This window comes from Roseburia amylophila (assembly GCF_025567465.1).
GTDB lineage: Bacteria > Bacillota > Clostridia > Lachnospirales > Lachnospiraceae > Roseburia_C > Roseburia_C amylophila.
In genome coordinates, this window is sequence record NZ_JAOQKI010000008.1 from 1 (window position 1) to 55838 (window position 55838).

Sequence of the window (55838 nt, forward strand, 5' to 3'; positions counted from 1 at the left end):
CCTATCAGCTTGCGTAGTTCTTTATCTTTCATGCTGATTGCCTCCTTTTTCGGTATGTATGAATTATAGCATGTACCTCACATAATTGCAATATGCAATTTAATGATTATTTTTAAAATTTCATAACGCTTGACAACGCAATATAAAACCGCTATACTAACAGCACAACAAAAATTGCATAATGCAATTTAACGGGAGGTGACAAGATGACGGAAAGAAAGATTGCATTATCCATCGAGGAAGCAGCCGACTATACAGGAATTGGCAGAAATACTTTGAGAAAGCTGGTTGAATGGAAGAAGCTTCCGGTATTAAAAGTCGGAAGAAAAGTCCTTATTAAAACTGACATTCTGGAAAAGTTCATGGAAGCCAACGAGGGGCGAGATCTGAGGGATAAAGGAAATGTAAAAGCTGTCACAAGAAATGTGGCAACTTAAAAAGGCGGCTTCCTACGAAACCGCCAAAGGTTCTATCAGACCGAAGCCATGATATACCTACACGCAAGAGGATTATACCATGTGCTTCTCCTGATATGCAACCGGGAACTGTTGTTTATCGGAAAAAGAAAGGATGAAGACGATATGGCGAAATCAACAAAGACTTATGAAGAAAGAATACGTGCATTAGAGAAAAAGGAACAGGAAAGCATTGAAGCTACAAAAAAGCTCATAGCACAGCGGAAGGAACTGGAAAAGAGAAAGAAAGCGGAAGAAAGTAAAAAACGAACCCACAGGCTCTGTCAGATTGGAGGAGCGGTGGAATCGGTTCTTGGCTGTCCGATTGAGGAGGAAGATTTACCAAAGTTGATAGGCTTCTTAAAAAGGCAGGAAACAAACGGGAAGTTTTTCTCAAAAGCGATGCAGAAAGAATTAGTTACAGACATGGAGGAAGTGTNTTTGAATGAAGGGCGCACTTATGGACAACCAGAGGTCGTCCTTATAAGTTTGCCACAAGTGGCAACCGGTCTGCGCTTACGCTTGCCGGGCTCGTTCCGTCGGCGGGGCTTTCAGCCAGACCTGCTCATGCCGCAGGAGGCACTCTTGCGCAGAGGGCACTCTTGCGCAGAGGGCGTTTCGACAGCTTCACTCCTGCCAAACCAGAAGAAGATGCTGTCGGAAATCAATGCCGGATACGGCAGAAAGGGGGAATCGTATCATGGCGATATTTCACTTTACAGTAAAGATTGTCGGACGCAGTAAAGGAAAATCTGTCATATCCGCATCTGCATATCTTAACGGAGATGTAATGAAAAATGAGGAAACAGGCAGGATCAGCTACTACACTTCCAAAAAGGAAGTCGTCTACACCAGTCTGATGATGTGCGAAAATGCACCTCTGGAATGGCTGCAGGTATCGGAAGAAAATATAAAAAGGTTTCAACAGTCTATCCGTTATAAAAGGGCAGGCGATAAGGAAGCCGCACTGGAAAAGTTTAAAATCACATTTCAGAAACAGCGGTTATGGAATGAGGTATTGAAGATAGAAAAAAATGCAGATGCACAGCTTGGACGCTCATTTGAATTTTCCCTGCCGAAAGAATGGAGCAGACAGGAACAGATTGATTATACAACCGAATATATTCAAAAGACTTTCGTGGACGAGGGAATGTGTGCCGACTGGAGCATACACGATAAGGGCGACGGGAACCCACATGTGCATTTACTTGTAACCATGCGACCATTCAATCCAGACCACTCATGGGGCAGCAAGGAAGTCAAGGACTGGGATTTTGTCAGAGATACTGACGGAAATATCGTGGTTGATGAATCCCACCCGGACTGGTGGCAGGATAAGAAAAATCCAGACCGTCATGGAATCCGTATTCCGGTACTTGATGAAAACGGAGTACAGAAAGTCGGGGCAAGAAACAGAAAACAATGGAAAAGGGTTCTGACTGACGCTACCGGCTGGAACAATCCAAAGAATTGTGAGTTATGGCGAAGCGAATGGGCAAAGATGTGTAACCGGCATTTATCCATAGACAATCTGATTGACCACCGCTCTTATGAAAGACAGGGCAAATTGAAAGTCCCTACGATTCATGAGGGTGCAGATGCAAGGAAGATTGAGGAAAAATATCTCACCGGGCAGATAAGGAAAGGTTCATGGAAGGTCGAGGAAAACCAGATGATAAAAAAACAAAATGCACTGCTGCAAAAGGTAATTGCAACCTTTGGTAAGGTATCCGGTGCATTGTCGATGTGGAGGGAGTGGTTGAATGACATTAGAAGAAAGCAAAGAAGTAATTCCCATGATGGAAGCAATGATTACACAGATAGAGGAACAGCAGAATATCATGGCAGAGATGCTTCAGGAGATACAGGAAAAGGACGAGAAGCTGATGTGCTTTCAGGAGCAGGAAGAACGATTGCAGCAATTAGAGAAAGAATTGTCAGAGCTGCTACAAATCTTACCGGATACAGAAGAACTGTTGATGCTTCTGGAAGAAAAGACAGACCAGATACAGAAACTCACAGACGAAAATCAGCAATGGCAGGAATTGGCACAGAAATTAAACAGCGAGAACCGGCTATTGCAGAAACAGAACAGCGAATTACTGAACTTGAACAGCAATTAGAGAAAGGAAGGTTGATTGATGAACGAATTAAGAAACTCAAAGAGCGACGATCAACTGGAAGAGTTGCTTCTGCTGACAGAGCAGATGCAGGAAGAACTCGACCAGAAAGACCGGACTATCAGGGAACTGAAAGTGCAGCTCGACGAATCGCTGACCTTGAACGAGAAGTTAAACAGCGAGAACAAAACAGAGAACATTCAAGCCTTAAAGAACGACTTGAGGAAAACAAAAGAATTGTTGCAGAGCGAGAAAGAGAAAACACACACCGTCCAAGCCATGATAGAGGAATGTCGAGATAAGCAGAGACAGGCAGAACAGGAACGGGATTATGCACTCTCCCATCAGAAAAAAGTAGAGATACCGGTTGAAAAGCCGGTACTCTATCAAAAGTGCGGGAATTGTAAACAGACAGCTTATCTGAAAGCTAAGGAAAAGTATGATATGCAGAGGGAAAAACTGGCAGGCAGATATAAAACAAAAACAGCCATGTATGAAGCATTGATGTTTCTGCTGATATGGTATTCCGTATCAACTACTCTTTTTCAGATGATACGGTCAAAAATATTTATTTCTGATTGCGTGGTATTCTTTGATACAATCGCAACTTTCACACAGACCATTGCTGGCTGGGTTGTACTGGCAGGAAAGAACGTGGCACAGATTAGTGATGGAATATCCAATCCTGTCGTTGCTGGAATTATAAACTGGCTGATAAGAATATTGATTTGCGGTGGATGTCTGGTGGGTGTGGGAATACTTTTGGCATTCATCGAAATAAAGATTGCAGGGCTATATAAGAAATACTGTTGGGATATGATTACCATAATGGTGATACTAGTAAGTATGGCAATAGCAATCTATTTCGCAGATTGGATAAGGACAATATTACCAGTCAATCTACTGTTTCTATTGTTATTGGTACAGGTAATATATGTCGTGATAAGATGGTATGTGAAAGGCTGGCGGGAAACAAGGGGATATTACTAAAACATACTATACCATGCCTAAAACTGTTAAACAATAAATCGGCATAATTGGTCATTTCATGATGCAAGATAAAAAGACTGATTATGTCGATATACAGATTCTGTGAATGAATGAAAGTGGATAACTTGTTTTGTCCGAGCAAGGGAACTATAATGTTTTGGTAGAAGTAAAAAAGACAACCATTTGGTTGAGAAAAAAAGATGCAGAAAAACCTATTGACGGAAGAATAAAAAATCAAGGAGTAATCATGATAGAAAACAAGATAATATTGATTGAAGATGATAAAGAAATAAGAGGAATGATAAACGATTATTTATCAGGAGAATTTGAAGTGACAGCTTTTAATGATGGTATGTCAGCTATCCAGAAAATTACAAGCTATGATGAATATGCGCTTGCGCTTATTGATCTTATGTTACCGGATATAAGCGGGATGGAGATTATTAAGATAATTCGTAAAGTCAGCAAGATACCAATTATTATTATTACTGCTAAAGACAATGATATAGACAAATCATTAGGATTGAATTTGGGTGCTGATGATTATGTGGTAAAACCTTTTTCACTCATTGAGCTTACTGCTAGAATAAAGGCTAACATCAGACGAGCAAGAACCTACCAGGCGTTACCGAATAATTCAATTATCAAAATTAAAGATATAGAAATCGACCCTCATAGTCACATGGTTCAGCGCAAAGGAGTAACCATAGATTTAACGCCAATTGAATTTCAAATTTTATACATTTTAGCAAGCCATCCGGGGCAGGCTTATTCAAAGGAAAGGCTATATGAACTGATTTGGAAAGAACCATATTTTGGAAATGAAAATGTGTTGAATACACACATCAATCGTCTTCGCTTGAAATTGAAGAGCAATGCAGAAGACAGTACAGCCTATGTTAAAACTTTATGGGGCATTGGATATAAGATGGAGGAGAAATAGATGATGATTTTATTTGTGGTTCTTTCATTTGTTATGGTTTTTATATTGATCTGGCAACAGATACAGCATAAAAAATTAGTACGAGAAATTGATTATATTACAAGTAGGCTTGATACTATTTCTGTCATTTCTGAAAATGGCTTTGTACTTATACCTACAGATAATGATAGTATCAAGAAATTAAGCGCTGCACTTAATAAGCTGCTTCAGGATTTTTATATAAAAAAGTCACAATTTGAGCAGAGTAAACAGGCAATGGCGAAAGTCCTTACAAACATCTCTCACGACATCCGAACTCCACTCACTGTTCTAAAAGGAAATAGTGAAATGCTTTCCAATATAACAAACACTTACTCTGCATCTGAAAATGTTCATGCTATGGCTGTTAAAATAGACCAAAAGGCTGATGATTTAATCTCAACAATTAACGACTATTTTACAATGTCTAAAATAACTTCTGGAGATTTTTCTATTAAAATGAAAAAGGAAAATATATCAAGGATTTGCCAAGATACAATTTTGGACTACTATGACCTTCTTGAACAGAAACAATTTGAAGTCAATATTCAGATACCGGATACACCGATTTTTGCCTATACAGATAACGAGGCGTTACAACGCATTTTAAAAAATCTGATAGACAATGCCATCCGACATGGTGGTGATGGTAAGTATATTTCTTTAAGGCTCACCACATCAAATGGAAAAAACATTATTGAAATAGAAGATCGAGGAGATGGGATATCACCACAGCAGCAAAAACAGATCTTTGAAAGGAATTATACAACAGCCCGAAAAACTTCCGGCAGTGGTTTGGGGCTTTCAATTTCAAAATGTCTTGCTGAACAAATTAGGGCAGACTTAGAAGTTTATAGTGTACAAAATGAGCAAACTATTTTCTCAATCATCTTGAAAAAGTTAGAAAATCGTTAGATTTATGACAGAGAAAAGAGAAGTCCATTTTGTATAATGGCAGCTATAAAGGAGGCACACAAAATGGATTATATTATGGAAACCGTAGGTTTGCGAAAAGCCTACAAAGATAATATTGTTGTAGACGATGTAAATATGCATATATCTAAAGGGGCAATATATGGCTTTGTTGGTCCAAACGGCGCAGGAAAAAGCACGGTTATGAAAATGATTTTGAGTCTTATCCAGCCAGATGCTGGAGAGGTTCAGCTTTTAGGCGAAAAAGTTACCAGTCACAGTTATGAAATATTCAAAAAGGTTGGTTCTATTATTGAGAATCCATACTTTTACGATAAAATGACTGCCAGACAAAACTTAGAGCTTCACTGTGAGTATATGGGATTTCCCAACAAGGAACGAATCGATGAGGTTTTGCATTTGGTGGACTTGCAGAATGTCGAGAAAAAACAAGTTTGTCATTACTCGTTGGGTATGAAACAACGACTTGCTATTGCAAGAGCTATTCTGGCAAAGCCAGAATTTTTGATTTTAGACGAACCGATCAATGCTTTAGACCCTGAGGGTATTCGTGAAATGCGAACCCTTTTTCAACGGCTAAATCAAGAAGATGGAACAACTATTTTTATATCCAGCCACATTCTATCCGAAGTGGATCTTCTTGCTGATACGATTGGAATTATTCAACACGGAAAACTCTTAACAGAATTACCTATCGAAGAAATCCATAAGCATCAAACAGATTATATCAGCTTGCAGGTTGACGATGTGACTCGTGTTGCTGCACTGCTTGAAAACATGAGAATCACGAATTTTAGTGTATTAGATAAAGAATTTATCCACATTTATGATTCTGATATTTCAGGTAAAGCTCTGTCAAAAGCCATCATTGAGAACGGGATTGGTTTGGAGAGCATGGGACGCAAGCAAGACACACTGGAAGATTTCTTTTTCCAGCTTACAGAGGAGGAAAAATGAGATGACACATTTGATCAAACTGGAACTGAAAAAATTTGGTATTGCACAAAATATTATCTTTATGTTTGCCGCAATTCTTTTCAGCATCCTTTTCATTACAATATCTTTATGGGATAGCATGACAGACCCCAAACAGGTCAAAGACACATTTGAAAGCACATACCTTGTCATTGGCTTATTGATGTCATTCATTTTTCTTGTGTACTCGTCGGTCTTAACGGCAAAGCTGGTTATTGGAGAATATAATCATCGAACAATTACGATTATGTTTTCTTATCCTTTAAACAGAATAAAATTGATTGCCAGCAAATTAACTATAATCATGGTTTATACAGCGATTTCAATGACGATTGGATATATCTGTTGTAGCAGTTATATTATATTTGCGGATAAATCCTTTAATATGCTGGAGGGAACATTTCAACCATCAATGCTCCGAACATGGATACCAATGGCAATAACCACTGTGATTATATGTATGGTGCTGTCTCTGTGGTCATTTATTATTGGCATGATCAGAAAATCTGTTCCTGCAACAATCGTTACTTCTTTGATTGTTATTGTGTTACGGCAAGTTATTATCACCAAAAACACAACCAATCAGGAGTCCATAATGCAAGTTATCTTAGTTGCTATTGTTACCGTCATTGCTACACTACTTATCTTTAAAAGAAAAGTGCCTGAACTATATTGATTATTTCTATTTTTACAAATGGTAAAAGAAAAAGCCGTCGCAAAGCAGATTCAATTTCATGTATTTATATAACGGCGGCTTTGATTTTTAAAGTCAATGTTTTTAGTGATTACACAAACAGATGACAACTTACATGTATGTGGTAGCTGACGTAAGTTTGGATTATTTTAAAAGATTTCCAATGAATCTTCCGCATCTACCCACATCTGCATATTCCCATCCAGATATAATCGTACATATTCAAGCGGTTCATCAATTGCAAGTGCATTTAATGCACAATCTGAGCCAGGCGTAGTTTTTAAATTCTTTTCTGCTTCCCAACAGTCAATGCGGAGCATATAGCTCGCAGAGGTATAAACATCAACACTATTACGTTGTGGATTGTATTCTGCAAATATTGTTCTCATTGTATCAAATCTCCTTATCATTCAATCAATCATTTTTTACAAAAATCAGAAGCGTTTCAATCAGTTCACCATGTCATTTTCATTTTGTGCTATAATGTGTTATCAGTTTTTTTGCCCTTGTATTTGCCCTTATCAGAGTTCGTAAACACTGGTGGGACGATATAACACAAGGGAAACAATAAGGGAAAGCTCACCTGCGCCAAACTTAGTGTTTTCAAAGGCTTGAGAGATATTTGATAATAAAATATAACAATTATTAAATCCCTTGGAATACATGAAATCTCAATTCAAGTTTGTCTGATTCACGCGCAATTTAATAACAAATTTACATATCAGGAGTGCTTAAGAATAATCCGCCATTTCCACAGCAGATGTTTCAACTAAATAATGATATGTATTTATCTCCTAAACAGCCCAGAAATACTTTCTGCGAAAATTTGGCTCTTGATGCATATAGTAGAGGTATGGGAGGATTAGGTCTTCCGGGAGATCTCTCATCTTCCTCACGCTTTGTACGTGTAGCTTTTACAAAGGTAAATGCAATTTCAGGTGAATCAGAGGAAGAAAGCGTTAGCCAATTCTTCCACATTCTCGGATCTGTGGATCAGCAAAGAGGATGTTGCGAAGTAGCGGATGGAAAATATGAAATCACATTGTATACGTCGTGTTGTAATGTTACAAAAGGTATTTATTATTATAATACTTATGAAAACCATCAGATCAGTGCAGTAGATATGCATGTAGAAAATCTGGATAGTGATAAAATGATTTGTTATCCAGTAATTCAAGGAGAACGAATCAACTATCAAAATAAATAATGTTTTGAAATCAGGGATGAGGTAGAAAGGAAGGTTCCATGACAAAAGATGAAGTAAAAAAACTTAGGATGGCCAGTCCGGAATCACTACAGTTTTTAAATAATGCTACAAAATTTTATAATTTAATGATGATGTATCGTTGTGCTATTCGGGAGATACAAACTAAACTTGAGGTTTTGGATGATGAATTTTCAGTTGAGAACAATCGAAATCCTATTTCTTTTATAAAAACAAGAATTAAGAAGCCCAATAGTATTTACGATAAACTGCAGAAGATGGGATATGAATTTACAACAGAAAATATACAGACATATCTCAATGATGTAGCAGGCGTTCGAATAGTTTGTGCGTTTATTGACGATATTTATATGATATCAGATTTGATTACCCAACAGGATGATATTAAAGTTATTGAAATAAAAGATTATATAAAAAATCCAAAATCGAATGGTTATCGAAGCTATCATATGATTGTTGAAATACCAGTATTTTTTGCTAAGGGTAAAACACCTATGCGTGTAGAATTACAGATTCGAACCAATGGTATGGATTTCTGGGCAACATTGGAACATCAACTTCGCTATAAAAAAGGAATTGAAGAAATGCCTGGCTATGATGAGATAAGTGAAGAATTACTTCATTCTGCAAGAGCTATCATTGAAGCAGATAATGAAATGCAGAGAATAAAAGACAAAATTGGTATGTTCCACGAAATTTAGGGAGAAAACTGAGCAAGTAGGAAGGAGGAATATATATGAAACAAGATACTTTAGAGGGCAAAGCAAAAACAAAAAATGGGGTAAAACGGCTGTGTTTTTCCATAATCTGCATTCTTCTGGAAGTGATTTTTATTATTACTATCGTAACACGCTTGAATGAATATGCAGAAATCATAAATTTATTTACAAGGATTTTGAGTGGGATCTTGGTTTTGGGATTGTACGCATCAAATAAGACATCCTCTATGAAAATGCCTTGGGTCATCTTAATTCTAATTTTCCCAGTTATGGGTGTAGGCCTGTATTTGTTGATTGGTTTGAATGGTGGCACACATAAAATGCGTGAGCGATATGCAGAAATTGATAGCAAATTGTTACCAATGCTTCCGGACAGTCAGGAGTGTTTGAGCAGAATAAAAGAAACAATTCCGAAAGCAGGAAATATAGCAAGTTACATACAAAGAAATTCGCAGTATCCAATCTATCAGAATACGGATATTGTGTATTTTGATGAAGCAGTGAAAGGATTAGAGGCACAGCTTAAGGATTTGGAGAAAGCACAGAAGTTTATCTTTATGGAATATCATGCGATAGAAGACGCTGAAGCATGGCATAAGATTCAAGATGTTCTGGAAGAGCGAGTAAAAGCAGGTGTGGAAGTTAGAGTATTCTACGATGATATGGGTTCTATAGGCTTTATTAACACAGATTTTGTGAAAAAGATGGAGGCAATAGGAATTCATTGCCGTGTATTCAATCCGTTTATGCCAGGTTTAAATCTGTTTTTGAACAATCGTGATCATAGAAAAATAACAGTTATTGATGGAAAAGTCGGATTTACAGGTGGATATAATCTAGCAAACGAATATTTTAATTACACACACCCGTATGGACAGTGGAAAGATACAGGTATTCGTTTAGAAGGAGATGCTGTTCAGTCGCTTACGGTGACATTTTTGGAAATGTGGAATGCAGTAAGTGATAAGGATGCTAATGATTCTGATTTTAGTAAATACCTTTTCCAATATGATTATGCGGCACAGCAAACTGGGTTTGTTCAACCTTATGCAGACAGCCCTATGGATAATGAGCAAGTAGGAGAAGAAGTTTATATCAGTATGATAAATAAAGCTGAAAAATATTGTTGGTTTATGACTCCATATCTAATCATAACAGATGAAATGACGCATGCGTTATGTCTGGCTGCTAAGCGAGGGGTAGACGTAAGAATTATCACACCTGGTATCCCTGATAAAAAATTCATTTATAATATAACTCGTTCTTTTTATCATGGATTAGTTAAACATGGTGTTCGTGTTTATGAGTGGACTCCTGGTTTCTGTCATGCAAAAATGAGTGTGGCAGATGACTGTATGGCAACTTGTGGAACAATTAATCTGGATTATCGAAGTTTATATCACCATTTTGAAAACGGCTGTTTTATGGTAGATTGTCAGGCAGTTGTGGAAATAAAAAATGATCTGATAAGAACGATGGGAGAATGTCGTGATGTGACAGACCAATATCAAACCGGACGAAGTGCATATTTGCGACTGGGACAATTATTTATGAGATTATTTGCTGGATTGCTATAAGAATCTGATGAAACGACCTTTCAAAAAACAGTTGATTTAGAAGTTAACTGTTTTTGAAAGGCCGTTTTTGCTATATCTAACAGTCTGTTGTACAAAGAAAATTTTGCATGGATGAAAAAAACAAACCTTGTTGAGGTTAAATTGAGATTGACTTTGTATTGTATAAGTATGAAATAAAAAGGAATCAGGTGATGTACAATGAAAAAGCATAAAATATGTAAAATCCTTCTTGTTATACTGGCAATTTTTTTATGTGTGGCTTTTTATGAATTGATCGGAATCTGCATTGCATATAAAAAGCAGCCGGAAGTGTCCAATACAACCAAAAAAGAAACAAAAAATGGTTCGTGGAACGAATGCAGTGAAAATACAGAACGTGCAGTGATCATAGAAAAGAATCCAGAAGCGCTTTTACAAAGAGTGCGTTTGATCCAGAATGCAAAAGAGGAAATTATTCTTTCTACTTTTGCATTTAAATCCGATGAAAGTGGAAAATTAATCTTAGGAGCACTGCATGATGCGGCAGACAGAGGTGTGCATATTCGTCTGTTAGTAGATGGAATGGAGAGCTGGATTGATATGGAAGGGAATCCGTATTTCTATGGATTATCTTCTCATGAGAATGTTGAAATTAAACTGTATAATAAAGCCAACCCGTTGAAACCATGGAAAATGATGGGTAGAATGCATGATAAATATTTGATTGCAGATGGTAAGACATATATTCTTGGCGGAAGAAATACATACAATTATTTCCTGGGTGATTTTCCGGGACATAAGAACTATGATAGAGACGTGTTAGTGGTTTGCGATGAACCTGAGAAAGAAAATTCAGTTAACCAGTTGTTAGAGTATTTTGAAACGATATGGGAACAAGAAGACAGTGGTTATTTTCATGACAATAAAAAACTGGCAAATAGAAAATCTGTAAAGAACGCAGTTTTAGAGCTGCAGAACGGCTATCAGAAATATTTTGAAGAGAATAAGGAAAGAATCTGCGATACCGATTACACGGACGAAACTTTTGAGACAGAAAAGATTGCATTAGTGTCAAATCCTATTCACACAGGTTCCAAAGAACCAGTAGTGTGGTATCAATTGGGAGAATTGATGAAAAATGCAAAAAATCGTGTGAAGATCCACACGCCATACATTATCTGTAATGATATGATGTATAATACATGGGAGGAGATTGCAGAGAACGTTTCAGATTTTTCTATCATGACAAATTCAGTTGCGAATAATGGGAATCCATTTGGGGCTGCCGATTATGCGAAAAACAGAAATAGAATCTTAAGTACAGGAATTAATATCTGGGAATATGAAGGCGGTTATTCATACCACGGAAAAAGTATTCTGATTGACGATGATCTGTCTGTAATCGGTTCCTTTAATATGGACATGAGAAGTGCATATCTGGATACGGAACTGATGCTTGTAATTCGCAGTAAAGATATTAATAAACAGTTGGAAGAGAGCATGGTGGAATATGAAAGAGTGTCCCGACAGGTATTGGAAGATGGAACCTATCGTGATCCGTATCATGTAGAGCCAATTGAATTGACAAAGAAGCGTCAGAGAAAAATATTTTTGGTACAGCATCTGCTTGGATGGGCAAGGTATCTGTTTTAATAAGGAGGAAGGAAAACATGTTCCAAATATTGATTGTAGAAGATGATAAAGAATTAAGCCAGCTATTCCAAAAAGTGCTTGAGAAGAATGGATATCAAGTCAAAAGTGCATCGGATGGAGCACAGGCATTAGAAGTATTGGATAAGGAATATATTGATCTGATCATTTCTGATATTATGATGCCGGTTATGGATGGTTATGAACTGGTGTCAGAACTTCGTTCAGCAGGATATCAGATACCAGTTCTTATGATCACTGCGAAAGGTTCCTTTGATGATATGCGCCAGGGATTTCTTTCGGGAAGTGACGATTATATGGTAAAACCGGTAAATGTGAATGAAATGGTTTTAAGAGTCGGAGCACTGCTTCGCCGTGCACAGATACTGAATGAACACAAAATTGTGATCGGTTCAACAGAGTTTGATTATGATGCAATGACGGTTACAACTGATAAGGAAAGTCTTGTTTTGCCTAAAAAAGAATTCCTGCTTTTATATAAGCTTGCAGCTTCGCCAGGCAGAACATTTACAAAACAACAGTTGATGGATGAAGTATGGGGATACGAGACGGAGGCAGACCCACATACGATAGAGGTACATATAGGAAGAATCAGAGAGCGTTTTAAAGATAACCCTGATTTTGAAATCGTAACAATGCGTGGAATTGGATACAAGGTGGTGAAAAAATAATGGAACAAAAGAAAGAAAAAGGATTGCGGATCCGATCCTGTCTGACTGGTGCAATCTGGCTGGCACTTGTATTTTCAACAGTTATATCTGCTTTATTATTTGCTATTTTGAATCATTTTTTTAATCTGCCGGGCAGCATACCTGTGCTTGGCTGGCTTTTGATTTTCAATACATTGATTGCAGGGCTGATCACTTCCTTTATTAATGCAAAGTTACTGGAACCAATTACCAGGCTTAGTAAAGCAATGAAGGAAGTTTCTCGGGGAGATTTTGAACAGCATTTGGAAACGAACAGCCGTATAGCAGAAGTTGGAGAATCTTATCAAAGTTTTAACGTTATGACAAAAGAACTTCGTGCAACAGAGGTGCTGCAGATGGATTTTGTATCTAATGTTTCTCATGAGTTTAAGACCCCGATTAATGCCATTGAAGGATATACAATGCTGCTTCAGGGAGAAGAACTGTCTCCGGATCAAGAGGAATATGTAGAAAAAATCTTATTTAACACCCAAAGACTTTCCGGATTGGTTGGTAATATTTTGCTGTTATCCAAGTTAGAGAATCAGAATATACCAATGAAAAAAACAGAATATCGTTTGGATGAACAGATCCGTCAGGCATTTCTTTCCCTGGAGACAAAATGGACAGAAAAAGAAATTGGTTTCCAGGTAGAGCTGGAGGAAGTTAAATATACTGGGAATGAAGGACTTTTTATGCATATCTGGATAAATCTTTTGGATAATGCGATTAAGTTCAGTCCTGCAAAGGGGACAATTATGATGTTTCTGAAGCAGGAAAAGGATTCTGTAATGTTTATTCTGGAAGATGAAGGACCGGGAATAGAGGATGATGTGAAAACCAGAATATTTGATAAATTTTATCAGGCAGACGGTTCTCACAAAGCAGAAGGAAATGGTCTCGGCCTTGCACTTGTGAAACGGATCGTAGATAGTGCCGGAGGAACAATCAAGGCAGAAAACCGGGAATATGGTGGATGCAGATTTGTTGTAGAGCTTCCAATACAGAAAGATGGGGCCATATAAGTTTAAGAAAAACAGATAGAGGAGGAATTACATGACATTTTATCAGGAATTGCAGTTAAATCAGGCAGGTTCTAAAAATCTGTTGAAAAATAGTGAAACAGTGAAAGAAAAATCATATCATATACTGGTATATTTGGTAAAGATAGCTGTTACAATGGCATTTTGTTTTTTATTTGTTACTATTTTCAGTATCTTATTTGGAAATGAGAACAGCATTGTAGGTGTAGTAGTCTTATTATGTCTCATGGTGTTTAGAAATGCGGATCTGGGGATCCATACCGGACAATCTACGATGCTTTTGGCTTTGTTCTTTGTAATTATGGCTGTATGTCCGCATTTAGCAAATCAGTTTTCACCGGTATTGGGAATGCTGTTAAATATTGCGGCACTGGCTGTGTTGATTCTGTTCGGATGCCATAATCCATTCATGTTTAATCAATCTACATTGGTTCTTGGGTATCTGCTGCTATATGGTTATGATGTTACAGGAAAAAGCTATCAGATGCGATTAGTCGGAATGGCTTTAGGTGCAGCACTTACCTGCTTCGTATTTTATCGAAATCATAAAAACAGAACTTATAAAAGAAATCTGAAAGATCTGATACAAGAATTTGATATCACTTCTTCCAGAACAAAATGGCAGATATGTCAGATTTTATGCGTACCGATTGTCCTTTGCATTGCAGAACTTTGTAATATGCCACGTGCAATGTGGGCTGGTATTGCGGCCATGTCCGCGATTTTGCCGTTTATGGAAGATATGCACTACAGAGTCCGTAAAAGGATTGTCGGAAATATTGTAGGTGTTATATGTTTTACAGTATTATATTTTCTGCTTCCTTCGTCAATCTATGCATATATAGGAATTCTTGGTGGAATCGGTGTAGGATTTTCAGCACAATATGGCTGGCAGGCAGTATTTAACACATTTGGTGCTTTAGCCATTGCTACAGAGACTTATGGACTACAAGGAGCGGTTAGTCTTAGAGTGATTCAAAATGTTTTTGGTGTTGTGTTTGCTTTAGCATTTTGTGTTATATTTTATTGGTTTATGTCTAAAAAAAAGGAAAGTGCGCTATCATGATGGTCATATCGGTCGCTCTGTATATTATCCAGAATACCAGGACTCTTAAGGGAGAGACTGTATAAGCAATTTTATATTGCAATGACTAGAAAAATATTTAGGAGAAGATAGATATAAACAGTAAGTCAAACACACAAACTATGGAGTCTTTAGTCGGTTTAATAAAATTTTAGATAGAAAATAAATCATTCAATGTCATTTAGATAAGGTTTTTTATGACAAAAAGACAGATTGCTTATCTGCCTTATAATGCAGTATAATGGTAGTCAGACAGTTTTGGATATAAGAGATGATCTTGGAGCAACAATGAATGAATGCAGGGAAGTGACCGAAAAGTACCGCACAGGACGGAGTGCATATTTACGGATCGGACAGTTGTTTATGAGATTGTTTGCAGGACTATTATAGCAGAAAGAAGAGGTGTTCGATATGTGTACAGCAGCAACTTACAAAACAAAAGATTTTTATATGGGCAGAACGCTTGATTATGAATTTTCCTATGGGGAACAGATCACGATAACGCCAAGAAATTACGAATTTGATTTCCGGTTTGCCGGGAAGATAAAAAGCCATTATGCTTTGATCGGAATGGCATTTGTTGCAGGAGGTTATCCGCTTTATTATGATGCTGTTAATGAAAAAGGCCTTGGAATGGCAGGTCTTAATTTTGTCGGCAATGCGGCATATGAAGAGGCTTTGCCGGAAGATGAAACAGAAGTCAGCCAGGTGGCACAGTTCGAGTTCATCCCATGGATCCTTACACAGTGTGCTACTGTAGCAGAGGCGAGAGAGAAGCTGGCAGCAATGAGACTGACAGGCACAGCATTCAGTGAGCAGCTGCCGACAGCACAGCTTCACTGGATCATTGCAGACAAAGACGCCTGTATCGTTGTTGAGTCTATGAAGGATGGGCTGCATGTATATGATAATCCGGTAGGAGTGCTTACCAATAATCCACCATTCCTGAGTCAGATGTTTGCACTGAATAATTATGCCGGAGTATCCAGAAAACAGCCGGAGAGTACTTTTGCAGGAGTATTACAGCTTGATGCATATAGCAGAGGAATGGGTGGAATGGGAATACCTGGAGATCTTTCCAGCCAGTCAAGATTTGTGAAAGTTGCCTTTACAAAATTAAATTCGATCTCCGGTGAAGAAGAGGATGAGAGTGTAAGCCAGTTCTTCCATATCTTAGGATCCGTAGATCAGCAGCGTGGATGCTGTGAGGTGACAGAAGGCAAATATGAGATCACGATATACACGTCCTGTTGTAATACAGCAAAAGGTATTTACTATTATACGACTTATGATAATCATCAGATCACAGCGGTTGACATGCATGCCGAAAATCTGGATTCAGATCAGCTGATCTGTTATCCGCTTCTGTCCAAGGGCGAAGTCAGATGGCAGAATAAATAATACGAAAATGCACAGAGAAACCATAACGCAGAACAACAGGAGGAAAGACCATGAAAGAAGTTAAAACACCGAAAAAACCACTGGCATATTATTATGGGATTGTGTTAATAGTGCTGATCGTATTTAATCTGGTTGTCACACCAATCCTTATGGAGCATCAGGTAAAGGAAACGGATTATGGAACTTTTATGAGCATGATCGAGAAGAAGAATATCGGTGAAGTAGAAGTTAAGGACAATCAGATCATCTTTACAGATAAAGATCAAAAAAATATTTATAAAACAGGTCTGATGAACGATCCGAACCTGACGGACAGGCTATATGAATGTGGAGCAGTATTCGCAAAAGATATCGATAAGCAGATGTCACCGATCATCAGCTTCCTGCTGACCGGGTTTTTGCCATTGATCCTTTTTATCGCACTGGGAAATTATATGGCGAAGAAACTGATGGAGCATGCCGGAGGAAAAAATTCGATGGCTTTTGGAATGGGAAAAAGCAATGCGAAGATTTATGTGCAATCCAGTGAGGGAATCCGTTTTTCAGATGTTGCAGGAGAAGATGAGGCGAAAGAAAACCTTTCAGAGATCGTTGATTATCTTCACAATCCGAAGAAGTATACCGATGTAGGTGCGTCTATGCCAAAAGGTGTCCTTCTTGTAGGACCTCCGGGAACCGGCAAAACAATGCTTGCAAAAGCAGTTGCAGGTGAATCAAATGTACCATTTTTCTCAATGTCCGGATCAGAATTCGTTGAGATGTTTGTCGGTATGGGAGCTTCCAAAGTTCGAGATCTTTTCGGACAGGCAAAGGAAAAGGCACCATGTATCGTGTTTATTGATGAAATTGATGCCATTGGTAAAAAGCGTGACGGACAAATGGGCGGAAATGATGAGAGGGAGCAGACCTTAAACCAGCTTCTTACAGAGATGGACGGATTTGAAGGAAATAATGGTGTCATCATTCTTGCTGCAACGAACCGTCCGGAGTCGTTAGATCCGGCACTTACACGTCCGGGACGTTTTGACAGGCGTGTGCCGGTTGAACTGCCGGATCTTGCAGGCCGTGAAGCAATTTTAAAGGTTCATGCAAAGAAGATAAAAGCATCTGATGATGTTGACCTGCATACGATTGCACGTATGGCATCCGGTGCATCCGGTGCGGAGCTTGCCAATATTATAAATGAAGCAGCATTACGTGCTGTCCGTAGTGGAAGGACCGTTGTAAATGAATCTGATCTCGAAGAAAGTATAGAAGTGGTTATTGCAGGATATCAGAAGAAGAATGCGGTTCTTTCAGATCAGGAGAAGAAGGTTGTTGCATATCATGAGATAGGACACGCTCTGGTAGCTGCATTACAGAGTCATTCAGCACCGGTCCAGAAGATTACGATCATCCCGCGTACCTCAGGTGCACTCGGCTACACTATGCAGGTTGAGCAGGGTGATAAATATCTGATGACGAAAAAAGAACTTGAGAATAAGATTGCTACATTTACAGGCGGACGTGCGGCAGAGGAAATCGTATTTGGTGAGATCACGACCGGAGCCTCCAATGATATCGAACAGGCAACAAAAATTGCAAGAGCGATGATCACCCGCTACGGCATGACAGATGAATTCGACATGGTGGCAATGGAAAACGTGACCAACCAGTATCTTGGCGGCGATACGTCTCTTTCCTGTTCCGCAGATACCCAGAAGGAAATTGATGAAAAAGTCGTGCAGCTCGTAAAAGCAGAGCATGAAAAAGCAAGAAAAATCCTTGCTGAAAACAGGGAAAAACTGGACGAACTGGCTATGTACCTGTATGAGAAGGAAACAATTACAGGTGACGAATTTATGAATATTTTAGATAGAAAATAATGTAGTTAATTAGATAACCAATTCCACCCAAGAAAGATATTATATAATGCATATGATATTTGGTATCAAAAAGGAAACAGAGAACCTTTATCATGTATGCAGAGCCTTTTATCTCATCTGCTTTAGCTTTAGCTGCTTTCACAATAGCAAGTTCAGGATCATCCTTTTTAGGACGACCCTTGCCACATGGATTATCTTTTTTGATCTGCTTATATTCGCTGTAGGCATCATGCCAGATATCTTTTCTGACTTCATCGAGAGCTGTCATAGCCCACTCGACTACGTGAAAGGAATCAACACAACGGGCGCAGTCAGGAGTGTATTCATTTACACACTCTGTGATCCTTTTTGTAACTGGTTTCGTCAATGCCGATATTAACCAGACCATCAAGTCTTCTTGAGCGCTCCGGTTCTAAATCGTGAAGAGCACGATTGACACAGCAACCTACAGTTTCCCAGCCCCCTCCAAGTGGTTGGTCTGCTGGAATGTTTGTCATAAGCAGGACATGACTTGTGACAGAAAGGGCAGTCATTCTCATGCCATTTATTAGGTCTGGCTTTGATACGGATGTGTTTCACGCCATCCTCATCAGAGTAAAGATTAAAATTTTCTATCAAGAGAATAAAGTATTGACAAAATTTTGTGGGGTGGGGTAGAATGATGGTAAAAAATTCCAAAACATAACGCATTGGCGCTTTTCGCAGAAAGAAGAAAAATAAACATGAAAAAGAGAAAGAACTTGGGAAAAAAGTTAGTAACAATGTTAGTGTCTGTAGGCTTTTTTGCAGTTTTGATTACAGTCTTGAATTTAATGGCATTACAAGCTATTCGAGGAAAGAATGATGTGCTTATAGAACAGTTTGAACAATATGAAGAAGCAGTGAAAAATAATGATACCGCGGTTTTTGAAACAGCAAAAGGAGAAGTGGCAGAAGCCATCAGACATATCAACTACAGAATAAATGGAAGCATCATTTTTGATCTTGCACTTGTGGTAGCTGATATTATTGTAATCGTACTTCTTTCGATTGTTATTAATAAGTCCATTGTTCGTCCAGCAAAAAGAGCAAAGAATGATTTGGATGATATCATTTTAGGTATAGAATCAGGACAGGGTAATCTTACGTTAAGAGTATTTGATGAAACCAGTGATGAAATTGGTCAGCTTGCAAATGGTGTCAACCATTTTATTGAAACATTACAAAATCTTATGGTAAAGATTCAGAGTGTATCAAAAGATATGAAAAAATCTTCCTATCTTGTACAAAATGAGGCGGAATCTTCAAATATGAGTGCATCCAATGTGAGTGCAACATCGGAAGAACTTGCAGCATCCATGGAAGAGGTATCTGCTTCTCTATCTGATTTAGCCCAAGGATGTAATAATCTGCTGGAGAAAATGGCAGGCATGAATGAGGATGCTAAGAACTCTGCAATGAAGATGCATGAAGTGAAGCTTACTGCAGAAAATAGCTATAAAGAAGCGATTGCATCAAAAGAAAAAACAGTAGAAACATTTGATGGCATTCAAAAGGATGTCGCGGAGGCAGTAGAAGCATCTAAGTCTGTAAATGAAATTGCAAAACTTACAGAAAATATCTTAAATATCGCAGCACAGACAAATCTTCTAGCACTTAATGCATCGATTGAAGCAGCAAGAGCAGGGGAAGCAGGCAGGGGCTTTGCCGTTGTTGCAGATGAAATCAGACAGCTTGCAGATAGTTCACGTGAGACAGCAAACAATATTCAGGAAATCAGTGGAAAAGTTATTGAGGCAGTAAACAATCTGTCTGGAAATGCAACAGAAATGATTCGTTTTGTAGATGAAAAGGTAGCACTTGATTATGACAACTTTGTAAAAATTATTGGAAATTATGATGCTGATTCTGATCAGGCAAGTAATACATTTAACGAGTTTGCAGTTGAGTCAAAAGATAGCTTAGGTACAATGAATGATATGAATGAAGGTATCAATAACATTTCTATAGCGATTGAAGAATCTGCAAAAGGTGTTACAAACGTAGCACAAGAGATATCACAACTTGTAACAGCAATTTCAGCAATTACAGTGCAGGCGGACGAAAATAAGAACCTTTCGGAAGATTTATCGGATGAAGTAGCAAAATTTGAAAAAGTTTAACTAACAGATTTTTATTATGAAAAGAACTGTATTAGGTAAATAACCCGCACTAACTAAAAATGAATGCTAGAATAAGCACAAAGGCATAGCCCCATTACGGGTTCTATGCCTTTGCGTTTTCCGGAAGATTGTCATTAACTGCATCAAATTCAAGATTCTGTTCCCGGCACCATTCGACAGCATTCGAGATTCATTGAAATGCTGAAATATTATCCATTGGCAATGCTAAAGATTTATGTCAGCTTGTTTTGAGACTGTAAATATTATTATGAAGAGCCGTATGCGGGAAAGCCGCACGTACGGTTCTGTGAGGGGTTTACATTGTGAGGTGTAAGTCTACTCGACTGCTAAAGGAGGTGGTAACTATGTGGTGGTCTATTGGTGGTGGAATCATAATCTTTGCGTTAGGTATGTTTATCTTCTTAAAGCCGGGCTTAATATGGAAATTAACAGAAGAATGGAAATCTTATCGTGCAGATGAACCATCTGAGTTTTACTTGAAAACAACAAAAATAGGTGGTATTCTATTTGCCCTATTTGGAATTATTATGATTATGCTTCCGGTTATTTTGGAGTAATAGATTCAAGTTTGCAGAACTAATAGAGAAGTAACATATAAAACAATAAATATGGTCAAAAAATCATCGACATCCGACCTACAGCACGTTATAATATAGTTAATCTAATAAGAAAACCAAGTGATCATTGTTACGAAGCTGAATCGTAATGGTGGCCAACTGAGTGAACTCGATGGAACGGAATGGTTATATCCTCCGGGTGCTCCGAGCACCGGACGAGCACCGAAAGGTGCTTTACAGAGATGAAAACAGGCCTGACGAAGCATCACTCAGATTAGATTAAAAATTCTAGTCTGGGTGATTTTTTTCGTTCAGGGAAAAGGAGAAAATGTCATTGACAGAAAAGACGGATAACAGAGATTCGGATGAAAAATTAGTTGAAATTGAAATGGAGCTGTTAAGATATTTTACGAAGATTCCAATGGCAGATCAGTTTGTACATCCAGATCTTCGAAGATAATGGTACACGGCTTAATGAAATTATCACAAAACACCTTGATGATGATATCTGGGAGTTTCATCCAAGCATAACTGTGTTTTATATTTTATATCAAAACCTTACACATCGAAAAGCGGAAAGCAAGAAGAGAACCATAGCTTTCATCTACTGTCCAGGTATCACATCCCCAGCAGATTTTATCAATCTGGGTCATTTCAATCAACTGATGCAACACCCGGTTTGAAACGGTGTATGATAGAATCGAAATCCAGGTCAGATCCGGATAAAGATTCGGATATTTTTATCAATCGGCAAGCTGCAGAGAAATTTATCTATAGACAAGCCAGGATTATCACGTTAAGATATAGAAAAAGTAAGTAATACGAAAGAAGAAAACAGAATATGTAAAGGAGAAAATGAATGGAATACTCTGCAATTATTCATGATATGGACAAAAGATTCTGCTATGCAATAGATAAGGATTTATTTGTGATACGCATCCAGGTAAAAAGAGATGATATAAAGGAAATAATTCTTCATTATGAGGATAAGTATATACCAATGGAATGGAAGGATACACGAAAGACAATTCCAATGAAGAAGGTTGCCACCTCACAGTTTCAGGATTATTATGAAGCACAGATCCAGATGCATCTGATATGTCTCCGTTATTTTTTTGAATTTACGGATATGCAGGGGGAAAAAGTATATTATGGCAATTATGAGTTTAGTAAGGAATGTATTACAAACAGGGACAGAATGTTTGACTGCCCGCAGAATCTACGGGAGGAAGAAATGTTTGTGGTGCCAAAGTGGGCAGAAAATAAGGTCGTATATCAGATTTTTCCGTCCCGTTTTGCATCATCACAGCCGGTAGACAAGGAAGTATGGTATAAAGCACCAGTTACGTCTATGGATAATCTGCATGGTGATCTCAGAGGAATTATAGAACATCTGGATTATGTCCATAGTCTTGGAATTGATGTTTTATATATGACACCAATCTTTAAATCAAATTCAAGCCATAAATACGATACCATTGATTATTATCAGATAGATCCCTCATTCGGAACAGCAGAGGATCTTAAAGAGCTGGTACAAAAAGCACATGAATATGGAATGAAAGTGGTTATGGATGCGGTGTTTAACCATACAGGAAAGGAATTTTTTGCATTTGAAGATATTTTGGAAAAGGGAAATAAGTCTAAATATCTGGACTGGTATTTTATTGATGAATTTCCACTTAAAAGTGAAAGGGGAGAGATTCCAAACTTCAAATGTTTTGGTTATTATGGTGGAATGCCAAAATTAAATCTGAAAAATCCTGAAGTTGAAAAATTTATTACAGATGTTGCATGCTATTGGATCAGGGAATGCGATATAGACGGATGGAGAATGGATGTAGGAGATGAAATCAGCCATTTTTTCTGGAAGAATTTTAGAAAAGCAGTTAAGGCAGTAAAGAAAGATATGCTGATAATTGGAGAAATCTGGCATTATGCAGGAGATTTTCTTGAAGGAGATGAATGGGATACGGTCATGAATTATCCGTTTTATCTGAATATGATAGATCTGCTTGCAGATGAAAAGATTACGGTCAGCCAGTTTATACAGAATCTTGGATATTTGAAAGGACGCTTAAATAAGAAATGTTATCCTCTTATGTGGAATCTGATAGACAGCCATGATACAGCAAGATTTTTACATTTATGTAAGAATAATAAGAAAAAGCAGCATTTGGCAGCAGCTTTTCAATTGTTATTGCCGGGAATGCCGATGATTTATTATGGAGATGAGTATGCGATGCCGGGAGCAAACGATCCGGATTGCAGACGTGGCATGTACTGGGATGAAGAATACCAGGATAAAGAGATGTTTGAATGGTATAAACAGCTGTTACAGGTTCGAAAAAAATATAAATGTATCGTAGAAGGTGAATTGATTGAGGCAATCACAGGGGATGAGGAAGAAACCATTGTTCTGATTAGAAAAAATAGTGAAGAGACCATGGCATTGATTTTTAACTGCAGCAGCAGTGAGAAGAGATTTAATGAGTATGAGGGAAAATATAATTTGCTTGGAGAAGAACTGTTTGACGGAAAAGTTGAGGGACTTGATGCCGCAGTAATAGTGCTTTAAAATAGTTACAGAGGAAGAAGATCATGTCAAAAGATGAATATTTAATTACAGATGCTCCCCTTAAAGCACTGACTGTTTTTGCAATGCCAATGATTTTCGGAAGCTTTTTTCAACAGGTCTACAATATGGCTGATTCAATCATTGTGGGTCAGTTTGTTGGATCTTCTGCCCTTGCGGCTGTTGGTGCCTGTGCTGCCCTTACGAATGTATTCATTTGTATAGCACTTGGTGCAGGTGTAGGTGCAGGTGTACTTGTGAGCCGTTATTTTGGTGCCAGAGATTATAGTAAAATGAAAACAATAGTATCAACATCATTGATTAGTTTTCTGGTTCTTAGCATACTTCTGGGAGTTACTGGCTTTTGTTTTTCACGTTCCATGATGGGCTTATTACAGACACCCGCTGATATACTGGAGGAAGCAGTACTATATCTTCGTGTTTATTTTGTGGGATTTCCGTTTCTGTTTATGTACAACATTCTTTCAACGATGTTTACTTCAATCGGTGAATCAAAGATTCCATTATACCTTTTGATTTTTTCTTCTGTTCTGAATATTATGATGGATCTTTGGATGGTAGCAGGCCTTGGTCTGGGCGTGTTCGGTGCAGCCCTAGCCACGCTTATTGCACAAGGTATTTCGGCAGTATTTTCGTTTTTAATCTTTTTATACCGGATACGCCAGTATAAGAGTCCGGCTCGCTGGTTTGACGGGAGGGAATTACGTTCCATGCTCCGCATTGCTGTACCGTCGGTTCTCCAGCAGTCAACAGTGTCAATTGGTATGATGATTGTACAGGCGGTTGTAAATCCGTTTGGTACACAGGCTCTTGCAGGTTATGCGGCAACGATGAGGGTAGAGAATGTTTTTTCACTGATATTTGTGTCCATAGGCAATGCAGTCTCGCCGTATGTTTCCCAGAATCTTGGCGCAAAGAAAATCGGGCGTATCAAAAAAGGATACCACGCTGCACTGGTGTTAGATTTATGTTTTGCAGTCCTTGCTTTTATAGTCATTGAAACACTGCATACACAGATTTCCTCATTATTTCTGGGTAAAGATGGAACAGCGCTGGCATATCAGGTGTCTGGAGATTATATGAGATGGCTCGGCTTCTTTTTCATTTTTATGGGTATCAAGATGGCAACAGACGGAGTTCTTCGGGGACTTGGAATCATGCGTCCATTTCTCATTGCAAATATGGTAAATCTTGCAATTCGTCTGTCAGTTGCTTTGATACTCGCACCGCGTTTTGGCATTGCATTTGTCTGGCTTGCTGTACCGGCTGGCTGGCTTGCAAATTTTCTGATTTCTTATGTGGCACTCAGAAAATCATGGCCAGACGATAAGATGGCTTTTGCTGCTATAGAAGATGGTGCGGCCGTTTTTATAGAAAAATACTGTAAATAGCTGTCTTTAAAAATGACGAAAAACCAAAGCAGGAAGTGTTAAATTTTATCAAAAAAATAGAATTTGAAAATTAAAGCTGAAAAGTCGTTGACTTTTGAAAAAATTCTGATATAACAAGGTCTAGAAAAAATTAAAATAAAGAGAAAGGAAATAAGAATCAATGTTTTCACAAAAAGATAAAATGAAAAGTAAATTAGAAAACATGCATCTGCAGGAAAGGATAAACTATGGCTACAGAAAAGTCATTATTATGATGTTAATTTCAGGCTTGCTTTCTATAGTGGTCATAGGTGTTTTATTTGCTAATATGGTACATTATATAGAAAATGTTACTGTAGCAGATCAGGCAGTAAAAATATGTAGAATTAATGTGAATGCGGCAGCAAGAAATATCAGGGAAATGGCATTAGATGATGATACTTCTTCATATGCCGGTTATGAGAAAACAGTAGAAAAGCTGCTGAAAGAAGTTGATTCTGAACTGAAAAATTTAAAGGGAACCGGAATTATTCCTGACTCAGATTATGAGGAATATTCATCAGCCCTTTCGGATTGGGGAAACATTGGTTATTCTATTATAGAAAAAATTAAAAGTGGTGATAAGGAAAAAGCAGTTGATGAAATCATGAATGATTGCACACCTGCATTAAATAAAGCGGTGGAAATCGCAATAAGATTAGATGATGTGACAGACCAGGAGAGCAGCAGGGCTGCCAGAACTACATTTACTTTTGCTATAGCAGGAATTGTATGTATTATAGTATGTTTATTTTTGGCATGGATACTGACAAAGAAAACAGGTAAAAAAGTCCTGGATACAATTCTTGAACCTTTACGGGCAGTTGAGGATGTCGCAAAGGAACTGACAGAAGGAAATTTACACAGTACACTGGATTATCGTTCAGAAGATGAGATTGGAAGACTGGCACACAGTATGCGTAAATCAATCCGTATCCTGGGAAGCTATGTAGACGATATTGACCGTGCAATGAAATTGTTTGCAGAAGGAAATTTTGATGTTAAACCGGAAGTAGAGTGGCGGGGAGATTTTGTCGGAATTTTAAATTCTTTTATGCAATTTGAAAAAAGTATAGGAGAAACGATTAAAGGAATTCAAAATGTTTCCAATGAAGTTTCAAGTGCAGCAGACCAGGTAGCATCAAGTTCTAATGATCTTGCAGATGGAGCTACAAATCAGGCGGCAGTAGTAGAGGAACTGACAGCAACAGTTGCAGGTGTATCTGAACAGGTAGAAAATAATTCAAAATCTGCAAAAGAAATTAGTGGAAGGGTGGATGAGCTTGGAAATGCCATTTTAGAAAGTAATGGTAAGATGCATGAAATGGTTGATTCCATGCATGAAATTAATGAAGCATCAAAAGAAATTGACAAAATTATTGCAACAATTAATGAAATTGCTTCCCAGACAAATCTGCTTGCATTGAATGCTTCTATCGAAGCAGCAAGGGCAGGAGAAGCCGGAAAAGGATTTGCAGTTGTAGCAAATCAGGTAAATTCGTTAGCGGACCAGAGTGCCCAGGCAGCGAAAGAATCTGCAATGTTGATTGAAACCTCTGTGAAGGCAGTAGAAAAGGGTATGGTGATTGCAGGACAGACTGCGGCGCAATTGGAAGATGTTGCAGAGAACTCTAAAATAATTACAGAAGAAGTTACAAATATTGCGGAAACGTTAGAAACACAGACAACAGAAATCCGGCAGATTAATGAAGGAATTGAACAAATTAATGATGTTGTACAGACCAATTCTGCAACATCTGAGGAATGTGCAGCTGCCAGCCAGGAGATGAGCAGCGAATCAGAAAATCTGCGTGAAATGATTCGTAAATTTAAAGTGGCAGAATCAGAAAAAACAGTATAATACGATAATGATTTCCAGCTATAATTTCTAACACAGAATAGAAAGTTTATCAGTATAAAAGTTTTGTAAGAAAGGCACTTATACTATGGATACAAACATACGCAGACTGCTCAAGGAAATAGGAGCAGAGGATTTAATAGAAGTATTTGCACCATGTATGGATGACTATCTTTATATTATAGATTTACAGAAAAATACCCTTATCATTTCACAGGAAGCGGTGAAGCGTTTTAAGATGCCGGGCAATTCATTTGATAATGCTGCCGACAGTGTCCGCTATTTTGTATATGAAGAAGACCGTCCGATGATTAGGGAACATTTACAGCGGATTGCGGATGGAAACGAAAAAAATCACAATCTGCATTACAGATGGCTTGATAAAGAAGGGATGCCGGTATGGATTAACTGCCGTGGAAAGATAATCCATGATAAAGATGGAAAACCTCATTATCTTATAGGCTGTGTAAACGAAATTGGAAATATACAGCGGGCAGATAATATCAGCGGACTTTTGGGTGAAAGAGAAATGCATTCCTTTGTTTCTTCCCATATAAAAGACAGCTCGTCAGTATTTTTAATACATATAGGGATTGATGGATTTAATGCGATTAATGGTACATTAGGCGTAGATTATGGAAATTATGTGTTGAAAAGTGTTGCTGACGGTATCAAGGAATGTCTTTCTGATAACCAGCAGCTGTACCATCTTGTTGCAGATGAGTATATGATTGTTGATCTGGAAAGCCATACAAGAGATGATGTTATGCTATTGCAGAAGGAAATATGTAAAAAAATAGAAGATTTTATTATTTCTGAAAAATATAAGGTGGTTTTTACAGTATCTACCGGAATTATCCATGCAACGAAGCTCTTAAAATATTATGACGAGTATCGTAAAATAGCGGTTTTCTCTTTAAAACAGGCAAAGTCCATGGGAGGAAACGGAGTATATTTTTTTGAAAAAGAAGATTATAAGTTATTTTTAAAAAAAGAGAAAATAAAAAGTGCACTTCGAGGTGCCGTGACAAATGAATTTGAAGGATTTGAAGTATACTATCAGCCGATTATAGATTGTTCCTCGGGAAATATAATTGGTGCGGAAGCGCTTATGAGGTTTTCCATGTATTCAGGTGGAAAAAAAGAAAGTATCTCGCCTGTGGAATTTATACCATTACTGGAAGAAACCGGGCTTATTATTCCGGCTGGAAGATTTGTATTAAATGAAGCTGCGGCAATGTGCCATGAAATGCGGCAGTATATACCGGGATTTAAGGTTAATGTAAATATATCTTATATTCAGATGATGAAAAGTGATATCTGGAAGGACATACTTTCGTCTATAGAACAATATAATCTTCCGCCGGAGAGCCTGTGTGCGGAACTGACAGAAAGCGGATATACGGATATGACACCGTATTTTTATACGCTTCGGAAGAAATTCGAAGAGAAAAAAATACAGTTTATTCTGGATGATTTTGGCACAGGTTTTTCAAATCTACATTGTATTGTAAACATGAATCCTAATTATGTGAAACTGGATAATCATTTTACAGCAAAAGCTATGAGTCAAACAAGGGACTTTGAGCTGTTAAAAAAAATAGTTGAACTGGTACATAGTATAGATATCAAAATATGTATAGAAGGTGTAGAAAAAGAAGAGTGGTATCAAAAGCTGAAAGAAATACATGCTGATTATCTGCAGGGCTATCTTTTTGGCAGACCATGTGATAAAAATCAGTTTTTAAATCAGTTCATATGTAAAGGTATCAACTAGCAAACTTTCTTAATTTTCATTTCTATTTTGGAAAAGGCTTCTTGAAGGAAAATTCTACCTGTGATAGAATAAAATTAATTATACTTACAGGGAAAGTAAGTACCCGGCTGCAGGACATATCCAGGGAACTGCCAGTATAGTGGCAGGTTTTTACGGTTTGCTCCTGCTATTTAGTGAAAAATAAAAAATCATGGAGGATTTTTACAATGGAAGAAGCAAAGCAGAACATCAAACAAAAGAAGGATTCTTACAATCTGAGAATTGTGACGGCTGTACTGGTATTAACAGTGCTGGTTTTAGGGGAATTATATGTGATGATTAACTATCCGTCCAATTATGTGGCATTGATTGTACTTACAGTTGTAGCACTGGCTGATATTTATATTCTGATTGCCAGTGCAATCCAGAAAAATTATAAGAAAGAGATTGACCAGTACGAACAGTATGATAATCTGTTTAAGTCAGAAAAAGCTTCTTATCTTGTAACCCGCAAATCCTTTGAAGATATTGCGGATCAGCTTGATCGTATCGAAGAGGCAGCCGGTTCACCGACAAAGGACATCATAGATGCACAGAAATCCATTGCCAAAGTTACCATAAGCCGTAACAAAGAAAATTCCGATGCATTGATGAATTCCAACGACAAATTATTAGAGCAGATATTTAATCTTTCCGACCGTCTGGATAATCTTGAGAAGAACGTGTTAGAGCAGCAGCGTATCATAGTTGAGAATGCCAATAAAGACCTTCTGCTAAAACAGCAGGAAATGGCAGCTTCCGTGAAAGAAATGGAATTATCCATCCACAATACCATATTAGCTGAAGTTGGAAAAATAAATGGTGCGCCAGCTGTTGCTTATACAGCAGCACCGGTACAGCCATCATCAGCCGCACCAGTTGAGGAAGTAACGCCGGAAGAACCGGAAGCACCAATCAACGAAGTGATGCCGGAAGAACCGGAAGCACCAATCAATGAAGTGATGCCGGAAGAACCAGAAACAGAACCGGAGACAACTGCAGAGGATATGCCGGATTTAGCAGAAGATGATTTATTAAATATAGATGCTTTATTCGGAAATGACGAAGCAGCTGAGACTACAAAAGAAGTAGCAGAAGAAACCGGATCCGCAGAAGAGAACAATGAACCGGAACCAGAAGAACCAGTTGGTTTTGATGATACACTTGGATTTGCAGATGAAGAACCGGAAGAACCTGCATTTACAGAAGAAATGGTAAATACCATTGATGAACCGGTTATGGAAATGAATTCCGACCCGAATCATATGATGACACCGGAAGAGATTGCAGCTTTGATTGCAAATGCTGATGCAGCAGCTGAAGAAGCACCAGTTGTAACAGAAGATGCTATTTCAGAAGAATCTGAGCCGATAACGGAAGAGGAACCTGTGTCAGAACCGGTTGTGGAAGAACCGGCAGCAGAGCCTGTTATCGAGGCAAATTCTGACCCGAATCACATGATGACACCGGAAGAAATTGCGGCATTATTTGCTAATATGTAATTTACAAAATTTTTAAAAAAAATAAAAAATTACTTGCAATTCGATAAATTCTATTATATAATAGTCCTTGCGTTAAGCAATGCGCCACTAGCTCAGCTGGCAGAGCACCTGACTCTTAATCAGGGTGTCCAGGGTTCGAACCCCTGGTGGCGCATGTAAAGTACCGATTTTGTGGACGTGGAGCCATGGGGTTGGTGCTTTTTTTTGTTATAAAAAATCCGTAAGAAGCTGTCAGTGGCAGGTTCTGTAGATGTAAATAAGGAATGATGAAGATATCGTTTATTTGTTCAGTATATTTTTTACTTCTTTAAAAGACCTTTGAATTGTAGTAAATTTAGTATGCAGGGCAGGCTTACGGTAGGAAAAAAGCAAAGCCTTTCTGGAAAAGCAGTTTGATTTGAATTTCATGAGGGCATACCCTTTTTTAGATATTATATGCAAAAGGATATAGAAAAATATATAAATATAGAGGAAATCATTTGGAAAAGAAAATTCTGATTGCCTGTGCAATGCAGCAGGATGAAATTGAAAAGTACAGAAAACAATTAAATATAACATATCCTGTTGTATATCTGCAACGTGGATTGCATAGAAACCCGTTTGTATTAAGAAATCTGCTGCAGCAGGAGATTGACAGGCACCAGGATGTGGATATAATCCTGCTCACCTATGGATTGTGCGGGCGGGGCACGGAAGGGATTGTAAGCTGGAATACCGAGCTTGTAATGCCACGTTTCCACGACTGTATCCACCAGCTTTTGGAGAATCATGTGGATAAGAATTCTCTTTATGCAACAAGAGCGTGGACAATTGACAAGGAGTCCATTGGAGGCCAGTGCCGCACCATTCTTGCTGCTTATGGCAGAGAACGGGGGATGGAAGTCTTAGATACAATCTATGGCGGTTATGAGAAGATTACTTTAATAGATACGCAAAGCTATGATATAAAGAAAACCAAAGATGGACTGAAAAGACCTGCAGAACTTCTAAATAAGAAGCTGGCGGTGGAGCCATCCGACTGCAATATTATAAGAAAGCTTTTATCGGGAAAATGGGATTGTAATTTCGTTCATCTTGAAAAAGGAGAGCGTGTCACAGAAAGACACTTTATATAAGAAAACCGGCTCCCTGACTTAGAATAAAATCTAATATCAGGAAGTCGGTTTTATGATGTATGCTCTGCAGTTTATTATTTTTTCATTTCGTCCATATAGACAGCAATTTTTTTATCCATACCAATAATATGGTTGGATAACCAGCCCAGCAGAAACTGAATCAGTTCCAGAAGATAAGTCTGCTGGTTATTGTCCATATCGTCAAGTTCTGAGAGGTCAATTTCTACCAGGCGTTCAACGAAAGCAGTGTGGGCACGCTTCTGGGCAGCCAGTTCCGGATAGTGCATCTTCTCCATCAGCATTTCCTCATCAGCAAAATGAAATTGTGTATAATCCTTTAATTTCACTAAAAGCCGCATAATTTCATCATATTTGTCATGCAGCAGATCGTTTTGAATCAGGTCATTGGTCTCTTTTATAATTTCAAAGAGACGGCGGTGCTCTTTATCCACAAGGTCAATGCCGGTCTTGTATTTGTCCGTAAAGGCAAATGGGTCTTCGGAAGTCCCTTCAACTGCGGACATTTTTCCAATCATCATATCACTGCTTAAGATATGGTGGTACAGCCAGCGTACCAGATAGGAAAGTAGTTCTTCGAAAGATGCTCTGGCAGCCTCTTTTGAAGACTTATCTAAAATAAAGGAATTGATTTTCTCAGCAAATTCAGCATGTTCCTTTTTCTGAAGAGGAAGCTCCGGGTCATGAATCTGTTCCATATAAGCCTCTTCATGGGCGAAATGTGTATTCGCATAATCCTTCAGATGAAGAAGTAGGCTCTGGGCAATTCCGGAAATATCTTCGGTTGTTTTAACAAGGGAAAGAGCATCATTTATTATCTGGAATAATTTGCGGTGTTCCTCATCTATTTGTGGAATATGAATCATACAATCTTCTGTAAATTCGTACATGGTATACATCTCCTTACATTGTATTAATGATTTATGCTACGATGTATTATAAACCCTCAGAAGATAAGCCACAATAAAAAAAGAAAAATTTATAAAAATTTCACTGATAAACCAACTCCGACTGCTCAGGCAAATGGTTCATCTCATGGGTCATGCATCCGGCAGTGTCCGTGCACTGGCACTATCGGAAAGGTCATAAAGGAATATTTCTGGAAGTAATCAGCTTGCAGATAGGATTTCCCCTGGAAGAGAATTTCTCTTCGTATTCGGTCATGATATTGCCTTCGTTCATGGCAGTATCATGGTGTAAATCCCTTGTAAATGCGTCCAGATTCCAGCCTGCAGCATCGATTTCTTCTAAGGAGAAGTCAAAAAGTCCTACGTTATCGGTCTTAAACTCAATCTGTCCGTCACCTTTTAAGACTTTGTCATAGCGCTCTAAGAACTGGCGGGAGGTCAGTCTTCTTTTGGCATGGCGGTCCTTTGGCCATGGGTCGGAGAAATTAAGATAAATGCGGTCTAACTCGCCTTTTTCGAAAAAGTCCGGCAGAAGTGCCGCATCTTCACACAGAAGGCGTAAGTTTGGCAGTGGATTTTCTTCCAATTTCTGGAGTCCGCGGTACAATACGCTTTCGTAACGTTCCATGCCAAGATAGTTGATATCCGGATTCCGGGCAGCTAAGTCCATGATAAAGCGTCCCTTGCCCATGCCGATTTCAATGCGGATCGGGTGGTCATTTCCAAATATTTCATTCCAGTGTCCTTTATGGGAAGCGGCATCCTTGATACAGAGGTCACTGGCTTCTACAGCCGGCGCAGCCGCCGGAATATTGCGAAGTCTCATAATATGAAATCCTTTCTACTTATATATATCTTTCGAAAACAATTTATCATATTTATGGTTTAAAAGAAAGAGAATTGTGAATATTAATGGAAAGGTATTGCACCATGGAAATGGATTGATATATACTTAAAGGTAAGAATGATTTAGGAGCAGCAGAAAATGAAAAAGAAAAAGAGAATATTAAGCTTCGGACTGGCAGTGTGCTGTTTTGTCGGCTTATTGGGTATAAACACACAAAAGGTAAAGGCGGCAGAGTACTGGCCTAAGGACCCGGAAACCGAATCACCCAATGCGATTGTGATGGAAGAGAGCACAGGAACGGTTCTTTATGATAAGAATTCCACGGAGCAGCATTGTCCGGCAAGTATCACGAAGATTATGACCACGCTTCTGGCACTGGAAAACTGTTCGCTGGATGAGACAGTAACATTTTCCAAAGAGGCGGTTTATAACACCCATGGTTCTGGAATCTCCAGGGATGTGGGAGAGCAGATGACCATGGAGGAATGCCTTTATGCAGTCATGCTGGAGTCCGCCAATGAATGTGCCTATGCGGTAGCGGAGCATGTAGGCGGAACCGTTGAGAATTTCGTTCAGATGATGAATGACAAAGCGGCAGAGTTAGGTTGTGTGAATACACATTTTAACAATCCACACGGACTATCTGAGGGAGAGGATGCAACCCTTCACTACACCTGCTGTTATGATATGGCACTGATTGCAAAGGCGGCTTACCAGAATGAGACTTTCCGTGTGATTACATCAACTAAGACCTATCAGATTCCACCAACCAACAAGCATGATGAAATCACCTATCTGCAGAATCACAATGAGATGATTCATGCCTTTAAAACCAGAGGACAGTATCTCTATGAATATTGTGTTGGTGGCAAGACCGGATACACCACAGCGGCAAACAGTACGCTGGTTACCTATGCAGAAAAGGACGATATGACACTTATTTGTGTCATTATGAATGCCCAGTCGCCGGCGCAGTGGACAGATAGTATTGCATTGTATAATTATTATTTTGAGAACTTTTCGCTATATAATGTAGCTCAGAATGAGACAAGGCTTGAAAATGGAGAAATGGATACGGGAATGCTCAATACCAATTCCTCCTTTGTAAAGATAGACCCGGCGGGAAATATTGTTCTGCCAAAGAGTGCAGAATTCAGCGAAGCTACGCCAGCAGTAAGCTATGATAATACTTCGGATGATGTGTTGGCAAATATCAAATATACATTTGCAGGACATGATGTAGGCAGTGCGGATATCATTTCCACCGGAGTAAAAGCAGATACATTCTCCTTTGATAATGTAAAATCAGAAGAGATTTCTACGGAAGCAGGAACCAGAACCACCACGAAGCATAAGTTCCAGATAAATATCTGGAAAGTGTTATTGGGAATTCTCGGTGTCGCAGCTCTTGTGGTCATAGCATTTCTGATTTGGAGATTTGCGGATAATTTCTATATTATCAGACACAAATATTTCTCAAAGAGCAGACCGGATAAACGTTATAAAACCATAAAAAGAAACTATCGCAGCAAGAGGAGACGACGCAGAAGAAGAAAATAGTCTCGAAAATTGCAATAGAACAACTGAAAAAGACAAAAATAAAAAGAAACGACAATATTTAAATTTAAATATTGTCGTTTTACGTTATCTTGGACATTAACGTCAGGACGAATTATATTCTGATAATTTGTGGATAAATCCATTATTATTCTGTTATTGTAGTAGAGTTATCCACACTATTTGGATAATTATCATCAATTTGTGGATAACAGAGTCTGGAGGTAGGAAAGGATACGGCTGCGCTCCCTGGTGTAGATAATGATGCCATTATAAGCCTTTACCATAGTATCATAATGTCCCTTTAAGCTGATGGAAGAACTTAAAGTATACATCAGATAATCGGCAAGCTCGGTTGGTACTTCAATCAGTACCGGTTCGGATTCCGCCAGACTTTTTAAAGAAGCTTCACCGGATTGCAGCAGGCGGCTGATTTCTTTGTCCTGCTCAAATTGCTCTGATGTTTTATTTACAATAAAGTAACCTCTCTCATCCCGGGGCATATCCATTGCCTTGATGGCACGCTGCACCTGTTTGGTCAGCGCATCGGAAGCAGGGTAAAGGGACTGGAAATATCCCATAAAATCCGAAGCCTGACGGAAATGTTCATTGCAGCCCTTTTCTAATACTTCTGTGACCAGAATACGTTTGATAATCTTCTGGCAGGTTTCCCGGGAAGGGTTTTTTCGGGTAGTATTTTCTGTTTCCATAAATACCTCATTTATCAAAAACAAGCGTATATTCGAATAGACATATGCGACATTAAATATTGTTCCAAATAAATTATACGACAAGAAAATGACTTTTACAACGACAAATTAAAAAAATGGGACAAATTGCAACAGAAATTGACAAGCGGCAAAAATTAACTTATACTAGAAGAAAAATGCGAAGGAGCGATATCTATGAATGCGAAGCAGAAAGAGCAGACCATTGAAGAGATAAAGAAGCTTTTAGAAGAAAATAATGGCATTGTGAAAGCCGAAAAATTATATCCTTTGGGATTGACCTATAAAAGTATTCAGGGACTGGTGAAAGCCGGCATACTTGACCATGTAAAGAGTGGATATTATTCCATGGGGTATGAAGAGAAGCCGCAGGAAGAAATTATTCTGGGACTGTTTCCGGATGGAATCTTATGTATGGACAGCGCCCTTTACTATTACGGTTATATTGAGAAGCGTCCTTATGAATGGAGTATTGCCATTAGCAAGAATACTTCGAAGTCAAGGTTCCGCATGGAATATCCGGTGGTGAAACCATATTATACAGAGCCGGAAGTCATGGAGCTTGGCGTAACGGCCATTCCTTTTGCCGGTGGCGAGATGAAGATTTATGAAAAAGAGCGTCTTATCTGTGACTGCCTCAAGTACGAGGAACGTCTGGAGCGGGAGGATTTAAAGAAGGCGCTGCTGGCATTTATCAATGAGCCAAAGAAAGATATTGCAAAATTAATGGAATATGCCAGAGCCCGCAAGGTTGTGGCAAAGGTTCAGAGCAGAATTGGAGTGTGGCTGTAGTGGCAGAGTGCATACTGAGAGAATCATTGATCCGGCAGAGAAGTGAGGACTTGCAGATCCCTTTTGTGGACCTGCTTCCTTCTGCGGTAACCGAGTATTTTCTATATCAGATAAGTAAATCAACATTTGCAGAGAAGCTTTATCTTAGAAATGGCAGCAGCCTCGGTGTGGAGAATTATCGCCGGAAGAGAGTCTTTTCCCTTTCCTATTATTATCAGGTGGTAAAGGATGAGCATTTAACGGAAATACAGTTAGGGCAGCTCATGAAAGAGGTGTTAAGCCGGAAGCCGGAGTATGTCTATCAGATAGAGAAAGAAAGGGCGGGCAGCTATCAGATAGAGGTGCTGGCAAAATCAAAGGAGCATGAAGTTCCCATTACCCTGCGTTTTCAGGAGCTTCGGGACGAGCAGATGCAGCCTGCCCATGGAGAATTGCCATTTTTCTTACAGGAGAATACGGTAATCCAGTTTCTGCAATATCCTTATGAGCAGGTTGTGGCAGAGAATTTTGTGGAAATCTTAGAGAAAATGGAATTAATCAACGACCTGTCCTGCTATGAAGAAATTTATGGAATCTTAAAGAAAGAGGCGTTAGATGGCAGAAAGGTTGAGCAGCAGATTATTGAAATTGGAACAAAGAGAGAGCTGTTCTTTGGAAAAGACCGGCTGGATACCGTCCTTCACTATAAGGATTATACTTATATGAAACGGAAATGGACGGCATACTTAAAGAGGGAACGCAAAAAAGAGCCAGACTGGGTGGAAGTGATGACTCTTTTGGAAGCCTTCTTCCCACCGGTTTGGCGTGCAATTATCAGAGATGAAATTTTTATCGGAGACTGGATGCCGGAGCTGTGCCGTTTCCTGTAGATACTTAATGGCTATAGTCGCGGATCAGCGTCTTTAAGAAGCCGAGAAGTGACTTTGGCTTGCGGAAGTCAAAGCAAGGAACTTCTTCGCATTTGTAACCGAAATCACTGGCGATGGCAACAAGACCGGAAAGGGGATGCAGCGGAGTCTCATTTAACTCACTGCTCAAAAGCTCGATTTTAAAGCAGTCTTCATCTTCTAAATCGCAGGTGAGGATGAGGTCTACATTTGTAATATTGGAAAAATCTTTTTCTGAATCAAAGATGGCAGCCTTAATGCCATCTTTTTTTAATGCCTCCAATAGCTGGATGCAGAAGGTCTTTTTATCAATGATGGAATCCCCCACCAGCGATACCACAGGAATAAAAGAAATAATATTGCCTGTTGCCGGAAGCTCCAGATTGCTGTCTTCATCAAAAAGCTCTCCCCGTTCAGAAAGCAGCTTTAAGGCATGATAATAATGGGTGCGGGTATTGATGTTAAAAAATTGTTCATTCAGTGGAACCGGACATACTTTAGCCAGTTCGTCTTCCGGGATATAGCCGGCATTGCATTTCTCATGAAGCCGGTTAAAGGAATATTGGTGAAAGAGCATGGCTTTTCCCACCTGCGGAATGCAGCTTTTAGAATAGACTGCGGAAAGTGTCTCCAGCTGGTCATTGGCACGCTCAATCGCCCAGATAGGATGCTCCTGTGGCTGTGACAGCAGGTAAAGCCCCAGTGCCGGTTCTACAAAAGGTGTATCTACGGAAATGAAGAAGGCACGTTCCTCAGAGATCATGGAAAGTGCGCTGAAGATACCGGACAGCGGACCGGCATTTCCATAGATGTCTCCAATGGTTGTCACCGGAAGATTCAGATGCGCATAATCATTTTTCTGCTGGACAGAAAGGTAGATTTTTGGAAAATCCGGCTGAAATTTCCGGACCAGATATTCAATCAGGCAGCAGTCCCCAAAAGGGAGCAAAGCCTTGTCCGTTCCAATTCTTGTACTTTTTCCACCACATAATATAACCAGTGCATGACTCATAACATTTACCTCATGTAATATTTACCTTCTCAAAAGTTCTTCCATCATAACATAAATCAGTCTGACTGTAAAACAAACATATCATTTCTCATATGTACCCGTTCAATTTCATTACGGCGGTAGCTCTGAATCAGATAGTGATTTTTCTGGTCAAAGAACAGAGCAATCTTCTTCGTAAATATGGAAGTTCCCGGCGTATATTCAATGATGTGCAGGGATGCACGGTATTGTTTCTTTATTTTCCAGATGTCCATAAGACCGATTCCGCTGCCGCCACTGTCCTTGTGGGTGGTGTGCCGGGTCTGACCAAAGTCCTCAAAGAGCTGCACATCAAAGGCATTTCCACTGTCAGAAATCTCCAGGGTGGAAGTATCTTCGTCATGACAAAGGCAGACAGAAAGACTGCGCACCTCATTATCACCAATGGCAATCATGGCATTTTCCAGCAAATCCGCCAGAAGGTGGGAAAGGTCTTCCCCGGAAATGATATCTTCCGTCATTTTTACAATATTGCCTGTGATATGCAGGGAAAAGTTGATGTTCTGCGCCAGGGCACGCTGCTGCATATAGGTAAAAAGCGCATCTAAAACACAGACCCCGGTCACCGGAAGAGCGTGTTCATCATGGCGGTAGGAGTTCAGCGTACCTTTCCGATCCTGTGCCATGGTCTTTAACCCGCTGGCAAGCTGTTCGCCCTTCTTTCTGGTATCATCGTCTGTAGCTTCCGTTTCTAAGTATTCGCAGACAGCCAGTTCCATTGCCGGAATCAGCTTGTTATCTTTATGAATAATCTTAGCCAGGGCATCATTATTTTCCTCTAATTTCCGGATGCGGTTATCTTTCTCAATGAGTTCATTCTGCAAAGCCTTAAGCTCCGCCTGCCGCAGCTTCTCCCGGTAGTCACGGGTAATCCGGAACCGCCACCAGCAATAAAGCAGAAGTCCAATCAGGAAAAGGGCAATGAGGAGAAAGAGGAACTGCATGTCAGGAATGGAATCATAAAAGCTGATTATGGTAACAATGAGCAGAATAAAACAGCTTAAGATGAAACCTGTGGCAGAAGAGCCGATTTGATAGAGAAATGGCATGCCACGGCGGAGCCTTTTGATTTTGAAAAGAAGGAATATTAAGAGCGATTCAAGAAGTCCACCAGTAAATTGTATTGCTACATAGGGTAAATCATAGCGTCCATAGAAAAAGGGTGCAATTACCAGGGCGGTAAGCAAGGCTGCAAGAAGAAAGAGAATATAATGAATCCCTTCAGAAATAACCAGTGTTACAAGACTTAATGAAATTGTTTTCTGGGTAAAACGAGACAATATAAAAGTATTAAAAAGTATAATTGTTGGAAAAATGAAAATGAAACTATTAGCTTCTAAAAAACAAAAAAGAAAACTATCTATAAGAAAGATAATGAAAAAGGATATTTTCTGAAGAATTTTAGGATTTTTCAAATTAAGGAGCTTATAAAAAAGATAAAAGCTACATAAAAAGTTAAAAAACCAACGAATGCTATCTTGAATCATACATAACCTCATATAAAGAAAGAAAAAAGCATATAAAATGCAATCTGTAATGCAACTCCGTTAACCAGTCGGTTTTTTCTATACTCTTCTTACATTTTGAGAAGGAGGAAGAAAAAATGGCTTGGTTTTTAGATTTTATAAAAAAATATTTTGGTTAACGTCCATCCGTAATCTTTTCCGCGTAAAAGTAAATGAACTCCTTAATGGTAGGCATTCCGCGGTCAGGATTAATGTGGGCAGTGTAGCAGTTAAGAAGAGTTTCGGTGTCATTGGAATTCCATGCGCGGTTAATGGCATTCTGCATGGCACGTTCCACACTGGAATTACTCTTCTTATACTTGTTACCAAGAATCTGGGAAATGTTTGTGGTCGGTCCATCAATTGTTATCATAATGGCATCGGTCAGATATTTGTAACCAACAACCTTTGGACTGATACCAATGAGCTCCAGTTCCCGGTGGATTCTGCGGATAAGTCCCTGCTCTAAATCTTTTTGATTATCTTTCATATAAGAAGTATTGGATGTGGATTCTGTCATTTCAATCATAGGAAGAAGCTGTTCGAGAAAATCAACAGCAGATTCCGGAGAATAAGAATCTTCATATTTGCCGATAATGAAATCAGCACCAAGTCTTCTGGCAGATTCCAGCGTGATTTTGCTGGAGTTGTAAGTAGTGACAAGAATATAAGGCTTTTTCTCTAAGCCCAGTTTATTTAAGTCAGAGAGGAAAAACAGTCCGTTTCCACCGCCGTGATGCAATTCCAGATCAAGAATAACAGCGTCAGGAAGCGTATTCTGTACATATTGAATGCCAACATAAGAATTATTGGTGACGCCGGCTAAATCCATATTATCTTTAGTTGCAATATAGTTTGAAATACGATTGCAGGTGTTCATATCATCTTCGATTAATAAAATGTGGAGCGTTTTTTCCATGTACAAGTCCTCCTGATTTACTCATATATCGTTTCAATAAAATAACATTTCACAAGGCATCTTTAAAATTAAGCTTATTATATCTCAAAAACCCCTTTAAAACAACAAAAAACAATACAAACCAACGAAAACCAACAACAAAAGCGTAAAGTTTGTGTTGGAAAAAAGTGGTAAACTACCCAGTAAGGAGTATCGATAAAGAATTTGAGTTGTGTAAAGTTATCATATAGATTCGGGTGGCTGCTTTCAAAGCAGTCACCCGAAAGTCGTTTCTGGAGAGTCTGAATAGAAGCCGTTGACTTGGACAAAATAGTAGAATATAATAAAAGTACGAAAAAACATACGGATTTTAATACGAAAAGAGGTGAGAATATGATAGCAGTAAAATCAATGAATGTAAGAGACCATTTTAAAGAGTGGTGTAATAAGGTAATAAATGGAGAGACTATTATTGTATCAAGACCAAAGAATGAAAATATTGTTATGATGTCTGAAGCAGAATATAACGATATGAAGAAAGCTCAGAGAAATGCAGATTATCTGGCTATGCTGGACAAATCTATGTCCGAAGCGGAATCTGGTGGAGTTATTGTAAAAACAATTGGGGAATTGGAGAATTTATAGGTGAATATCATTTTTACACCGACTGCCTGGGAGCAGTATACAGAGTGGCAGCGGGAAGATAAGAAAATAGTAAAACGCATTAATGAATTGATAAAAAGTATAGACAGAGAGGGATTGGCACAGGGAATAGGAAAGCCGGAACCATTGAAATACAGGAAAGTCTGGAGCAGGCGGATTACGGATGAACACCGCCTTACATACAATTTTGATGTAAATTTAAATTTAATTATTTATACTTGCAAATATCATTATGAAGAGTAGAACAATGGAAAAAAACGCAACTTACAGGAAGTACAGACCGAAAGGTGAACCATGACATATATAAAAGATGAATTATGTAAACTTGCATCCTCTGATATGTATCCCCTTCATATGCCGGGACATAAGCGGAGACTGGATTGTGACATCAATCCTTATACATATGATATTACAGAAATAGATGGATTTGATAATCTGCATGCCGCAGAAGGAATCATAAAGGAAGCCGAGGAGCGGGCAGCCGCATTATGGGGCGCAAAGAGTTCTTTCTTTCTGGTAAATGGAAGTACCTGCGGTATTTTAGCAGCACTCAGTGCCGCATTACCGAAAAAGGGACATCTTCTGATGGCACGAAACAGCCATAAGGCAGCATATCATGCAGCATATTTAAGAGAGTTACAGGTGACATATCTCTATCCGGTATTTACAGAATTCGGGATACAGGGTGGAATACTGCCGGAGCAGGTGGAAGCTGCATTAGAAGCGGATGAAAGTATTGAGGCTGTGTTTCTTACATCACCAACCTATGATGGAATCGTATCAGATATAGAAAAAATAGCAGAAATTGCCCATCAGCATGGGATTCCGCTGATTGTAGACGAAGCTCATGGTGCGCATCTTGGCTTTCATCCGTATTTCCCAAAATCAGCTATTACACTGGGAGCAGATGTGGTAATCCAGAGCCTGCATAAGACGCTTCCGGCACCTACACAGACTGCAATTCTGCATTGGAATTCTTCATATATAAAGAAGGAGCGGTTGGAGTGGTTCTTAAATATCTATGAAACCAGTTCTCCATCCTATTTATTCTTGGCCAGCATGGATGAATGTGTGCGTCTTCTGACGGAAGAGAAAGAGAAGTATTTTGATGCATATGAGAAGCGTCTGAAAGACTTTTATGAAAAAGCATCCCATTTTTCTAATGTGGAAGTCATGGGAGAAGTGGATTTAAAAGAGACAGAAGGCTTTGCCAAAGACCCGTCGAAGCTGGTACTCCGTGCCACGAAAGCCGGACTTTCCGGGGAAGAGCTGTATCAGCTGCTCAGGGAGAAATACCATTTGCAGTTAGAAATGTGTCAGGGAGATTATGCGCTGGCAATGACCAGTATTTATGACAGCGAGGAAGGTTTTGACCGGCTGTATGCGGCACTGGAAGAAATTGATAAAAAAGAAGCCGCAGCAAGAAGAACAATAACGCCGCAGTTTCTGACCGAAGCCTATGCAAAGCGGACGGTCCGCATATCCATTGCAGAAGCGCTGGATGCAAAGACAGCGGAAATAGGACTGAAGGAAAGTGTTGGCAAGACGGCTGGAGCATTTGTCTATCTTTATCCGCCGGGTATCCCGATGCTGGTGCCGGGAGAAGAGATTTCCAAAGAAGCAGTGGCAGTGATAAAAACCTGCCGGGAGAATGCATTTCATATTCATGGCGTGACTGAGGGCGGAAAGATAAAAGTTGTCATTTCCTGAAAATTATTTTATACTAGAAAACAGACGGCAAAACCGTAGAAACAGGAGATTTACACATGGGAAAGATTTTCTGCCTGATGGGCAAGAGCTCAACAGGAAAAGATACCATATATAAGATGCTGCGGGATGAGAAAGCGTTGCAGCTTCAGACGATTGTACCATATACTACCCGGCCGATCCGTGCCGGCGAGGCGGAGGGCGTAGAGTATCATTTTATTGATGAACAAAGGCTTTTGAAGCTCGAAAAAGAAGGAAAAGTCATAGAGCAGCGCGCATATGATACTATATACGGAATCTGGCGCTATGCCACAATTGCAGACGGGCAGGTCAATCTGTCGGAGCACAGTTATCTTCTGATTGGCACCCTTGCCGTGTATACACAGCTTTGTGCCTATTATGGAAAAGACGCAATCGTACCGATATATATAGAAGTAGAAGATGGTTTACGTCTGCAGCGGGCATTGGACCGGGAGCGGATGCAGGATAAGCCAAAGTATACAGAGCTTTGCAGGAGATTTCTTGCAGATGATGCGGATTTTGCAGAAGAAGCATTGGAAAAGGCAGGAATTACCAGACATTTTGAGAATGATAATCTGCAAAAGACAGTAGAGGAAATTGCAGCTTTTGTGCTATCATATAATGGATAGGTGATAAAATGGAGATTAGAGTAAACGACACTGCACCGGTGAATCAGACCACCGGAACCACGCCGGTAGACACCGGAGACGGCAGCTTTAAATTTACATTGACCAGTGCAATCGAAGAGCAGGAGCTTCAGCAGCGGTTGAACAGCCTCTTAGATGACATTACCAAGCAGGGTAATCTTATTGCACAGCATATGGACATCCGGGACATGAAGAAATACCGCGGACTGGTGAAGGATTTCTTAAATGAAGTCGTAACCCGTTCCCATAAATTTTCCAGAGAGAACTTTCTCGACCGGAAAGGCCGTCATCGTGTCTATGGAATCGTCAAGTTGGTGGATAAGAACTTAGACGAACTGGCGGAAGAGCTGGTGAAGGATGAGTCGGACCACATTACCATATTGGATAAAATCGGGGAAATTGCAGGATTATTGCTGGATATTTTCACGTAAAAACAGGGCAGCCTAAGACAGCAGGAAGCTTCAGGAGAAAGGAGCGCACATGGCAGGATTTGCAGAAATCATTGGACATGAACAGATTATAGAGCATTTACAGAATGCAATAAAAATGGATAAAATATCCCATGCATATATATTGAACGGACCGGACAAATCCGGCAAGAAAATGCTGGCGGAGGCATTTGCCCAGACCCTGCAGTGTGAACAGCACGGCATTGAGCCCTGCATGAAGTGCCATTCCTGTAAGCAGGCAGTGAACCACAACCAGCCGGACATCATTTATGTCACACATGAGAAGCCGAATACGCTTTCCGTGGCAGATATCCGCAGCCAGCTTGTAAATGATGTAGATGTGAAGCCATACAGCAGCAGATATAAGATTTATATTGTAGATGAAGCAGAGAAAATGAACCAGCAGGCGCAGAATGCACTGTTAAAAACCATCGAAGAGCCGCCGGCATATGCGGTTATCATTCTGCTGACTACCAATGCGGATGCATTTTTACCGACGATTCTTTCCCGGTGTGTGGTATTGAACCTTAAGGTAGTTTCCGATGATAAAATCAAAAAATATCTGATGGAGCACTGTAAAGTGCCGGATTATCAGGCGGATGTGTGTGTGGCATTTGCCCAGGGAAATGTGGGAAAGGCAATGGCGTTGGCTTCTTCGGATGATTTTCAGGAGCTGAAAGCTGCAGCTGTGCAGTTATTAAAGCGAATCCATGAGATTGAGCTTTATGAATTTAAGGAAGCCATCAAACAGATTAACGAATATAAAATGGAAATCAACGATTATCTTGATATCATGATGATCTGGTTTCGTGACATTTTATTATATAAAGCAACAACAGATGTAAATGGACTGATATTTAAGGATGAAGTCTATGACATAAAGAAGCAGGCAAGCAAGAGTTCCTACAGTGGAATTGAAGCAATATTAGAAGCGTTGGAAAAGGCAAAGGTGCGCCTTACGGCAAATGTCAACTTTGACCTTGTGATGGAATTGTTGCTGCTGACAATAAAGGAGAATTAGAATGACAAAAGTAGTTGGAGTCAGATTCCGCAGAGCCGGAAAGATATATTATTTTGACCCGGGTAAAGCAAAGATGGCGGCAGGCAGCCATGTTATCGTGGAGACTGCCCGTGGCATAGAGTACGGAACTGTGCTGATTGCCCCGAAAGAGGTAGACGATAAAGCAGTGGTTCAGCCATTGAAGCCGGTCATCCGCGTGGCAACACCGGAGGACGATAAGACCGAGCAGAGAAATAAAGAGAAAGAAAAAGAAGCATACAAAATCTGTCTTGAGAAAATTGCAAAGCATAAGCTTGAAATGAAGCTGGTAGAAGCAGAGTATACCTTTGATAACAATAAGCTTCTGTTTTACTTTACCGCAGACGGACGAATTGATTTTCGTGAACTGGTAAAGGATCTGGCAGCAGTATTCCGTACCAGAATTGAGCTGCGCCAGATTGGAGTGAGAGACGAGACCAAGATTTTAGGCGGAATTGGAATCTGCGGAAGAGAATTATGCTGTAAATCCTATCTGGCTGATTTTGCTCCGGTATCCATTAAGATGGCAAAGGAGCAGAACCTGTCCTTAAATCCGACTAAGATTTCCGGTGTATGTGGCAGACTGATGTGCTGTCTGAAAAATGAGGCTGAAACATACGAATATTTAAACAGCCGTCTTCCGAATGTGGGTGATACCGTTACCACAATTGATGGATGTAAAGGTGAAGTACAGAGCATTAACGTATTGCGTCAGCTGGTGAAGGTCTTAATCGAAGTAAATGATGAGAAAGAACTTCGGGAATATAAGGTAAAAGAGCTGAAGTTCAAGCCAAGAAGACGCAGAGACAATATCAAACTTTCTCCGGAAGAGATGAAAGAGCTGGAAGCCTTAGAGGATAAGGGAGGAAAGTCTAAGATTAATGACGTCAAGTAATGAGATTCAATTAAAACCGGATGAGCGTGTGGACGAGCTGAATCGCAAGGGTTATCGTATCATTCAGGATACGAAGCAGTTCTGCTTTGGAATGGATGCGGTACTCTTAAGTGCTTTTGTAAAGGTAAAGCCGAAACAGAGAGTGTTAGACCTTGGAACCGGAACGGGAGTGATTCCCATCCTATTAGAGGCGAAGACTCCCGGAGAGCATTTTACCGGGCTTGAGATTCAGCCGGACAGTGCCGACATGGCAAGACGAAGTGTTGCGTTAAATGGATTGACGGATAAAATCGATATCGTAACAGGAGATATAAAAGATGCCTCGAAGATCTTTGGGGCATCTTCTTTTGATATTATAACCACAAATCCGCCTTATATGATAGGACAGCACGGTCTTACGAATCCGGAGGAAGCAAAGGCAATTGCCCGCCATGAAATATTGTGCAATCTTACGGATATTATGAGGGAGAGTGCGAGAATACTAAAGCCGGGGGGACATTTTTTTATGGTACACCGCCCGTTTCGTCTGACAGAAATCATCTGCTGTATGCATGAGCATCGCATCGAGCCAAAGCGGATGCGGCTGGTATATCCATATGCAGACCGGGAGCCGAACATGGTACTTATCGAAGGCTGCAGAGGCGGGCGTTCCCGTATGACGGTGGAGAAGCCGCTGATTGTATACAAGGAACCGAATGTATACACCGATGAAATATATGAGATTTATGATTTGTAATGAAAGAAAGGAAAGACATATGTTTAATGAGATAACAATTGGACCGTTGACACTTCATACGTATGGACTGATGATTGGACTTGGATTCTTAGCCGCATATGCGATGTGTTATTACCGTGGAAAAAAGATGAAAATGGAAAAAAGCGGAGATATCCTTTATGGAATCTTCTGGTGTGCCATCATCGGCGGACTGGTGGGAACCAGATTGCTTTATTATATTGTAGAGATTCCGGAGATTATCAAAGACCCATCCATTCTCTGGAACTTTAAAAACGGTTATGTAGTATATGGAGGAATTATCGGAGGAATCTTAGTATCCTGGCTTTACTGCAGGATAAAGAAGGTATCTTTCATCGAATACTTTGACCTTGTTATGCCGGCAGTAGCACTGGCACAGGGCTTTGGAAGAATCGGATGTTTCTTTGCAGGCTGTTGTTACGGAAAAGCAACGGACAGCTGGTTTGGAATTACCTTTACTCATTCCGACTATGCTCCAAATGGAGTCAAGCTGATACCAACACAGCTTATTTCATCTGCAGGAGACTTCATGATTTGCCTGATGCTGCTTGCTTATGCAAAGCGTAAGCCGAAAAAAGGCAGAGTGGCATCCTTATACTTAATGTTCTATGGAATCGGAAGATTTGGTGTGGAATTTTTAAGAAGTGATTACCGCGGAAGCGTGGGATTCCTTTCTACTTCCCAGTTTATTTCCATTGGTATTGTGGCAGCAGGCATCATACTCTATCAGATGTTGCCGCGCATTTATGAAGATGCGAAGAAAGCGGAGTAAGAAGATATATAATACCACTTAAATAAAAGAGGATAGATTATGGCAGGAAAACTGTATCTGTGTGCAACACCCATTGGAAATTTAGAGGACATCACGTTCCGGGTATTGCGTACCTTAAAGGAAGTAGATTTAATAGCGGCAGAGGATACGAGAAATTCCATTAAGCTCTTAAATCATTTTGAGATTAAGACACCGATGACCAGCTATCATGAATATAACAAAATTGAAAAGGCATACAAGCTGGTAGAGAAATTGCAGGAAGGCAAAAATATTGCCCTGGTAACAGATGCCGGAACACCGGGTATTTCTGACCCGGGAGAAGAACTGGTCCGTATCTGTTATGAAAATGGCATCGAAGTAACATCCCTTCCGGGACCGGCAGCCTGCATTACTGCATTGACCATGTCTGGACTTCCCACCAGACGATTTGCCTTTGAGGCATTTCTTCCAAGAGATAAAAAAGAGCGTGCCAGAGTCTTGGAGGAACTGGCTCAGGAGAGCCGAACCATGATAGTATACGAAGCTCCACACCACCTTCTCAAGACCTTAAAGGAGCTTTATGAAGTTCTTGGAAACCGTGAATTAACGGTCTGCAAGGAGCTGACCAAGCGATATGAGAACACGACAAAAACGACATTCGAAGATGTCATAAGATTCTATGAGGACAACGAACCAAAAGGAGAGTACGTTTTAGTTATTTCCGGAAAGACATTTGAGACAAAGGAACAGGAAGCAAGAGAAGCCTGGGAGAGCCTTTCCGTCGAGGAACATATGGCACATTATGAGGCTTCCGGCATGGAACGGAAGGAAGCCATGAAGCAGGTGGCAAAGGATCGTGGCATCAGTAAACGTGATGTATATCAGGCACTGTTAAAGTAGAAGTTAAATAGTCTGCCGGTAGTAGTCCTTTAAATATTTTTTTACAATATCAAAAGGTGCAGGACCGATGGACAACACTGCCTGGTGAAACTGTTTATCGGAATAGGAATCCCCGAAGGTTTCTTTGGCGTAGTCCTTTAGCTGAAGGAATTCCAGGCAGCCAATATAATATTTGAGATAATGAGCCGGCTCCGCTACGATATAGTCGTAGATTTCGGAGACGGCTTCCTTATTGTCGATGCCATAATCACTTAAGAAGTCCTTAAGGTCACTGAGTGTCCAACCCTTTGCATGAATGGATAAATCTGCGGTGGCATAGAGGCTCAAAAGAGCGGACTGGTTGTGCATAAGGAGCGAAGCCTTTTCCTCCGGCAGACCGGCATAAGAGTAAGAGAGCATTTCCACATAAGTTGCCCAGCCCTCTACATAGCCGGGATAGTTGAGAATACTCCGGATGGGTGCACAGCCGGAGGCAGACGTAGTGGTAGTCTGATAGAGATGTCCCGGGAATCCTTCGTGCGCCAGTGTGGTGAAAAGCTCGAAGCCTTCGTAGTGGCTGCGGGGATTGATATAGATGACATTATGGGAAATGTTATCGATAGGGGCCGTCAGATAAAAGGCGGGAGCCATGGAATCCTGCATACAAGGGTCCACGGAGCGGACGGAAAAATCCGTAGAGACCGGCGGCAGGAAATCCTTTGTAATAGCGGAAGAAAGACAGGTAAGCATCTCCTCCGGGGTGGCATCCTTCATTGGAAAATCATCGGTAGCAAGAGAGATACCGGGATGACTGGCAGCAATCCCGTTGATGGCAAGAAGGTCGGATTTCCGTTGCTTTTCCGTCATTTCTAAAAGTTCATCTATGGAATGGGAAGAGCCGGTGGCATCATAAACCAAAGCAGCATAATAGTCTGAGCCATCCGGAAAATAGCAAAGTCCGGCGGAGTTGCTGCCACTACCCTTGTGCTCCACCAGAAAATCCCGCAAAGCTTCATAGGCTGGCAGAACATATTCCCTAAAAGCACTTTCATTTTCGATACAGTAGGAAGCCTGTTCCTCTGCTGTTAAATCAGGAAGTTCCGCTACTTTATTACGAAAAGTAGTAATCAGATAATGCTCAGAACTGTTATCACAGAAGGTATTTAAGTCTGCAATCAGCGTATCCGCCTGGGTATCCGAAAGAAAAAGTCCCTCATTGATTTTATTCGTTTCATAATCTAAGACAGAATCAAAGCAGGATGGGATCAGTGAAAGCAGAGTCAGATAATCCTCCACATCTTTACGGTCATAGAAATGGTATTCTGATAGCAGAACCGGAAGCTGGGCAGGAAATCCGGTGGAAGGACGCAGGATTTCCGGGTAATAGGTATAGTCCGACTGACTGCGGTTAGAAGAGACATAGTCATTTAAAATATCATAAGTCAGCTTCTGCTCGGTGGTCAGTACCTCATAGTCATAGGACTGTAACCCACAGGAGATATTTTCGATATTTAAGGCAGATTGCTTTCTGGCATCGGCAGAATAATCCGGCAGAGCAATTTTATAATCGGTAATGCCATAGACTTCCGGCTGGCTTAAGGTATAGTGAAGGGTCAGGGTATCGGAGGTTACTTCGCTTTGAAATAAAAGACTGGTATATTCCTCAAAGGAAATGGAATCCGGTGCAATATAACCGGAATCAGAAGCCGACTGGTCTTTGCTGCACCCGCTTAGAAGAAATAAGGATAAAGCAAAGCAAATGGTTATCAGAAAAGGAGAAATATATTTGTGCAGCATAGACGGCCTCGGATGAAGAGTATTCAACAAAGAATATGAAAAAAATCGTATCGATATGACAAAAGAACGTGATATGGCAGAAGAGGGTGTGCTATAATCACCAGAGAAAGTAGTTCCTTCCGGGGAAACTGCATATAGTAGAGTAACGGGAAAGCAAAAGAGGTTCGAAATGAATTATCTGTGGGGATTTATGATTCTTGTGGGAGTGCTCTACGGTGCAATCAACGGAACACTGCCGGAAGTGACGGAGGCAGCAGTAAACTCTGCCAAAGAAGCAGTGGCATTAGCCATTACGATGACAGGAGTCATGGCGTTCTGGATGGGAATGATGAAAATTGCGGAATGCAGCGGCATTGTAAAAGCGGCAGTAAAGAAAATGCGGCCGGTGCTGACATTTCTTTTTCCGGATATACCCGATGACCATCCTGCCAATCATTACATAGCAGTCAACATGATAGCCAATATGTTAGGGCTTGGCTGGGCGGCAACGCCGGCAGGCTTAAAGGCAATGCAGCAATTACAGGAGTTACATATTGCCAGACTTAAGGCAGCCGGAAAAAACATACAGAAGTATTCCGGAAATGCCACAAAGGAAATGTGTACCTTTTTGATTATCAATATATCGTCTCTGCAACTGATTCCAATGAACATTGTGGCGTACCGCAGTCAGTACGGCTCGGTGCATCCGGCTGCGGTGGTGGGACCGGGACTTGCAGCGACCATTATCAGCACAGCAACGGCAGTCATTTTCTGCCGGATTGTAAGTCGAAGGAGAACGGATTAATGTATACCATAGGAATCATCGAACAGGATAAAGCATTGGGGGATGCCATGGAGCAGGTACTGGACGAAAAAGGCTATTTTACAGTGCGGGCGGATTCCCTCACAGATGCCGGGGAGTTATTTCAGCAGGTTATTGTGGATATGGTGGTATTAGACCTTGAGCAGAAGGAATTTGCCGGAAAAGAAGATGTAGCAGCAATATGGGAGAATACCTTCCTCGCCCTGGTGCAGGCAAAGCCGCTGCTATTGATTCGGCCGGAGAAAACCGGCTCTGTTTTTGAACGGTGTAAAAAATGCATAGAAAGGGCAGACGATTATATCAGAAAGCCCTTTGATATACAGGAATTCCGCATCCGCGTGGAAGTACGTCTGAGTAAGATTCCGGCAGAAAAAGAGAAAGTAAGATTTTTCTATTACGAAGAGATAAAGCTGGATATCGAGAAGCGGCTGGCGACCATTGGCGGGCAGACTACGAAGCTTACCAGAACAGAAGCTGCTATTTTAAAATGCCTGATACAGCGGAACGGACGGACAGTGACAAAGACCACGCTGTTAGATGAAATTGCAGAAGATACACCGGACTGTGTAGAAAATTCCATCAAAGTCCATGCCAGCAACTTACGACGGAAACTGCGGGAATTAAGCGGCAGGGATTACATCGAAACCCGCAAGGGCGTGGGGCTGCGCCTGCGGAAGCAGTAAAAAGAGGCATGATAGTTCTCATGTCTGCATAGAATGAAAAAGAAGCTCTTAGCAGGAGAATGAGGATGCGCTTTCTTATGTTCCTGTCAGATGCCCTGATTCCGATACTGGTCTTTTACATCGTAGGATTCGGCATTCTGATGAAGAAAAATGTATATGACGATTTTTTAAAGGGCGCAAAAGAAGGCATACAGACAGTAGTTGGAATCCTGCCAACGCTGGTGGGGCTTATGGTAGCAGTCGGGATCCTAAGAGCTTCCGGGCTGTTGGACTTCATTTCTACTACCTGCATGGGCTGGACGAAACATATCGGAATCCCTTCCGAACTTATCCCCATTGCCATTGTCAAAATGTTTTCCTCCTCGGCGGCAACCGGACTGCTGGTGGATTTATACAAGGAAGCCGGGTGTGATTCCTTCGTGGGAATGGCAGCCTCTGTCATGTTAAGCTGCACCGAGACCATTTTTTATACCATGTCAATTTATTTTATGTCGGTAAAAGTACGAAAGACCGGCTTTACGCTTCCGGGGGCATTGTTTGCTACGCTGGCAGGAATTGCGGCAAGTATCTTTTTGGCGGGACGGGTGTAGACTTTCCATAAATAGTGTGCTACACTTTTTCTGGGTTGACGAGGACTGTACAGGACTTCAGATGATGAAGATACAATTCTTCAAAAATCAGGAATAAAAGTGCTTGTAACTGTATATTATGTAAGGCAGGGACATAGAAATTTGACATTTGCAGAAGGAAGGACTATAATAGCTTTTGCAAATAAATAGCGCGGGATGGAGCAGTCTGGAAGCTCGTCGGGCTCATAACCCGAAGGTCACAGGTTCAAATCCTGTTCCCGCAACTCTTTAACCACTGTCTTATGGGCGGTGGTTTTTTACTTTACAGGAAATTGCTTTCCTGTAAAGTAAAAACCGCTCCGCGGGGATGCGCACTGCGGCGTATAAGGTAGATGTCGCAAGCGACCGCCGCAGGCGCGAGAATGTGCCAAGGCACATTCTTTTTTACGCGAGTTGCTCGCAGTTACCAACGCATCCGTAAGAAGCTGCCAGTGGCAGATTCTGTAGGTCTATTGCAGCAAATAGAGAAAAATTGGGGGTGTGACAATGACAGGAAAGATTAAAAATGAGCGAAAGAAGAAAAAACAGCAGAATATACTGTTTCGGATTTTATTTCTGCTGGCACTGGCAGTATTTTTGTATGCGGCAGTAAGATTGATTCTGTATGGAATTACTTACTGGAAAGGAAGCCATGAATATAAGGGACTGCAGAAATATGTCAGTGAGCAGCCAAAGGATGAAATCAGTACGGAAGAAAACGGAGAATTTACTGTAGATTTTTCCGGATTAAAGGAGCTGAACCCGGACTGCATCGGCTGGATCCGGTTTGAAAATATTAATATCAGCTATCCGATTATGCAGGGAGAGGATAATGAATATTATCTGAAGCATACCTTTGAGGGACAGGCTGTAACAGCGGCAAGTATTTTCATGGATGCCAACAATCATGCTGATTTTTCTGACCAGAATACCTTCATCTATGGTCATAATATGAAGGACAAGACCATGTTTGGTAAATTAAATGACTATAAGGATGAGGAATTTTATAAAGAAAATCCGTATTTTTATATTTATACACCGGATTATACCTACCGTTATGATATTTTTTCCTGTTATCTGGCAAGAGTGGATAATGAAGTGGATTTCTATACCCAGTTTGCATCCGATGAGCAGTTTCAGGAATTCTTAGATGGTGTAAAGGCGCAGTCAGCGTATGATACCGGCGTAGAAGTAACACCAGAGGATAAAGTAATTACATTGATGACCTGCAACAAGGCAGGCTATGATTACCGTTTCTTGGTACATGCGGTACAGACAGAGGCAGTTCCAAACGGTGACGTGGCACCGGCAGAGGAGAATGCAGGCACAGAAAGCGAAGCGGAATAAAAGAGAAAGACTACTTTTAATGGAACAGGAGGCAGCAGAATGGATGGTATCGAGACATTGAAGCAATGGGTCATGGACTCAGATAATATAGTATTCTTTGGAGGTGCAGGTGTATCTACGGAGAGCGGCATTCCGGATTTCCGGAGTGTGGACGGACTTTATAACCAGAAATACGATTATCCGCCGGAAACCATCTTAAGCCACAGCTTTTATATGCGTAAAAAAGAAGAATTTTACCGATTCTACCGGGATAAAATGCTGTGCCTGGATGCAAAGCCTAATGCAGCACATAAGAAACTAGCAGAGCTTGAGGCAGCAGGTAAGTTAAAGGCGGTTGTGACGCAGAATATCGATGGACTGCATCAGGCGGCCGGCAGCAAAAAGGTATTAGAGCTTCATGGCAGTGTCCACCGGAACTACTGCCAGAGCTGCGGAAAGCTATTTGATGCAGAGTACATTTTAAAGAGTAGTGGAATTCCAACCTGTGATGAATGCGGCGGCAGCATCAAGCCGGATGTGGTTTTATATGAGGAAGGCTTAGACCAGCAGACCTTAGAGGATGCAGTGTATTATATCAGCCATGCAGATATGCTCATCATCGGCGGCACTTCACTGGCAGTATATCCCGCAGCAGGACTTATCGATTATTACCGGGGCAATAAGCTGGTGCTGATTAATAAGTCCACCACGCCATTGGACAGCCGGGCAGACTTACTGATACAGGGCAGCATCGGAGCCGTATTGTCAGAGGTCTGAAAGAGGCAGAAGAAATTACCTGATAATAATAGAAGATAATCATAGAAGAAAGGGACGACATGAATAATTATCAATACGAAGTAGGCGATATTGTAAAATTAAAAAAACAGCATCCCTGTGGAAGCCAGGAGTGGGAAATTCTTCGGGTAGGAGCGGATTTCCGGTTGAAATGCATGGGTTGTGACCATCAGATTATGATTGCCAGAAAACTGGTGGAGAAGAATACCAAAGGGCTTCGAAAGAAAAATGAGCAAAAAAATGAAACAGAATCGTAAGAATAATAAGAAAAACACTTGCGAAACAGGTCAGATTATGCTATCATATAGGCTCGTGATATGTAAAAATTCCTTGCTTCCTGCATAGACAGGAGGCCAGAGACCAAAAGGAGGTAAATCTAGCATGAACAAATATGAATTAGCACTTGTTGTGAATGCCAAGATCGAAGACGATGTCAGAACTGCTACAGTTGAGAGAGCAAAAGAGTATATCACTCGTGCAGGTGGAACTGTAACAGAAGTAGAAGAGTGGGGTAAGAAGAAATTAGCTTACGACATTCAGAAAATGAGCGACGGCTTCTACTATTTCATCCAGTTCGAGGCAGAATCATCTGTTCCGGCAGAAGTAGAGCAGAATGTTCGTATTATGGACAACGTACTTCGTTTCTTATGCGTTAGAAAAGACGAGGCATAAATAGAAGAGAAGGAGAAAGTGGTATGAATAAAGTTATACTTATGGGACGTTTAACAAGAGACCCGGAGGTTCGTTACTCCAGCGGAGATAACCAGATGGCAATCGCAAGATATTCACTGGCTGTAGACCGCAGAGGCAGACGTGAAGGGAATGATGGGCAGACCGCTGATTTTATCAACTGCGTAGCATTTGGAAGAGCAGGAGAGTTTGCTGAGAAATATTTCCATAAAGGAATTAAGGTACTTGTAACAGGTCGTATCCAGACCGGAAGTTACACCAACAAAGACGGTCAGAAAGTATATACCACTGATGTCATAATAGAAGAGCAGGAATTTGCTGAGAGTAAATCAGCATCCGACAATGCAGGCGGTTTTGCACCGGCTGACAGACCTTCACCAAGCAGTGCAGGCGATGGATTTATGAATATCCCTGACGGAATTGATGAGGAATTACCATTTAACTAAATCAATAGGAGGTAATAGCCATGGCTTTCAATAAGACAGACAGAGATGGTGCGCCAATGAGAAGAAGAGGCGGAATGCACAGAAGAAAGAAAGTTTGTGTTTTCTGTGGAAAAGACAACACCATCGATTATAAAGATGTAAATAAGTTAAAAAGATATATCTCTGAGAGAGGAAAAATTCTTCCAAGAAGAATCACAGGAAACTGTGCAAAACATCAGAGAGCTTTGACAGTTGCTATCAAGAGAGCACGTCATATCGCAATTATGCCTTACGTTCAGGATTAGTCCTGAAACCGGCAGGTACACAGCGTATACAAAAGG

At 40.2% G+C, this 55838-nt stretch carries 55 protein-coding genes, 2 tRNA genes and 4 pseudogenes; 52 read left to right on the forward strand and 9 right to left on the reverse strand.

Annotated elements, in window-relative coordinates; translation table 11 throughout:
- Positions 1-206: 206 nt before the first annotated feature.
- The 9 genes and pseudogenes from OCV43_RS06345 to OCV43_RS06385 all read left to right on the forward strand — a co-directional run bounded on the left by OCV43_RS06345 (position 207) and on the right by OCV43_RS06385 (position 7110).
- Positions 207-437, forward strand: a complete 231-nt coding sequence (locus tag OCV43_RS06345) for a helix-turn-helix domain-containing protein (protein WP_003505382.1) — start codon at positions 207-209, stop codon at positions 435-437.
- Positions 438-581: 144 nt separating this feature from the next.
- Positions 582-893: pseudogene (locus OCV43_RS06350) on the forward strand (relaxasome subunit MobC); the annotation flags it as partial.
- A pseudogene (locus OCV43_RS06355) lies at positions 882-1180 on the forward strand (hypothetical protein). The pseudogenes OCV43_RS06350 and OCV43_RS06355, both read left to right, overlap by 12 nt.
- Positions 1156-2877 (forward strand): MobA/MobL family protein, encoded by a 1722-nt coding sequence (locus tag OCV43_RS06360; RefSeq protein ID WP_262623664.1) that lies wholly within the window; start codon positions 1156-1158, stop codon positions 2875-2877. Before OCV43_RS06355 ends, OCV43_RS06360 begins: the two are co-directional and overlap by 25 nt.
- The gene (locus OCV43_RS06365) at positions 2855-3565 is read left to right on the forward strand and encodes a DUF6040 family protein (protein ID WP_262623735.1); all 711 of its coding nucleotides are present in this window, start codon (positions 2855-2857) and stop codon (positions 3563-3565) included. The genes OCV43_RS06360 and OCV43_RS06365 overlap by 23 nt, the downstream gene beginning before the upstream one ends.
- A gap of 157 nt (positions 3566-3722) precedes the next feature.
- Positions 3723-4508: a response regulator transcription factor gene (locus OCV43_RS06370; protein ID WP_226851416.1), complete on the forward strand. Its 786-nt coding sequence runs from the start codon at positions 3723-3725 to the stop codon at positions 4506-4508.
- On the forward strand, positions 4509-5441 hold the full coding sequence (locus OCV43_RS06375; RefSeq protein ID WP_262623665.1) for a sensor histidine kinase: 933 nt from the start codon (positions 4509-4511) through the stop codon (positions 5439-5441).
- Positions 5442-5504: 63 nt separating this feature from the next.
- Positions 5505-6416 (forward strand): ABC transporter ATP-binding protein, encoded by a 912-nt coding sequence (locus tag OCV43_RS06380; protein ID WP_015515239.1) that lies wholly within the window; start codon positions 5505-5507, stop codon positions 6414-6416.
- A gap of 1 nt (position 6417) precedes the next feature.
- The gene (locus OCV43_RS06385; RefSeq protein WP_005334737.1) at positions 6418-7110 is read left to right on the forward strand and encodes an ABC transporter permease; all 693 of its coding nucleotides are present in this window, start codon (positions 6418-6420) and stop codon (positions 7108-7110) included.
- 167 nt (positions 7111-7277) lie between these two features.
- On the opposite strand, the gene OCV43_RS06390 is transcribed toward OCV43_RS06385, so the two are convergent.
- The gene (locus OCV43_RS06390; protein ID WP_015515240.1) at positions 7278-7517 is read right to left on the reverse strand and encodes a DUF6061 family protein; all 240 of its coding nucleotides are present in this window, start codon (positions 7515-7517) and stop codon (positions 7278-7280) included.
- 335 nt (positions 7518-7852) lie between these two features.
- Between OCV43_RS06390 and OCV43_RS06395 the strand changes: the two are divergent.
- From OCV43_RS06395 to ftsH, 10 genes and pseudogenes are all read left to right on the forward strand, one after another.
- Positions 7853-8335, forward strand: a pseudogene (locus OCV43_RS06395) (linear amide C-N hydrolase); the annotation flags it as partial.
- Positions 8336-8373: 38 nt separating this feature from the next.
- A complete protein-coding gene (locus tag OCV43_RS06400; RefSeq protein ID WP_117699024.1) occupies positions 8374-9054 on the forward strand; it encodes a GTP pyrophosphokinase in 681 nt (226 codons plus the stop codon).
- A gap of 35 nt (positions 9055-9089) precedes the next feature.
- The gene (cls, locus tag OCV43_RS06405) at positions 9090-10649 is read left to right on the forward strand and encodes a cardiolipin synthase (protein ID WP_118173527.1); all 1560 of its coding nucleotides are present in this window, start codon (positions 9090-9092) and stop codon (positions 10647-10649) included.
- Between the two features lie 198 nt (positions 10650-10847).
- Positions 10848-12281, forward strand: coding sequence for a phospholipase D family protein (locus OCV43_RS06410; protein WP_227709833.1), 1434 nt, complete (start codon positions 10848-10850; stop codon positions 12279-12281).
- Positions 12260-12970 (forward strand): response regulator transcription factor, encoded by a 711-nt coding sequence (locus OCV43_RS06415; RefSeq protein ID WP_118618991.1) that lies wholly within the window; start codon positions 12260-12262, stop codon positions 12968-12970. The genes OCV43_RS06410 and OCV43_RS06415 overlap by 22 nt, the downstream gene beginning before the upstream one ends.
- Entirely contained in the window at positions 12970-14013 is a 1044-nt protein-coding gene (locus OCV43_RS06420) for a HAMP domain-containing sensor histidine kinase (RefSeq protein ID WP_262623666.1), read from the forward strand. Before OCV43_RS06415 ends, OCV43_RS06420 begins: the two co-directional genes overlap by 1 nt.
- A 31-nt stretch (positions 14014-14044) precedes the next feature.
- The gene (locus tag OCV43_RS06425; RefSeq protein WP_262623667.1) at positions 14045-15097 is read left to right on the forward strand and encodes an FUSC family protein; all 1053 of its coding nucleotides are present in this window, start codon (positions 14045-14047) and stop codon (positions 15095-15097) included.
- Positions 15079-15162 (forward strand): annotated as a pseudogene (locus OCV43_RS06430) (CDP-alcohol phosphatidyltransferase family protein); the annotation flags it as partial. The gene OCV43_RS06425 and the pseudogene OCV43_RS06430, both read left to right, overlap by 19 nt.
- Positions 15163-15526: 364 nt before the next feature.
- A complete protein-coding gene (bsh, locus tag OCV43_RS06435; protein ID WP_262623668.1) occupies positions 15527-16516 on the forward strand; it encodes a choloylglycine hydrolase in 990 nt (329 codons plus the stop codon).
- Between the two features lie 50 nt (positions 16517-16566).
- Positions 16567-18381: an ATP-dependent zinc metalloprotease FtsH gene (gene ftsH / locus OCV43_RS06440; protein WP_117947894.1), complete on the forward strand. Its 1815-nt coding sequence runs from the start codon at positions 16567-16569 to the stop codon at positions 18379-18381.
- On the opposite strand, the gene OCV43_RS06445 is transcribed toward ftsH, so the two are convergent.
- Positions 18356-18769: a transposase gene (locus OCV43_RS06445; RefSeq protein ID WP_262623669.1), complete on the reverse strand. Its 414-nt coding sequence runs from the start codon at positions 18767-18769 to the stop codon at positions 18356-18358. The two genes, ftsH and OCV43_RS06445, sit on opposite strands and share 26 nt — an antisense overlap.
- Positions 18770-19103: 334 nt before the next feature.
- On the opposite strand from OCV43_RS06445, the gene OCV43_RS06450 reads away from it, so the two are divergent.
- The 10 genes from OCV43_RS06450 (at position 19104) to OCV43_RS06495 (ending at position 31375) form a co-directional block, all read left to right on the forward strand.
- Entirely contained in the window at positions 19104-20522 is a 1419-nt protein-coding gene (locus OCV43_RS06450; RefSeq protein ID WP_227709839.1) for a methyl-accepting chemotaxis protein, read from the forward strand.
- A gap of 365 nt (positions 20523-20887) precedes the next feature.
- Entirely contained in the window at positions 20888-21100 is a 213-nt protein-coding gene (locus OCV43_RS06455) for a DUF6199 family natural product biosynthesis protein (protein ID WP_015517695.1), read from the forward strand.
- Positions 21101-21428: 328 nt separating this feature from the next.
- A complete protein-coding gene (locus OCV43_RS06460) occupies positions 21429-21560 on the forward strand; it encodes a hypothetical protein (protein WP_262623670.1) in 132 nt (43 codons plus the stop codon).
- A gap of 399 nt (positions 21561-21959) precedes the next feature.
- Positions 21960-23678 (forward strand): glycoside hydrolase family 13 protein, encoded by a 1719-nt coding sequence (locus OCV43_RS06465; protein WP_022244301.1) that lies wholly within the window; start codon positions 21960-21962, stop codon positions 23676-23678.
- A gap of 23 nt (positions 23679-23701) precedes the next feature.
- Positions 23702-25087, forward strand: a complete 1386-nt coding sequence (locus OCV43_RS06470) for an MATE family efflux transporter (protein ID WP_262623671.1) — start codon at positions 23702-23704, stop codon at positions 25085-25087.
- A gap of 160 nt (positions 25088-25247) precedes the next feature.
- Positions 25248-26966 carry a methyl-accepting chemotaxis protein gene (locus OCV43_RS06475; RefSeq protein WP_262623672.1) on the forward strand — a complete coding sequence of 573 codons (1719 nt, stop codon included), beginning with the start codon at positions 25248-25250 and terminating at the stop codon, positions 26964-26966.
- An 85-nt stretch (positions 26967-27051) separates the two neighbouring features.
- Complete coding sequence (locus OCV43_RS06480; protein ID WP_262623673.1) at positions 27052-28740, forward strand: EAL domain-containing protein; 1689 nt, start codon at positions 27052-27054, stop codon at positions 28738-28740.
- A gap of 206 nt (positions 28741-28946) precedes the next feature.
- Positions 28947-30260, forward strand: a complete 1314-nt coding sequence (locus OCV43_RS06485) for a hypothetical protein (RefSeq protein ID WP_262623674.1) — start codon at positions 28947-28949, stop codon at positions 30258-30260.
- Between the two features lie 81 nt (positions 30261-30341).
- Positions 30342-30414, forward strand: a tRNA-Lys gene (locus tag OCV43_RS06490).
- 325 nt (positions 30415-30739) lie between these two features.
- On the forward strand, positions 30740-31375 hold the full coding sequence (locus tag OCV43_RS06495) for a DUF1638 domain-containing protein (RefSeq protein WP_227700864.1): 636 nt from the start codon (positions 30740-30742) through the stop codon (positions 31373-31375).
- Positions 31376-31449: 74 nt separating this feature from the next.
- Here OCV43_RS06495 and OCV43_RS06500 read toward each other — a convergent pair whose 3' ends face one another.
- Positions 31450-32283 carry a bacteriohemerythrin gene (locus OCV43_RS06500; RefSeq protein WP_022244295.1) on the reverse strand — a complete coding sequence of 278 codons (834 nt, stop codon included), beginning with the start codon at positions 32281-32283 and terminating at the stop codon, positions 31450-31452.
- Between the two features lie 193 nt (positions 32284-32476).
- The gene (gene trmB, locus OCV43_RS06505; protein WP_022244294.1) at positions 32477-33127 is read right to left on the reverse strand and encodes a tRNA (guanosine(46)-N7)-methyltransferase TrmB; all 651 of its coding nucleotides are present in this window, start codon (positions 33125-33127) and stop codon (positions 32477-32479) included.
- 159 nt (positions 33128-33286) lie between these two features.
- Here trmB and OCV43_RS06510 point away from each other — a divergent pair, with 159 nt between their 5' ends.
- Positions 33287-34708: a D-alanyl-D-alanine carboxypeptidase family protein gene (locus OCV43_RS06510; protein WP_262623675.1), complete on the forward strand. Its 1422-nt coding sequence runs from the start codon at positions 33287-33289 to the stop codon at positions 34706-34708.
- Between the two features lie 194 nt (positions 34709-34902).
- On the opposite strand, the gene OCV43_RS06515 is transcribed toward OCV43_RS06510, so the two are convergent.
- On the reverse strand, positions 34903-35415 hold the full coding sequence (locus tag OCV43_RS06515) for a hypothetical protein (protein ID WP_022244292.1): 513 nt from the start codon (positions 35413-35415) through the stop codon (positions 34903-34905).
- A 195-nt stretch (positions 35416-35610) separates the two neighbouring features.
- Here OCV43_RS06515 and OCV43_RS06520 point away from each other — a divergent pair, with 195 nt between their 5' ends.
- Both OCV43_RS06520 and OCV43_RS06525 read left to right on the forward strand, forming a co-directional pair.
- On the forward strand, positions 35611-36225 hold the full coding sequence (locus OCV43_RS06520) for a type IV toxin-antitoxin system AbiEi family antitoxin domain-containing protein (protein WP_022244291.1): 615 nt from the start codon (positions 35611-35613) through the stop codon (positions 36223-36225).
- Complete coding sequence (locus tag OCV43_RS06525) at positions 36225-37094, forward strand: hypothetical protein (protein ID WP_262623676.1); 870 nt, start codon at positions 36225-36227, stop codon at positions 37092-37094. Before OCV43_RS06520 ends, OCV43_RS06525 begins: the two co-directional genes overlap by 1 nt.
- Positions 37095-37098: 4 nt before the next feature.
- On the opposite strand, the gene mobA is transcribed toward OCV43_RS06525, so the two are convergent.
- The 3 genes from mobA to OCV43_RS06540 all read right to left on the reverse strand — a co-directional run bounded on the left by mobA (position 37099) and on the right by OCV43_RS06540 (position 40587).
- Positions 37099-38124, reverse strand: a complete 1026-nt coding sequence (gene mobA / locus OCV43_RS06530; RefSeq protein ID WP_262623677.1) for a molybdenum cofactor guanylyltransferase — start codon at positions 38122-38124, stop codon at positions 37099-37101.
- A gap of 56 nt (positions 38125-38180) precedes the next feature.
- The gene (locus OCV43_RS06535) at positions 38181-39212 is read right to left on the reverse strand and encodes an ATP-binding protein (RefSeq protein WP_262623678.1); all 1032 of its coding nucleotides are present in this window, start codon (positions 39210-39212) and stop codon (positions 38181-38183) included.
- A gap of 592 nt (positions 39213-39804) precedes the next feature.
- Positions 39805-40587, reverse strand: coding sequence for a sporulation initiation factor Spo0A C-terminal domain-containing protein (locus OCV43_RS06540; RefSeq protein ID WP_022244286.1), 783 nt, complete (start codon positions 40585-40587; stop codon positions 39805-39807).
- Positions 40588-40959: 372 nt separating this feature from the next.
- Between OCV43_RS06540 and OCV43_RS06545 the strand changes: the two genes are divergently transcribed.
- Genes OCV43_RS06545 through rsmI form a run of 10 tightly spaced genes read left to right on the forward strand, consistent with a single transcriptional unit; the run spans position 40960 to position 48392 of the window.
- Positions 40960-41211 carry a type II toxin-antitoxin system Phd/YefM family antitoxin gene (locus tag OCV43_RS06545; protein ID WP_022244285.1) on the forward strand — a complete coding sequence of 84 codons (252 nt, stop codon included), beginning with the start codon at positions 40960-40962 and terminating at the stop codon, positions 41209-41211.
- A complete protein-coding gene (locus OCV43_RS06550) occupies positions 41212-41472 on the forward strand; it encodes a Txe/YoeB family addiction module toxin (protein ID WP_022244284.1) in 261 nt (86 codons plus the stop codon). It begins immediately after the preceding gene.
- 51 nt (positions 41473-41523) lie between these two features.
- Positions 41524-42939, forward strand: coding sequence for an aminotransferase class I/II-fold pyridoxal phosphate-dependent enzyme (locus OCV43_RS06555; protein WP_262623679.1), 1416 nt, complete (start codon positions 41524-41526; stop codon positions 42937-42939).
- Between the two features lie 56 nt (positions 42940-42995).
- Entirely contained in the window at positions 42996-43586 is a 591-nt protein-coding gene (locus OCV43_RS06560) for a nucleoside/nucleotide kinase family protein (RefSeq protein WP_117842276.1), read from the forward strand.
- A gap of 8 nt (positions 43587-43594) precedes the next feature.
- Entirely contained in the window at positions 43595-44035 is a 441-nt protein-coding gene (locus OCV43_RS06565) for a YaaR family protein (RefSeq protein ID WP_022244281.1), read from the forward strand.
- Positions 44036-44084: 49 nt separating this feature from the next.
- Positions 44085-45074: a DNA polymerase III subunit gene (locus OCV43_RS06570; RefSeq protein WP_262623680.1), complete on the forward strand. Its 990-nt coding sequence runs from the start codon at positions 44085-44087 to the stop codon at positions 45072-45074.
- A gap of 1 nt (position 45075) precedes the next feature.
- Positions 45076-45987, forward strand: coding sequence for a PSP1 domain-containing protein (locus OCV43_RS06575; RefSeq protein WP_022244279.1), 912 nt, complete (start codon positions 45076-45078; stop codon positions 45985-45987).
- A complete protein-coding gene (locus OCV43_RS06580) occupies positions 45974-46723 on the forward strand; it encodes a tRNA1(Val) (adenine(37)-N6)-methyltransferase (RefSeq protein WP_022244278.1) in 750 nt (249 codons plus the stop codon). Before OCV43_RS06575 ends, OCV43_RS06580 begins: the two co-directional genes overlap by 14 nt.
- Before the next feature lie 19 nt (positions 46724-46742).
- Positions 46743-47513, forward strand: a complete 771-nt coding sequence (locus tag OCV43_RS06585; protein ID WP_117947534.1) for a prolipoprotein diacylglyceryl transferase — start codon at positions 46743-46745, stop codon at positions 47511-47513.
- 39 nt (positions 47514-47552) lie between these two features.
- On the forward strand, positions 47553-48392 hold the full coding sequence (gene rsmI / locus OCV43_RS06590) for a 16S rRNA (cytidine(1402)-2'-O)-methyltransferase (protein WP_262623681.1): 840 nt from the start codon (positions 47553-47555) through the stop codon (positions 48390-48392).
- Positions 48393-48395: 3 nt separating this feature from the next.
- Here the strand turns inward: rsmI and OCV43_RS06595 are convergent, their stop codons facing one another.
- Entirely contained in the window at positions 48396-50168 is a 1773-nt protein-coding gene (locus OCV43_RS06595; RefSeq protein WP_262623682.1) for a DUF885 domain-containing protein, read from the reverse strand.
- 169 nt (positions 50169-50337) lie between these two features.
- Here OCV43_RS06595 and OCV43_RS06600 point away from each other — a divergent pair, with 169 nt between their 5' ends.
- The 10 genes from OCV43_RS06600 to rpsR all read left to right on the forward strand — a co-directional run bounded on the left by OCV43_RS06600 (position 50338) and on the right by rpsR (position 55802).
- The gene (locus tag OCV43_RS06600; RefSeq protein ID WP_117842268.1) at positions 50338-50952 is read left to right on the forward strand and encodes a nucleoside recognition domain-containing protein; all 615 of its coding nucleotides are present in this window, start codon (positions 50338-50340) and stop codon (positions 50950-50952) included.
- Positions 50952-51653: a response regulator transcription factor gene (locus OCV43_RS06605; RefSeq protein ID WP_117947473.1), complete on the forward strand. Its 702-nt coding sequence runs from the start codon at positions 50952-50954 to the stop codon at positions 51651-51653. The genes OCV43_RS06600 and OCV43_RS06605 overlap by 1 nt, the downstream gene beginning before the upstream one ends.
- A 65-nt stretch (positions 51654-51718) precedes the next feature.
- Positions 51719-52243: a spore maturation protein gene (locus OCV43_RS06610; protein WP_022244272.1), complete on the forward strand. Its 525-nt coding sequence runs from the start codon at positions 51719-51721 to the stop codon at positions 52241-52243.
- A gap of 189 nt (positions 52244-52432) precedes the next feature.
- Positions 52433-52506 (forward strand) — tRNA-Met (locus OCV43_RS06615).
- Positions 52507-52768: 262 nt separating this feature from the next.
- Positions 52769-53608 carry a class B sortase gene (gene srtB / locus OCV43_RS06620; RefSeq protein ID WP_262623683.1) on the forward strand — a complete coding sequence of 280 codons (840 nt, stop codon included), beginning with the start codon at positions 52769-52771 and terminating at the stop codon, positions 53606-53608.
- Positions 53609-53647: 39 nt separating this feature from the next.
- Positions 53648-54364, forward strand: coding sequence for an NAD-dependent protein deacylase (locus OCV43_RS06625; protein WP_262623684.1), 717 nt, complete (start codon positions 53648-53650; stop codon positions 54362-54364).
- Positions 54365-54423: 59 nt separating this feature from the next.
- The gene (locus tag OCV43_RS06630) at positions 54424-54639 is read left to right on the forward strand and encodes a DUF951 domain-containing protein (RefSeq protein ID WP_117947476.1); all 216 of its coding nucleotides are present in this window, start codon (positions 54424-54426) and stop codon (positions 54637-54639) included.
- Positions 54640-54763: 124 nt separating this feature from the next.
- Positions 54764-55054: a 30S ribosomal protein S6 gene (gene rpsF, locus OCV43_RS06635; RefSeq protein WP_022244268.1), complete on the forward strand. Its 291-nt coding sequence runs from the start codon at positions 54764-54766 to the stop codon at positions 55052-55054.
- Between the two features lie 23 nt (positions 55055-55077).
- A complete protein-coding gene (locus OCV43_RS06640) occupies positions 55078-55518 on the forward strand; it encodes a single-stranded DNA-binding protein (protein WP_022244267.1) in 441 nt (146 codons plus the stop codon).
- A 20-nt stretch (positions 55519-55538) separates the two neighbouring features.
- A complete protein-coding gene (rpsR, locus tag OCV43_RS06645; protein ID WP_022244266.1) occupies positions 55539-55802 on the forward strand; it encodes a 30S ribosomal protein S18 in 264 nt (87 codons plus the stop codon).
- The last annotated feature ends 36 nt before the right edge of the window (positions 55803-55838 follow it).

Excerpts from the sequence above, each read along its gene's own strand:
- rpsR (WP_022244266.1), top strand. The coding sequence starts at position 55,539 with ATGGCTTTCAATAAGACAGACAGAGATGGTGCGCCAATGAGAAGAAGA.
- OCV43_RS06520 (WP_022244291.1), top strand. The coding sequence starts at position 35,611 with ATGAATGCGAAGCAGAAAGAGCAGACCATTGAAGAGATAAAGAAGCTT.
- OCV43_RS06365 (WP_262623735.1), top strand. The coding sequence starts at position 2,855 with ATGATAGAGGAATGTCGAGATAAGCAGAGACAGGCAGAACAGGAACGG.
- OCV43_RS06535 (WP_262623678.1), bottom strand. The coding sequence starts at position 39,212 with ATGCCATTTCTCTATCAAATCGGCTCTTCTGCCACAGGTTTCATCTTA.
- OCV43_RS06360 (WP_262623664.1), top strand. The coding sequence starts at position 1,156 with ATGGCGATATTTCACTTTACAGTAAAGATTGTCGGACGCAGTAAAGGA.
- OCV43_RS06385 (WP_005334737.1), top strand. The coding sequence starts at position 6,418 with ATGACACATTTGATCAAACTGGAACTGAAAAAATTTGGTATTGCACAA.
- OCV43_RS06625 (WP_262623684.1), top strand. The coding sequence starts at position 53,648 with ATGGATGGTATCGAGACATTGAAGCAATGGGTCATGGACTCAGATAAT.
- trmB (WP_022244294.1), bottom strand. The coding sequence starts at position 33,127 with ATGAGACTTCGCAATATTCCGGCGGCTGCGCCGGCTGTAGAAGCCAGT.
- OCV43_RS06465 (WP_022244301.1), top strand. The coding sequence starts at position 21,960 with ATGGAATACTCTGCAATTATTCATGATATGGACAAAAGATTCTGCTAT.
- OCV43_RS06450 (WP_227709839.1), top strand. The coding sequence starts at position 19,104 with ATGAAAAAGAGAAAGAACTTGGGAAAAAAGTTAGTAACAATGTTAGTG.
- cls (WP_118173527.1), top strand. The coding sequence starts at position 9,090 with ATGAAACAAGATACTTTAGAGGGCAAAGCAAAAACAAAAAATGGGGTA.
- OCV43_RS06415 (WP_118618991.1), top strand. The coding sequence starts at position 12,260 with ATGGGCAAGGTATCTGTTTTAATAAGGAGGAAGGAAAACATGTTCCAA.
- OCV43_RS06570 (WP_262623680.1), top strand. The coding sequence starts at position 44,085 with ATGGCAGGATTTGCAGAAATCATTGGACATGAACAGATTATAGAGCAT.
- OCV43_RS06400 (WP_117699024.1), top strand. The coding sequence starts at position 8,374 with ATGACAAAAGATGAAGTAAAAAAACTTAGGATGGCCAGTCCGGAATCA.
- OCV43_RS06375 (WP_262623665.1), top strand. The coding sequence starts at position 4,509 with ATGATGATTTTATTTGTGGTTCTTTCATTTGTTATGGTTTTTATATTG.
- OCV43_RS06455 (WP_015517695.1), top strand. The coding sequence starts at position 20,888 with ATGTGGTGGTCTATTGGTGGTGGAATCATAATCTTTGCGTTAGGTATG.
- OCV43_RS06475 (WP_262623672.1), top strand. The coding sequence starts at position 25,248 with ATGTTTTCACAAAAAGATAAAATGAAAAGTAAATTAGAAAACATGCAT.
- rpsF (WP_022244268.1), top strand. The coding sequence starts at position 54,764 with ATGAACAAATATGAATTAGCACTTGTTGTGAATGCCAAGATCGAAGAC.
- OCV43_RS06600 (WP_117842268.1), top strand. The coding sequence starts at position 50,338 with ATGAATTATCTGTGGGGATTTATGATTCTTGTGGGAGTGCTCTACGGT.
- OCV43_RS06560 (WP_117842276.1), top strand. The coding sequence starts at position 42,996 with ATGGGAAAGATTTTCTGCCTGATGGGCAAGAGCTCAACAGGAAAAGAT.
- bsh (WP_262623668.1), top strand. The coding sequence starts at position 15,527 with ATGTGTACAGCAGCAACTTACAAAACAAAAGATTTTTATATGGGCAGA.
- OCV43_RS06425 (WP_262623667.1), top strand. The coding sequence starts at position 14,045 with ATGACATTTTATCAGGAATTGCAGTTAAATCAGGCAGGTTCTAAAAAT.
- OCV43_RS06460 (WP_262623670.1), top strand. The coding sequence starts at position 21,429 with ATGTCATTGACAGAAAAGACGGATAACAGAGATTCGGATGAAAAATTA.
- OCV43_RS06410 (WP_227709833.1), top strand. The coding sequence starts at position 10,848 with ATGAAAAAGCATAAAATATGTAAAATCCTTCTTGTTATACTGGCAATT.
- OCV43_RS06380 (WP_015515239.1), top strand. The coding sequence starts at position 5,505 with ATGGATTATATTATGGAAACCGTAGGTTTGCGAAAAGCCTACAAAGAT.
- srtB (WP_262623683.1), top strand. The coding sequence starts at position 52,769 with ATGACAGGAAAGATTAAAAATGAGCGAAAGAAGAAAAAACAGCAGAAT.
- OCV43_RS06580 (WP_022244278.1), top strand. The coding sequence starts at position 45,974 with ATGACGTCAAGTAATGAGATTCAATTAAAACCGGATGAGCGTGTGGAC.
- OCV43_RS06605 (WP_117947473.1), top strand. The coding sequence starts at position 50,952 with ATGTATACCATAGGAATCATCGAACAGGATAAAGCATTGGGGGATGCC.
- OCV43_RS06345 (WP_003505382.1), top strand. The coding sequence starts at position 207 with ATGACGGAAAGAAAGATTGCATTATCCATCGAGGAAGCAGCCGACTAT.
- OCV43_RS06565 (WP_022244281.1), top strand. The coding sequence starts at position 43,595 with ATGGAGATTAGAGTAAACGACACTGCACCGGTGAATCAGACCACCGGA.
- OCV43_RS06555 (WP_262623679.1), top strand. The coding sequence starts at position 41,524 with ATGACATATATAAAAGATGAATTATGTAAACTTGCATCCTCTGATATG.
- OCV43_RS06480 (WP_262623673.1), top strand. The coding sequence starts at position 27,052 with ATGGATACAAACATACGCAGACTGCTCAAGGAAATAGGAGCAGAGGAT.
- OCV43_RS06545 (WP_022244285.1), top strand. The coding sequence starts at position 40,960 with ATGATAGCAGTAAAATCAATGAATGTAAGAGACCATTTTAAAGAGTGG.
- OCV43_RS06390 (WP_015515240.1), bottom strand. The coding sequence starts at position 7,517 with ATGAGAACAATATTTGCAGAATACAATCCACAACGTAATAGTGTTGAT.
- OCV43_RS06640 (WP_022244267.1), top strand. The coding sequence starts at position 55,078 with ATGAATAAAGTTATACTTATGGGACGTTTAACAAGAGACCCGGAGGTT.
- OCV43_RS06575 (WP_022244279.1), top strand. The coding sequence starts at position 45,076 with ATGACAAAAGTAGTTGGAGTCAGATTCCGCAGAGCCGGAAAGATATAT.
- OCV43_RS06420 (WP_262623666.1), top strand. The coding sequence starts at position 12,970 with ATGGAACAAAAGAAAGAAAAAGGATTGCGGATCCGATCCTGTCTGACT.
- rsmI (WP_262623681.1), top strand. The coding sequence starts at position 47,553 with ATGGCAGGAAAACTGTATCTGTGTGCAACACCCATTGGAAATTTAGAG.
- mobA (WP_262623677.1), bottom strand. The coding sequence starts at position 38,124 with ATGAGTCATGCACTGGTTATATTATGTGGTGGAAAAAGTACAAGAATT.
- OCV43_RS06515 (WP_022244292.1), bottom strand. The coding sequence starts at position 35,415 with ATGGAAACAGAAAATACTACCCGAAAAAACCCTTCCCGGGAAACCTGC.
- OCV43_RS06585 (WP_117947534.1), top strand. The coding sequence starts at position 46,743 with ATGTTTAATGAGATAACAATTGGACCGTTGACACTTCATACGTATGGA.
- OCV43_RS06510 (WP_262623675.1), top strand. The coding sequence starts at position 33,287 with ATGAAAAAGAAAAAGAGAATATTAAGCTTCGGACTGGCAGTGTGCTGT.
- OCV43_RS06540 (WP_022244286.1), bottom strand. The coding sequence starts at position 40,587 with ATGGAAAAAACGCTCCACATTTTATTAATCGAAGATGATATGAACACC.
- OCV43_RS06445 (WP_262623669.1), bottom strand. The coding sequence starts at position 18,769 with ATGGTCTGGTTAATATCGGCATTGACGAAACCAGTTACAAAAAGGATC.
- OCV43_RS06500 (WP_022244295.1), bottom strand. The coding sequence starts at position 32,283 with ATGTACGAATTTACAGAAGATTGTATGATTCATATTCCACAAATAGAT.
- OCV43_RS06485 (WP_262623674.1), top strand. The coding sequence starts at position 28,947 with ATGGAAGAAGCAAAGCAGAACATCAAACAAAAGAAGGATTCTTACAAT.
- ftsH (WP_117947894.1), top strand. The coding sequence starts at position 16,567 with ATGAAAGAAGTTAAAACACCGAAAAAACCACTGGCATATTATTATGGG.
- OCV43_RS06610 (WP_022244272.1), top strand. The coding sequence starts at position 51,719 with ATGCGCTTTCTTATGTTCCTGTCAGATGCCCTGATTCCGATACTGGTC.
- OCV43_RS06470 (WP_262623671.1), top strand. The coding sequence starts at position 23,702 with ATGTCAAAAGATGAATATTTAATTACAGATGCTCCCCTTAAAGCACTG.
- OCV43_RS06630 (WP_117947476.1), top strand. The coding sequence starts at position 54,424 with ATGAATAATTATCAATACGAAGTAGGCGATATTGTAAAATTAAAAAAA.
- OCV43_RS06595 (WP_262623682.1), bottom strand. The coding sequence starts at position 50,168 with ATGCTGCACAAATATATTTCTCCTTTTCTGATAACCATTTGCTTTGCT.